Here is a 50,081-nt window from a genome sequence, read left to right as displayed (position 1 = left end):
TCGTAAAAGCGATAGCGGTCGCCTTGGTCTCCGAATTTCAACCGCTGAGCGGTTTTAATCCGGAAATTTGGAGACCACAGCGATTGGAGAAATGTTCCGTTCGCGTAAGCGTCCCTTCAGAACATCTAACTTTCTCCTACAAAAAATAAATGGGGTGCCCCTAGCCATTTTAATGACTTATGGGACAGCCCCGCTTCATTTATAATATATACGTCTGAATGTCTTGTGCACTACTAACTTACTGTAATTGAAATCTGATCTTTGGACTGCGGAACCAAGATAGCTATAATTCCACCATTTGAATTAGGATAAGGCCGAATAACCATTTGATAATCATCTGCCCCTGACACAACTACGTTTGCTTTAGATAACAATGCAGCACGAGGATGATAGATCCATGTCTCCGTACCAGAAGACACGTAGTCTAATTTAATGCTGTCTGTATCATAATTATAATGATATCCTCCAAGTACCCCCCCGGTTACCTGTGGGTAAGCACGATTCAAGACCTTCGCATATGGTGTTTCCTTAAACCCTTCAGTCCAGCACCAATAGGTATTGCTCCATAGATACTGTTCAAAGATAGCAACCAGCGATTTGGTTAGTTCAAAGGTCGCTTGATGATTCGTGAATGCCCCCCACTCTCCTATCAAGGTAGGAACGTTCAAGCGTCCCTGTACCTTGCGATGGGTAGCAAATATGAACTCAACTCGATCCTGATTATATATTTCGTAATGCTCGGTATCTACGACCAAATCGTAGCCATGAGGGGTATAGACCTGATGATGAAGCGTCTCTCCCTCTTCATTACGAACTAGCTCCAACCCAGACTCAACAGCCATATTAGCGAAATAACTTGTTTCTAACATCAAGAATCCATCGGGAACAACCGAGCGAATCGCGGCGGCCGTTTTGTTGAAGAAGGGCCCCATCACATCACGTTCGAATGCTTGCGAAGGTTGCTTCGCACTATCGACTAGGGCTTTATAGATATTCATATCCGCCATACCCACGAGTATCTCTTGCTTTTGTTCCTCATCGAACCAAAGCGAAGATAGTTGCTTCATATTAGGATCTACCAATCCCATCACAGTCTGTGCATAGGTGGCGATAAATGCACCAAACACTTCCTGCCCACTTGAGCCCGGATAAGGTTCATTCATCATGTCATATCCGATGATGTTGGTGCAATCAGAGAAGAACTCCGCTGCATGTTTCCACATCGCTGCATAATGATCTTGTAATCCTATGCCATCTACAGCAGGTGAGTTATCCCAGAAATGATCTAATGCACGGTTCAGAGCGGGACTTTCTAAATAGGCATCACTCCATATTTGGCCTACTACATGCGGGAGCCCATCCGATATGGTCGCCCACTCAGGTGCCCCATCACTATAAAGCGAACTATACAAATCCTGATGCATATCCAGAAATATGTAGATTCCGTTTGCATTTGCCCAAAGGATTTGCTGCTTAATTAATGCTAAATAATTATCGTCATAGACACCAGGATCGGGCTCAACCCCATCCCATATCAGACCCAAGCGGATAACGTTATAACCTTGTTCATGATACCAAGTGAAAAGACTCTCATCGCAGGGGTATACATAACCTTTCACTTTATCTTTGCATACCAAGTTAACACCATTTAGTATGATATGTGCACCGTCTTCATTGATTATTCGCTGTCCATCTGTACTTAGTTTTTTCATCATTATTTCACCCTTCCTCTTTGTCAGTTACAGGAATATAGATTTCAATATAGTGTTTGTTGTACTGATTATATAGATTTATTTCAAGTGAATTCCCCGCTATCTTTAAACCTCGCTTATGAATAAATATCTCCATCTGCTTGTAATGCTCATCTAAATCGTTATACTCTTCCTTCCGAATGATCACGCATTTTCGTACACTTAGACATGACTCTAACTTCTGGAAAACACCCATATCATCCTCAATGGGAAAGGTGGACAGAATACCATTATTCAAATAACTATGATAATTACCCTTCATTAGGTTTTCCATCGATACGATCGAGATGGCATGGCAAAATGCGAGCAACTCCTGATGGGCGCTAATTTTACTTATGTTGCGTTGCACTTTATTTCCGATTTTCTTATCTGGACTTTCCATAATAGAATCGGTCAGAAATACCCAGTACGGATTCCTTTTCACAAGTTCAATAACATCCGTATCTTCAAACCGTTGAAACTGATCCTTTAGAAAGTATAGTTTCTGAGATAAATGCTTCAAATAAGTCAACTGTTGATCCACTTCCTGTTGCTTCTTCGAGAGTAACTCACGCAGATCCTCCAGACTATCATCCGTGAGTAGTCTTTGAATGCGTTCGATAGGAACATCCATTGCTCTTAGCATTCGTATCGTGATCAAGGAATCGAACTGACCAAGAAAGTAATAGCGGTAGTTATTCGCGTCACGATCTTGTGATGAGAGTAATCCAATCTTGTCGTAGTATCGAAGTGTATCAATCGGAATATTCAGAATATTAGATACTTCACCAATCGTAAATTTGAGATTTAACATCGTCTGTTCACCTATGAAGAACCTCCCCTTCTTGCATGATCACTGAATGCGGATATTTCTTCCTCCCTCTTCTTATCAAATGGATAGAAAGCCATCGGAATAAGCCCTAGGAATACAGCTATAAGTGGAATCAATCCCGTAGCTAATCGAATACCGAATATGGCAGAATCAGATTGCGTTTCCGCAAGACCATCGTATCCATACGCTCCGATAACATTGATAAAGACTACAGTCTGTATGCTAGAAAAGGCGATTGTAAACAATGAGAATAGACCGTTAAATAGTCCTGTTTTCCTAACACCCGTAGTCCATTCATTCTCATCAATGATCAAAGCACCCATCGGTGACATCGCGGTTCTGATGTAATTCACTGTGATGACAATCATGATATAGGAAGCTACTACACTCCAAACACCGTTTGCTAAGAATATTCCCCCATAGCCGAGAACAGCAGGGATGGTTCCCCAGTAAATGCTAATTTTTGTTCCATATTTTTTAACGATATTTCCAATGATGGGCAAGAACATAAGAGCGATAATATGAGTGCTGGCATCTACAATGGTGGCTACCAACCCGCTCGATTGTAATACATGATCCATATAGTAAAGGTAAGGCGTGAAGTACAAACCTATGGGAGCCGCCGTGATGATGGAGTAGAGTACATACGTGAGGAACGGACGAGATTTAATAAGTTGCCAGGAGTCTTTCCAGACATCCGTTGATTCGAACAGTTCGTGGTTGAGCGTTTCATATAACTGTGCATCATCTTTGAGACCCCTCAAAGCTATCACGAAGAAAACGGTTTCAATTAGAATTACGCCAGTAAAGACTGGGATGATGACTTCACGATTTCCATTACCAACCAACAATAATGTTGGAATCATCGTAACAAAAAAGGACATCGCTTGTGAGACATAGTTTTGTATAATGTTGACGTCAACCCGCTCTTCTTTGGTTGGTGCAACCATTAATGTGTACGATTGATATGCAACACTATAGGCCGTTGCCGCGGTATCATATACAAATAACTCCACCGTATACAACATAAAAATCATCCATTGATCCCAAGAGGGGCTAGACAGCATCATCGCAAAAGAAGATATGATCATAAATGGTACAGTGACTCGCATGATGTAGACATATTTTCCACGTCTTGGGTTATGCCGCATTTTATCGATCCATACGCCTATCATCGGATCATTAATGGCATTCCATATATTGTAGATAATGTACACCCAACCTACATACGTCGGACTAAGACCAATAATATCTGTATAGTACTTGATAAACACATTATGGATTAGAACACTCCCTACGGAAAGAACAGGTCCCGGAAGAGCAAGTTGCCATTTCTGACCAAAGGACAGACCTTTACCGCTGAAACGAAAGGCACTGCGTATAGAGCCGACGAACTTTCTCAAGAATATCACTCCCTTCTTTTCAGCAGCTCCAAGATCCATATCACTTTTCAACCTATTTATTATCTATAGTGTCATTATAAACCATCGAGTAACTCTAGGTTCAAGAACTAATTTCATTATATTGTTACACCCTATAACACGATTTAAATGAAAAATGAGATTAACCAGACATAGCTGGCTAATCTCATTATAAATACGATCTGGAATACTAAAGTTCTACTGTGTAAGATATCATCAAAAATACCAATGGTCTCTCTTCAGAATTTAGACTCCGTATCTAGACATTATCTTTCACCATTCGCTCATATAGGAAGTCGACGATATGAACCGCGTTCATATTTCCGCCTTTGGCATGTCTAACGATTCCCATCTGCATCTGCATCAAGCAGCCTGGGTTACTCGTTACCATGTAGTGGGCTTGGGTCGCATTCGCATGCTCCATTTTGTGCTCCAAAATCTGATTAGCCATCTCCGGTTGGGTCAGATTATAAATACCTGCTGATCCACAGCAGGATCCCGCATCCTTCATTTCCACAAAATCGATATTGGAAATTTGATTAAGCAGCTTGCGGGGCGCGCTGCCCCCCTTCATGACATTCTTCAGATGGCAGGAATCCTGATAGGTTACGCGAGTGGGTTTGTCTGTGGCCACATCCATGAACGATAATGGACGCCCTTGATCAAGGAGAAGGCTGCTTATATCCTTTACTCGTGTGGCGAACCATTCAGCACTTTCCTTCCATTCAGGCTCCTCATGCAGCAGATGATCATACTCCACCAATATAGCACCGCAGCCTCCGGCATTCGAGACAATATAGTCAACGCCAGCTTCGCGAAAAGCTTTAATGTTCGATTTGGCCAGTTTCTTTGCTTGATCACTCTCCCCACTATGTGCATGCAGAGCACCGCAGCAATTTTGGGTTTCTGGGATCAGAACCTCGAACCCCGCATGTGCTAATAATTCAACTGTTTTACGATTCGTTTCCGTGAACAGAGAATCCATCAGACAACCCCGGAACATGCCAACCGTCGCTACTTTCTCACCTTTGGCGAGAATTCGCGTACCTAGATCATCGACAACACCTTTTCCTGTTACTTCAGGAAGAATCCGTTCCATATCCTCCAACTGCTTGGAGAATAGCCCTACCGTACCTGTATTCCTTACTAGCTTCTGAAGCCCGGACTGCCGATAGAGTTTAAGCCCTTTTCCCATCATCTTCATGCGTCCTTGGTGAGGGAACATTCGCTTAAGCAGAACATTGCGCGCTACTTTAACCCAGGGGCGATGCTCCTTTGTATGATCCTCAATTGCATCCCTCGCTTGCTCAATAAGCTGACCGTATTTCACATCAGCAGGGCAGGCAGGCTCACACGCCCGGCATCCGAGGCAATGATTCATCTGCTCCTCGAAGCGGACATTCGGCTCCATTATACCGTCTACCGCCGCCTTCATGAGTGCAATCCGTCCGCGTGGTGATTCCGCCTCCAAGCCCGTTTCCTTAAAGGTGGGACATGCAGGCAAGCAGAAGCCACAGCGCATGCAATTCGTTAACTGCTCATAGTCCAGCTTGAGCTTTAAGGTCTGCTGCAGAGCATTCGTTGTCAGCTGCTTAGCCATGCTGCAGCACCACCCTATGACGTGTTTCTTTGGCGAAAATTTTACCAGGATTGAGAATATTGTGAGGATCGAATGCCAACTTTATATTTTTCATAATCATAATCCCTGCACTACCTATCTTCCATTCCAAGAACGGTGCTTTAACCATACCTACACCATGCTCCCCTGTGATCGTGCCTCCAAGTGCAATCGCAGCTTCGAAAATTTCCTCGAAAGCCGCTTCCACGCGATACACCTCCTCAGTATCCCTCGCATCTGTTGTTGCAGTAGGATGTAGATTACCGTCTCCCGCATGTCCGAATGTACAAATTTGTACGTTATGCTTCTGGGCTATCCGATTAATCTCCAAGATCATCTCGGCAATCTTCGAACGAGGAACCGTTGCATCCTCCAAGATGGTTGTCGGACGTAATCTTGCTAGTGCTGTAAAAGCACTTCTCCGTGCGCTCAACAGCTTCAATGCTTCCTCTTCTGTATCGGCTACGCTAATCTGGGCAGCATTTTCCGCTTCGCATATCGCAGTAATGAGAGCAATATCTCGTTCAACCGTCTCCTCGTCTCCATCTTGCTCGATGAGAAGAATCGCATCCATATCTAGCGGGAGCCCTATCTTGGCAAAATCATCAACGACGCGGATCGTCGGATTATCCATGATTTCCAGTGTAGCAGGAATAATCTGGCTCTCAATAATCGATGACACCGTTCTTGCGGCCCCATAAATATCCTTAAACATGGCAAGCATCGTCTTCTTATACTTCGGTGGAGGAATGAGCTTCAAGGTAGCTTCTGTAATAACCGCAAGCGTTCCTTCTGAGCCAACGAGCAGCTTCGTTAAATCATACCCGGCAACATCCTTCATCAGCTTGCCACCTGTACGTAGAATTTCGCCTGATGCCAGCACACATTCAAGTCCCAGCACATAGTCCTTCGTTGTCCCGTATTTCAAGCCACGCAAACCGCCTGAGCATTCTGCGATATTGCCTCCAATTGTGGAAATCGCCATACTGCTTGGATCGGGAGGATAGAACAATCCTATCTCTTCTATATGCTCAATGAATTGTTTCGTAATGATGCCTGGCTGCACAATAGCTGTCAGATTCTGCTTATCAATCTCCAGAATGGCGTTCATCCGATGCATAACCATAACGATCCCGCCTTGGACAGGAACCGTTCCCCCACACAGATTCGTACCTGATCCTCTGCTCACAAGAGGAATTCGATGTTGACTAAGAACCTTCATAATTTGGGATACCTGATCAGTATTTGCCGGATAAATGACGCCATCCGGAAGCTCCTGCAGCATCGGCGTACCATCATAAGAATGCGTTACAACTGACTCCATGTCGTCTTTGAAATAGCTCTCACCAACAATTTCCCTTAACTCTCGCTTTATTTGATCGTTCACATTTGTTCCCCCCTGTAACTTTTATGGTAATCCATAATTCATCATGTCATCTGATGACTTTACCTATAGTTTAGCGTATGATTGAATAGATGTATATACTTTGATTCGGAGGTTTACTATGAATTATCAATCAGTGAAGCCACAAAAGGGTTCGGAAATCGTGATGCAGCATATTCGGGAACAGATACAATCGGGGGTGTTCGCTCCAGGAGCTAAGCTTCCGACTGTCGTGGAATTCGCGGAAAACTTTCAAGTCGGACGTTCGACCATCCGAGAAGCGTTGAGCGGTCTTAAAGCGATGGGATGGTTAACGATTCGCCATGGTGGTGGTTCGTTTGTGAGTGAAGAATTGCCAAGAGAGATGGATTCTGAGACTTCGCGGGGGTTATTCTATCAGACGGAGCTGCTTCAAGAGGTTCTTGAGGTTCGCAAATTTATAGAGGTTGGATGTGCAACGCTTGCGGCCGAGAGACGAACGGCAACTGATTTAGAACAAATGGAGCATGCCTTGCAGCAGATGGAAATTAGCTTAGGGGATGAGCAATCTAGTGACCAAGCAGATATCCACTTCCACCTCTGCATTGCAAGAGCTTCCCATAATACATTGTTCACCTCCATGATGGAGTCCTTGTCGGAACGACTGCAAGCAAGCATGAAGGAATCTCGCCGTCTCTGGTTTTTCGCTGACCGCGCAACGGCTGTAGCACTACTGCAGGAACACACTCTTATATACGAATCGATTAGAGATCAGAACAGTAAACTAGCCGCTGAGCGCATCATAAAGCACATTAGCAAAGTGGAGCAAGTCGTTCAGAAGCTTGGCGGAGGCCACTGATCAACATGTATTATATAATTTACTAAAATGAACCTTAATAGATAAAAACGAATACTCATTTAACTTTGAATGAGTATTCGCCTTTCTACCCTCGATCCTTCTTTATAATAACCCTCCAACTAAAATATTCGCGAAATCCTGTATATTTCTCGTCAGAAATTGAGTGTCCATATACAATCACTTCCAGAATGGCAGTCGTTGCAGAACCACAAGCATGATAGTGGTAATACCGAACAACCAATTCGAATCCTCACTTCCCGCCTCACACAACAAACAACCAAATTCCGACAAAAAGAAAAGAAGCCTTGCTCAGCAAGGCTTCTTGGGAGAGTAAGAATGGTGAGGCCAAGAGGACTCGAACATCCACTTTTGTTACATCACTAGAATCTGAATCTAGCACGTCTGTTAATTACGTGATTATCTATTGAATATGGGTAGTAACCCCCCTTCATTTATGCCAACGGATCAATACGCGGTTCGCTCGCTAAGTGGTAAATATAATTACGGTCTAGCTTGACCACATTACGATTAGGACGACGAATCATAACCTGTGTCGCATCCCAAGCCACCACAATACCCCTAATATCGTTCTCTTGCATGGAGTCACGCACCACTCGAACCTTCTCACCTTTCACACGAAAAGCATCCAATTCCTCATCACTAATCATTTCTTACAATCAACTCCCTATAGTTATAAAAACAGACCTAAATGATCACATTTAGGTCATATCATCCTATTCTAATTTATGAAATATCCATCCTAATTTAACGTTGCGCATGTTCTTTACTATCATTCTTCTCGAACCAGAAGTCTAGCACTGTCGCAGACATCACTCGGCTATTCAAGTACGCAACTTGCTGGGGTGTGAATATGCTCTGCCATTCGAAAGATAATTCATCACACATGCGCACAATCGTCAATAACTCTGACCAAGCAACATATCTTTTGTACCAAAAAAATTGAGGGTGTTCCAGCATATAGGGATATAAATCATCAAATTCTGTGTGTTTACAATCTACCGCTCTTTCGAAATGTGTCTTTGCAACGGCCAACTTATCGACAAAGAATTGTTCAGTTAGTGGTTCCTTCCCCATTGTGTTGCCTCCTCTCTCTTCCTTACTCATTATATTATAAGCTATTCATACACGACTTGAAAGGTACTGTGAATATTTGGGCTTTCCTGATCCTATTTATTCAAGAAAGGTAATCTTTCCATCACTCAATGATGCGATCTGCACTAAGGATTCAACCCGTATCCCTTGCTCTCGAATCGTCCGTGCTCCCGCTTGGAATGATTTCTCAATCACAATGCCTAATCCAATTAATTCTGCCCCCGAACGCTCGATGATCTTGATTAGGCCTTTGGCAGCATCACCATTGGCAATAATGTCATCAATAAAGAGAACGCGATCTTCCTGTTTCAGGAAACGTTTCGATAACATCATGTCTGTCACAATACCTTTTGTAAATGAAGGTACACGCTCGCAATAGGCATCTGGATCAGCGATCAGCGTCTTCTTACGACGTGCGAATACGAGAGGAACCCCTAGTTCATAAGCCGTTGCGAAACCTACAGCAATACCCGAAGACTCAACTGTGATTACTCGTGTTATACCTAAGTCTCTGAACCGTTCTGCAAATTCTCTACCCATTTGCATTGTCAATTCTGGATCCACTTGATGATTCAATAATCCGTCAAGATTTAAGACTTGATCAGACATGACCATACCTTCTTCTATAATTCGTTCTTTCAATAAATTCATAACATTCATCCTCTCCATGCCAAACCTTTGTCGTTAAAATACCATAGAAACAGCCTAAACTTCAAGTGTATTTGGACATGTTGTAGTCATGTCCTACTCCTTTAGTTCATATCTTGTACTAATATGAACTAAAACATTAGGGGGAAACTATGAAGAAAATAGTCCGTATCATGCAAATCGCATTTACTTATATAGGTACAATCGTAGGAGCAGGATTTGCTACAGGGCAAGAGATACTCCAATTTTTTACGCAACATGGCAAATGGGCCACCTTCACGGTCATTCTCTCAACAATCCTTTTTATATGGTTGGGTACTAAGATGATGATCATCTCAAGAAGAATACATGCTAAATCATATGAAGATTTGAACAAATATTTATTTGGTCCCAGAACCGGTAGTTATATCAGCATCATCATGCTCTTTGTTCTCATTGGCGTAAATAGTGTTATGTTAGCTGGCGCAGGTTCTGTTTTTGAACAGCATCTCAATCTGCATTATCAGACTGGTCTGATCATTACACTGATTGGAACCTATCTTTTGCTCAACCGTGGAATAAATTCCATTATGAATATGAATAGTATCGTTGTACCCATGATGCTAACCATCTCAGTACTCATTATTTCTAATACATTAGCCATGCCTAATTCCTTACGTTTTCTTGAATTAACGACAGATAGCAATATGTCTATGGCCTGGATATCTCCAATACTATATACAGCATTTAATCTTGTCATGGCGCAAGCCATACTTGTCCCGCTTGGTAGCCATACGGAAAGTATAGCTACCATTCGAATAGGGGGGATTATTGGTGGATTGGGCGTTGGATTTATGTTAATGGCAGCCCACTTCGCCATGTCCGCTCAAATGCCTGGTATTATGCAATTTGAAATTCCTATGGGTAGAATCGCTTTTCAATTAGGTGTCGTTGTACAGTTCATTTATATACTGCTCATATTCCTAGAAATATTCACAACATTTGTAGCAGATATCTATGGTGTGACGTTACAACTACAACAACGTTTTCAGATTTCTCCCAAAATCATTTCCATAGGCATCATGCTAGCTTGTTTCATGCTAAGTCAATTTGGATTTAGTAATTTATTATCTATCCTGTATCCTGTCTTTGGGTTCCTAAGTTTGTTCTGGGTATTTAAATTGATGGTTGCAAAGAAATAAATTGTGCATTTGGCATAATATCACGCATATGTTGTGCGACATATGGATGACAAGTCATCATAATGATCTGCCTTGTTGTTGATATTTCATTTAATAAAGACAGCGCCTTTATCATTCTTTGTTCATCGAAATTAACTAGAATATCGTCAAACAGTAATGGTATAGACACATCGGAATTCATCGTATTAGCAAGCGCAAGTCGCAAAGCTAAATACATTTGCTCTGCCGTCCCGCGACTTAGTTTGGCACTCTCCATCCAAGCTTGGTCGCGGTGCTCCGCTAATAGTTCTTTACCACCCATCTTCATGACGATACGGGAATATGCACCATTTGTCAGTTGCTCGAAATAAGTCGATGCTAACTTCAACACTTGTGGTTGTTTCTCTTCCTCATAGATCTGTCGGGTCTTTGAGATCATTTCTGAACATATCGACATCACAGCATAGTCCGTTATCATTTCTTTCAGTGTTGCCTTCTGTTCTTCGAGTTGTTGGATCGCCGTGTCTTGAAGACATTGTAATTCTAATTGATCCCGCTCCTGAAGCAGTCTTCCATGCGTTTGTTGCAAGTCATTCCATCGCCCCTCAATGACCTTACATTGCGCTTCAGATTGTTCACACGCCTGTTCTAACGCTGTCTCATCATGTGTGTCTAATATTCGGATAATCATTTCTCTTGTGTCTTCATGTATACCACTGAACATAGAGACTTCCAACTGAAGGATGTCCTTACTCAATTGCTCGATTTGCTTATGGACTGCACCACGTCTTAGGAAGTCCTCCCCATGATCAGCTTCACCTAGCATAATAAGCTCTTGCTCTAAAGAAGAAATACGATTGAGTTCATCTGATACAAGCTTCATTTCTTCTTCCAAAGTTTCAACTTTTGCAATGATTAATTTACGTTGACTGATGACTTCCTGATACTGATCCCATTCATTCTTCATCCACTCCATCCGCGTAATTAGAGATCGTTCATCTTCAACTGGACCCTCTGGAAGTATATTCTTACATTGTATTTCATAATCTTGACAATCTTTATCCAGTTGTTGAACTTTCCGATTGATCTTATTGAGTTGGTCCATATGATCTAAAGCTTGCTCAGCCAACCCATACATGTCGAGTACGGCTTCTGGGGAGAGATCGCAATGGAGATCACGTTGCTGTAACCACTGTTCCCATTCCTTCCCCAATTGAATGAATTTCCGCTCTTCCATAACCATTTTCTCTTCTATGATAGTTAGTTCTAGCGTTAATGTACGTATTCGATCTTCATGGGGCTTGCGTTCATTTCGTAGCTTATCTATGTTTTGTTGCCAAACAAACCATTCATCTATCAACTTCCGTAGTTCACGTATATTTGTCTCTAATTCAGTAGCAAGGATCGGCTCACCATTTGAAATTCCATTCCCTGTTTTATGGATGGGCTTGTTGATGAGTCGAGATATTAACTTTACAACATCCTCAATATCTTGTCTTTCCTCTTGTAGTACTAAGGATTCCGTTCGTCTGCCTCGTGGTGGTGCTGCTGTTGGTTTAAGAATACCATTCCATAATAGGACGGTAACCACAATCAGTAAGGCTATCATTGAAATAATAGCAGGTATAGCATATCCCATGTTCCATACGAATATTGGAATCACCAGTGTAACAATACAACTTCCCCATAGAAATCCACGAGTGATGGCTCTCCATCGTTGGTGTATTATTTTATCACTCTCAACCTGTCCCATAGATGATAACCTAACCATTCGATTCTCACGCCAACGATCCACAGCTTCTATAATAACATTCCATACCTCTGTCATCTCTTCAGGACGTTGAGGTATTAGCATCGTAAATCTACCACGTCCATGATCCAATTTTTCTTCGTACGCGAGTTCAACATTCCCGTACATCATCTCTGAAGAATTCAGTTGTTGCCTTAGTTGCTCTGTCTGTGAAGCTAAATTTTCTATTCTTCTATCGTAACTTGTAAACCCTTCTGAATAACGGCGGACAGCCTCACGCTCTCCCACTGAAGTCGAGAACTTCGCAAGATCACTGTTTGTCCAACTAGAATCAATCTGCCTAATGATACGTTGTAACCGTAAATCTAACATGGATGACTCCGCTTGTAACTCTAATAAATCCCGCGTTTTCGCTTCATAGGTTTCTCTACGAGCAATTAAACGATCAATAGCTACACCTTGTTCATCAAGGAATTGATCACAATGCAAGACATCAAGCTGCGCTTGCCATTCAGATTGATTGCGTAATAATTTCGCTTGGCGAAGATGGGCAATATTCGATTCACCTTGTAAAGAGTCCCATCTTGCTATACCTTCAGTAGGAAATGTCAGAATTTCTGGTAATGATAATCTCTGAAGTCTAGCTTCCGTCCACTTTAGCCAAGTGGGTCTGATCTCCTTAGCTCTATTTAGTAGTAGCAACCGTTGCGCAGCGATATGTCTTGTTTGCCCCTGTGTCTCTAATAACTCAACAGTTTCGATCCGTGTTGTAGCATTATCGTTATATCTTTTCAAAAAGGAACGACTGTTAGATATTTCTTTCTCCAATTGCTCGATGGATTGTAGTACTTTTGAAATCTCTTGTACTCTGCCTTTTGGCTTATATAACTTTTCCATTTGTTGCGTTAGCTTTCGTTCGGCTTGAACAATCTCGTTACCACCACCAATACCTGCATGAAACAAGTAACTACTCATTTCATCGGATTGAAGTGAACGCATCTCCTGTAATTCACTTAATGATATGGCGAATAACTGATTGAACATATTACGGGATAATCCACCAAGTAGCTCACGTTCCATTTCTTGCTGACTAACCTGTTGTACTTGACCGTTGTATTCACTCTTTACGATAGAGTTCTTCTCCATGCGGCTGTTAGAATGACTTGCACGCTCACTGGTTGAAGTGAATCTAGAAATGGTCCATCTTGTGTCCATATCGTCTATTAAGGTTAGGATGCCACCATGAACACCACCAGATAATGGTTCATATCTCTCCGTTGGATAGGTGCGACTAGGAATTCCGAAGAACATGGCACGAACGAATTGTTGAACTGTACTTTTACCCGCCTCATTAGGGCCCATAAATATCGTGATTCCTGGATCAATCGAAATATCTTGGTCCTTCAACCGTCCGAACCCATGAATTTGAAGCCTCTCAATTCTCATCCGTTTCTGCCTCCGTCACTTGTATGATCGATCAGTAACATGGCACCAAGCTCACGAGCACGTTCTATCCAATCCTGTCTTTCCTCATCAGTAGCTTCTTGTACCATCTCTCTAATGATGCGATTACTCTTAAGTGGAGCCAATGCTTTATCCAATAGTTCCTCATGTTGAACTATCTGATTTGATAACCGAAGCATCTCACCTAGAAAGTGATCTTCAAGCATTAGTTCAGATTGATTAATTTCTATTCCCGATTGAAGTGAAATACGTTCACACCATACCAATCCGGCGAATTGTCCTCTTTGGGCTCTTTCTATTTCTCGACGTCTTAGCTCCTCTTCCATTTCATGAGCAACATATCCACTCTCTAGCTCTCGATGGATCGGGCTTCGTCCCGTCATTACCCAACGAACGATACTCATTCGATCGGGATGTAGAAGTCGAAGGCTGTCCACTTTCTCCTCCACCCGCATCCGCCAATCATCGATATCGTTAATATCTTGTATCGAAATTTCTTCTACAACATAGCGCACTTGATCCAATATATGAAAAGATAAATCCACCAATCCTTCTTCCGATACTTCCACAACATAGCAGCCTTTGGGTCCAGTCTCCTTTACACTTCTGCCTTGAATATTACCTGCATAGACGATATGTGGATATTCCTGTATCACTTGCCGCTGATGAATATGACCCAGTGCCCAATAGTCATAACCAGAAGATGATAATTGTTGCCTAGTACAAGGGGAGTATGTTTCGTGTAGCGGATCTCCATCAACATTGGCATGAAGTACAGCAATATGGAATAATGTTGAACCATCTATTCTATGAAATTTCAGTGCGGTGTTCTCCGTTACTTTGGAAGTTGGATACGAGATCCCACTAACGATCGCAACCTCACGTTGATCCTTGCGTCTTCTCGCTGTGTAACTAGCGACCTCTGAACCAAACACATGAATATAGTCAGATTCTTTGATATGTAGTCTCGGAGCATCTAGCGGATCATGATTACCATGAATCACATACGTATGTATGCCATGATTAGCAAGCTCCTCAAATGCGGTATGCAGAGCTAGATGAGCTCTCAAGGAGCTATCCGCTGCATCGTACACGTCGCCACTAATGACAATGAAATCTACTTGTTCAGCAATGGCAACGTCGATTAAATGCCGAAAAGCAGTGAATGTAGACTCCCTTACATGCTGGCGTATATGATCTGATAAACCTTTAATGCCCGCGAACTTACTATCCAAATGTAAATCAGCTGCATGAATGAATCGAAATGGGGTCATTCATCCTCACTCTTTTCTATGATCATATTGTAAATAAATTTTCTTAAGGATATTCACTACGTGAGAAAGAGCATAATCAGTTTTTGCTTTCTCCCATGCTGAACGAGCCAATTCATTTCGATAATTCGGTTGACTTATGACTAGCTCCAATGCGTCCGTGAGCGCAATATAATCTTCCACCGGTACTAGCAACCCATTCACACCATCCACAATTTGTTCAGAAATACCACCCACGTTAGTTCCAATAAGTGCTAGGCCACTCAGCGCTGCCTCAGCAAAAACAGAACCGAATGACTCTGCTCTAGATGGCAATACGAATATATCAAAGAAAGGAATAAACACCTCAGGATGAAGTGTATAACCATAGAAAATTGTTTCATTATAAACATTAAGTTCACGTGCCAATTCCTCTAATTCTTTACGGTAAGGTCCATCCCCAATAATATGAAGAACATAATCGTAACCTCTAATTTTAAGTTCAGCACACGACCTTATTAGAATATCTAATCCTTTTGCTGGCACTAACCGGCATACCGTTACAAGTTGAATAATCTCGTTGTTATGAGGTACTGGAGCGAAACGTCTCTCATCGAATCCGTTTGGAATAACTTGAATAACTTCTGGATGATTAACATAGGACGATAGATAGGTTGCAAAAGATTGTGATACCGTCATCATTCGATCACTTTTAGACTCTAACTCACGATATAACGATGTCAGAAATTGATGTTCGGGTCCATCCTCTTGAATGGTACCGTTTAGAATTAACTCTCTTTCATAACTAGAATGTATCGTTTGAATTAATGGAATTTCAGGAAATAGCTTTTTCATAGCTAGACCCGAAATTGGATGATGTGCATGTATAAGTTCATAGGGTGTTCGAATCCGCATTTGGGCCCACCACAGATAGTCCCTATAGGTCTGAATATATTTAGAAACGATGATATTATCTTTGTAAATCGTCCAGTCGAATGTGTCGAACACAACCTCTTCTCGACCTTTGTCACGTAACCTTTTCGGTAACCAGAACATATCCATATCCCACTCGGAGCTAGTGAAGCGTTCCTGCATATAAGGAATCATAGAGGAGACACCACCAGGTTGTTCTGGTGGAAAGAATAAAGCTTGTAACAATTTCATGAAGCATATCCTCTTTTCATTATGTCATTACTGAACTATTTATCTAAGGGTTTATCCTATGTATTCACATTGTATTCATCATGATGACCTTATGTTTCATTATCGCATACGTAGGGATCAACTTCCATTTCAACCTGATACAAAATGGCTGTGTATACCCTTGTTAGGTATACACAGCCATTTATGATTTATAAGCCAAAGATCAACGTCTGCTTCCTTTGACTAAGAGAGACAGTATTTCAACAAGGCTGAATGTACACCATCTTCATTATTGGATAACGTTATTTCATCTGCCGCTGCTTTCACGTCCAATGGCGAATTATCCATTGCGATACCTTTACCTGCAAAGGTCAGCATAGAAATGTCATTATAATAGTTACCTATCGCCAATATTTCTTCTTGTGCAATACCACGATTCTTTGCAAGATGCTTCAGAGCATTTCCTTTAGATGCTTCCTTACTCATCACATCAATGAAGAAATCTCCACTACGTAACATCGTAAGATCGAATGTCCAACGACTTAATTCTTTATATATTTCATCCATAGCATCCATCTCATCGAACATGGTGAATTTGACAAGCGGTTGCTTAATTTCGTTCCAAGTTGGTAATTTCGTTGGTAAAGTCAAATAATTCTCATACATTCCTCGTATGATTTCATCTAGACCATCCACATTATCTACAAACATTTCAAATGGTGTACTCACATCAAAATGAATACCTTTGTCACGACAAAATTCTATGAACGGCATTAAGGCTATGTAATCCATAGATGATTGATGCACAACTTCTTTCGTATCCACTTTCACTGTTGCCGCTCCGTTATGACTTATGACATAACCTGTTAATCCCATCTGTTCCATAAAGGGAATCGTGTTCTGTGGTCCTCGACCTGTGCAGAGAATAATCTCTGCGCCTGTCTGTGCTACAGCTTGTACAGTCTCCATCGTTTGTTTCGTAATTTCATGATCATCATTCAAAAGCGTTCCGTCTACATCTAATGCAATCCATTTGTATTTCATAACTGCCATCCATCCTTTTGTATTCTCTATTTCTATTTATCTATCATTGTTCTTTCCTAACAGAATCAATTCATCTAACGTCAATTCACGATATTGTCCGATGTCAAGGGTTGGATCGAGCGGCAACTGCCCCATTTGAACACGCTTTAGGTATACAACTTTTTTACCAACGGCTTCAAACATTCGCTTCACCTGATGAAATTTCCCTTCATGGATCGTAAGTGAGATGCTAGAGATCGTAGTATCTTGAACTTGTTCCTGACTTAATACGACTAACTCCCCTGGTAAAGTGGTGTACCCATCGTCTAAAGTCACGCCACGTGCAAATTGAGCGATGTCTTGCTCCCCAACATCGCCATCAACACTAGCTTCATATGTCTTTGGGACATGCTTCCGTGGAGATAATAAATCATGTGCAAACTTCCCATCGTTTGTTAATAGCAGAAGTCCTTCCGTATCTTTATCAAGTCTTCCAACAGGGAAAGGCTCGAATAAGGCATGTTCATGATCTAATAGGTCTATCACTGTTTCATCATACTTATCTTCAGTCGCAGATATGACCCCTGGAGGCTTATGTAACATGAGATAAATAAATTCTTTATAGACTATTCTTCTACCATCCACTTCAACCGTATCATTGAAAGGATCGACATGCAAGCCACTGTCCTTCACTGTAGTCCCATTCATCGTAACCATACCTTGCTTCACGATTTTCTTGATTTCGCTTCGAGAACCAAAACCAAGATGAACGAGAATCTTATCGATTCTTTGTGTTTTACGCATACTACGATTCATGACTAATACACCCTCAATCTTTGACCTTTGATATACAACCCCAAATTATTCCAACATATTACTTGTCTGAAACAACCCGCTATAATCTCACATAGCGGGTTGTTCATGGGTAGTTCACACACGCCTTCTATTGAATCATTATATACAGCAATACTTATTATTCTATATTGAGCGACAATTTAGATGGTCGCTTCGGTCCTCTACGCTGCGGGATAATAGGTTGAATATGTAGATGAGCCATATCAACGTTCTGTTGCAGTTGTGGATCTAAGATGAGAATGGTCAGATCATAATATGGGAAGGGAATTGTCTCGAACTGATCCAATTGAGATGCGTATTGACGCACTTGAGTCACTAACACACCCAAATCTATGCCCAGTGATACGCATGGATATTGTTCTAACTGACTTAGGGCTCGATACATCATTTTCCTTGCACCCGTAATATTATGATTCCGGAAATGATATAAACCTACCGCTACCTGGAGTAGACCTTTGTATAAAGGATCTTTATCTTTACGAAGCCATAATTCTTCTAGCACCTCATGGCATTCGAAGTAATCTTGGTCACGATTGAAATACACAAGATAGGATACATATAACTCCTCATACTTCATCTGTATTCGCACCTTTTTTAGTCACGGCTATAAGCTGTTTAACCTCATCTAAAAGGGACTTCATATCATCCATATCTTGAGTTCGCCAAATATCGTTAAACCGATCTTGAAACGCAATAGCCTCATTTACTAAATGATAGAAATACAACTGGTGAATCAATGACAATACCTGTGTTGTTACATTAGATTCATCTTCAAATTGTTTCTGTGCTTCCAATATATCTTCCCGTATACTCGACATTTCATTATCTAGTGTAGATGCGGCTTCTCCTGCCTTTTTCAACCTTTTACGAATATTATCTGGAAGATCTTCAGGATATTTATAACTAAGAGAATGCTCAATCGTAGCCCAGAAATTCATTGCTAACGTTCTAATTTGTATCTCAGCCAGTACAATCACTTGGCCAAGCGCAGTTTGTACAGGATACTCTACAATCATATGGAAGCTGCGATAACCACTTTCTTTGTAGTTCGTAATGTAATCCTTCTCGTATACTACAGTTAGGTCTTTGCGTTTCCTAATATATTCTGCAACACGTCTGATATCCACAACGAATTGGCACATGATTCGAATACCCGCGATATCCTCAATACCTGTCTCCAACTTATCCATCGATACATCTAACCGTTTAGCCTTGTTAAGAATGCTAGATATCTTCTTAACGCGACCTGTTACAAATTCTATAGGTGCATATTCTTCACGTTTCTTTAGTTCAGAACGCATCGTTTTGAATTTAACCTTTAATTCCTCTACGGCCTGCTCATATGGAAGCAAGAACATGCCCCAATCTCTATTGTCCATTTTCATAAACGAATGAACCTCCTGTCTTTCACCTTCAGTTATGGTCCGCGCCTACTGCTTCTGATATATGGCGATATCCATCCTGAAGAAGGTGTTTTCTCAACTCTGCATGAATTCTTCGATTCACATCTGGTCCTTCATAGATAAGAGCTGTATAGATTTCTACAAGACTCGCACCAGCTCGGATCTTCTCATAAGCATCCTGACCCGTAAAGACTCCTCCTGACCCGATGATGGGTAGTGTTCCGTGTGTTTGTCTATAAATACGAGAGATAATTTCCGTAGAACGTTTACGAAGAGGTTTACCACTTAATCCACCGGTTTCCTTCGCATGAATATGGTTAAGACCTTCTCTAGATAATGTTGTGTTTGTAGCAATAACGCCTGACACACCACTAGATTGAAGCACTTCTACCATAGATTCAAGTTCAGCATCACTTACATCTGGTGCTATCTTGACTAAGATGTGTTTACTATTATTATACTTGCGTCTTTGTTCATTCATCTCATCCATAATATAGGCAAGTAACTTCGATAATTCACTACCATATTGCAGATTACGCAAGTCAGGTGTATTCGGTGAACTAATATTTACGACGAAAAAGTCGCCATATGGATATAATTTGCGTATACATTCCTGATAATCCATATACGCTTTATCGTTGGGAGTTTCTTTATTCTTTCCTATATTGATAGCAACGGGAATACGTCGCTTCTGATTCGATGATAATCTTCTTGACATCGCTTCTACGCCTTCATTATTGAATCCCATACGGTTAACAAGTGCCTCGTCTGGAGGTAATCTGAATAATCGCGGTTGATCATTTCCTGATTGTCCCTTGGGTGTCACGGTACCTACTTCCATAAATCCAAATCCAATCGATGAGAATCCTTCAACAGCTGCCGCATTCTTATCTAAACCCGCAGCAAGACCAATAGGTGACGGGAAATGAAGTCCAAATAGATCTACAGCAAGTTCAGGTGTCTCTTTTACGCCCCATAGCGTGCGTAGCATATGGGTTGCGAGTGGAATATTACTAGCCGTATGTAGTCCCCCAACGACGAGATGATGTGCCTTTTCAGCATCTAGGTTGAACAATATTGGTTTTGCCACTTTTTTATATAACATAGGTAACATTCATCTCCATCCACTGTTTTTCTCTATCTATTAGTTTATCCTTTTACAGATCAAAAAGAAAGTAATCTACCACTTACTCCCTTTTTTAATATAATTCATGTTATAGCTATTTATTTAGAAACCCTTTACAATCAAATGAATGAGTATAATTCATAGAAAGAAGGTTATTGTTATGGCAATCAAACGCAAACCACCAACGATACATCATACACAAGAAGAAGGAAATAAGAAAGCGCTTCTTTGGGTTGGGCTAAGCATCATTATCGTTACTATTGCATTAATCGTTCTACTCATTCTAAACATCTAATTCAACCATCGATATATTTTGTGGGGGTTACTCTGATTCTGTCTATGCTGCGATCGATATCGTTGCTCAGGAATGAGTTCAGCATCAGGGAGTACCCCTTTTCCTATACTTACTTTCGTACCCATCGGAATCAGGTCAAATAACTCCTCGACATCTTCCTTCTTCATTCGAATGCAACCTTTTGATTCGTCACGACCAATACTGGCTGGTTCATCCGTTCCATGAATAGCATAATTACTTGTTGATAATTGCATACCACGACTTCCGAACTCCCCATTTGAACGTCCATTTGGATTTACCACTTTATCACTGATAACAAAGCTACTTTCTGGTGTCTTATCGCCGCCTAATCCCACTTCATAATTACGCAGTATCATATTACCACTTACGACAGCAAGCCTATAATTTTGCTTATCCACAACGATTTCTAATGGATGTTCGAAAAAAATATCATCTCCGAATACCGACTTATTCTCCTTACTTACCTTACTATCCAAGGTCTCTTTATCTTGTGATCCTATATTAGCGCTATCCTCAGAATGGGTTGAACTTGCTCCCATGGCCATATTTATCTGATTAAAGTTCTCCTTCAAGCCTTGTGTTGAACCTGATATTCTATTGTTTGGAAAAGGTTGCACCAGTTCATTGAAGCTTGTAGGATGTCTTCCCTTTTCTTTTGTGAAGAACCCAATGGCATTCGATAATATAGCTAATTCTTCTTGCTTCTTCGTCCACAATTGTGCGGACTGCTCGATCTTCACTGCATCTGGTACGGTGCAATCACATTCTTTAGAATCATAAGATTGATAGACAATCTGTGTATCATTGGTCTTCATCATCGTAAACGATAAGGGCATATTGCGTTTCCATATTAGCCATTTATCCTGCTGTTGCATCCCAAGTACTGCAACCTTTGTAGGTAATGATCCTGAATAAGACATGATCTTCGCAAATAAGTCCGCTTTAGCATTGTTAGAACCAGCAAGATGTGCTGTGAATTGATATTCCACATTTGGCTCAGGTTTGTTTACAGATACGTTATCCAATACTTTTTCTGGTTCTTCCACTAGATCATTCCAATCTACCCCAACCTCATTTTGACCCGGCGCATGGATAGATGGTGTGAAGATTAAGAGTAACATCACCAGACTCAGTAGAAAAACCTTGAATTTATACGTGCGTCTCTCTTTATGACGTTGTGTTTGAACAATTCTATCTTCATATTCTTTCCATACATCGTCAGGAACCTTACTTTTCTCAAAAGCCTCGTATACCTCACTGGATTGATTGAAGCAATAATTAGCTTTACCTTCTTCGCCATTCTTTTCATATTCCTTGCCTAACAAATACCAACCCATCTTATTCTCAGGGTGTAATTGAACATATTCTTTGAGATAAATAGAATCTTTCATCTTATCTGATCCCCCGAAATACCTTTTTATTATTATATCGGCATAAATGCATAAAAAAATAGACATCCTCACCTAAAACACCATTGTGAGAAATGTCTATTTCATTCTAAATCTTACTTGCATTAGCCTTCTTTATTAAAAGGTTCATCCGCGATCTTGATAGAATCTGTAGGACAACCATCACAAGCATCATCTAAATCATCATACATATCTTCCGGAATAACAGTCACACCACGGTTAGCATCGTCTTCATAGATCACTTCTGCAATGCCTTCATCATCATAATCATAAATATCTGGTGCTGTTGCACCACATGCACCACATGCAATGCATGTATCTTTTTCAACCCATGTATATTTAGCCATAATTTCTCTTTTCCTCCTGTATATCCATTCATAACAGTATTGTCGTCCAAAGACTTCTAACATAATATTAAACCATTAAAAATGAATTTTCAATTGAATTCATACAATATTACCATTTGATTTATGTTTTATCATGACTGATCGTCTTTTTTATCTCTGAAATCCATTTGTAATGACGTACCTCTTACTTTGTGGTTCCTAATTAATGCTGATGGATCATCACCAAGCATGCCTGCAGTAAGTACTGCGTTCTCTCCATACTTATTCCTTAACTGATCCATTGCTTTGGTCAGGGATTCTTTCTTAGGTTGTTGTTCATAATTAAATAAATCTAACTGAATTGCAGATTCTTCTTTGGATACCAACTGTTGTAACGTAACACCTAATAATCTAACTTTCTTATCCCAATTCCAGTGTCTACGATACAATTGACAAGCCTGATTATAGATCTCATCTGTAAGGTCTGTGGGCGTATTCAAAGTATGCGTTCGAGTGATTGTCTTCATATCAGGTGTACGTATCGTAAGCTGAACGCCACCCGCCATTAATTGCTGTCGTCTCAATCTACGCGCCACTTGATCACTTAAATTAAGGAGTACCCGATGAACATCTTCCTTCACACAGATATCTGCAGGAAGTGTAGTGGTATGTCCAATCGATTTACTCTGTTCCCGAACTTCTATTACAGGCGAATGATCTATCCCATTCGAAGCTTGTTTCATCCATAACCCTAGAACACCAAAGTTGTGAGTTAATACGATTTCGTCCGTTTGTGCTAACTGACCAATCGTGTGTATATTCAATTTGCGTAATTTATCTGCTGTCTTCTCTCCAATACCAAACAGTTCAACACAAGACTTATTCCAAAGGACTTGTGCCACATCCCGAATACGTAGAATCGTTATTCCGTTAGGCTTTTTCATATCGGAAGCCATTTTGGCTAATAATTTATTAGGTGCGATACCAATAGAACATGGTAGTGAGAGTTCTTTATATACTCTTGTCTGGATTTGTGTGGCAATCTCCAATGGCGTACCGAATTGCTTGGAGCCTGTAATATCCAGATAACATTCATCGATCGATGTTGCCTCCATAATAGGTGTATAATCATAAGCAATCTTCATGAAAGCGTTGGAATATTTGCGATAAGCATGAAAATTCGGAGCAATCACAATCAGACTGGGACACTTCTTCAACGCTTGATATACTTGCATCCCTGTTGATATCCCTAATCGCCTTGCAGCATATGAACAAGTAACAATAATACCTTTACGAAGTTCGACACTTCCAGCAACAGCGGTCGGCTTATCCCGATATTGATCTGGATCTTCCGCTTCATGTACAGAGCAATAAAATGCATTCATATCGACATGAAGGATAACTCTGCCATGAATCGGATAATATTCATCGATGGATCTCATGACAATACCCCTTCTTCATTTATATTAGTGGCTGTAGTGTCAGCATACCCCCCTCTTTCTTATAGGTCAAGATATCTGTCTAATAAAGAAAATTCGATTCTTTGTTACATTCACGCGTAGAAGTGTTATAATTATGAACTATAAAAACCTTAATACAGACTTCCAAAGGAGGGCTACCATGTCTGCATCTATTTCTATATTTGATACAACGTTAAGAGACGGTACACAAGGTGAAGGAGTCAGTTTGTCGGCCGATGACAAATTAAAAATTGCCAAAAAGCTAGATGAGCTTGGTGTTCATTATATTGAAGGTGGCATTCCGGGAAGCAATAATAAGGACATTGAATTCTTCAAAAGAGTACAGCAACTCGGACTTCGCGCAAAAATCACTGCATTCGGAAGTACAAGACGTAAGAATACCGAAGCATCCCAAGATCGTAATCTTCAATTGATTATCGAGTCTGGTGCACAAGCGGCAACCTTGGTTGGTAAGTCATGGGATTTCCACGTTAGTACTGCGCTTCAAACAACATTGGAAGAGAATTTAGCTATGATTTACGATTCTATCTTATTGTTGAAGACTAATGGACTCGAAGTCATCTTTGATGCCGAACATTTCTTCGATGGATATAAGAACAACCCAGAGTATGCTATATCTGTCCTTCAAAAAGCACTGGAAGCCGGAGCAGACTGGTTAACCATGTGTGATACAAATGGTGGAACTTTACCACACGAAATCTACAGTATTGTTACCGCCGTTGCTACATATTTACCACAAGCCAACTTAGGAATTCATACGCATAACGACTGTGAATTGGCTGTCGCTAATACATTAAGCGCAATCCAAGCTGGAGCAAGACAAGTCCAAGGCACTATAAATGGATATGGAGAACGATGCGGTAATGCTAACTTATGTTCAATCATCCCTACGCTTCAACTCAAGATGGGATATACATGTATCGAAGCAGAATCTTTGAAACAACTATCGAATACAGCTCGCTATGTTAGTGAGATTGCTAACGTCCATTTACCTACGAATCAACCTTATGTAGGTAATGCTTCTTTTGCTCATAAAGGTGGAATTCATGTCTCTGCCATATTAAGAGATTCACGTACATACGAGCATATCTCACCAGAACTTGTTGGTAATAAGCAACGAATTCTTGTCTCTGAACTAGCAGGTCAAAGCAATATTCTGTCCAAAGCACAGGAAATGGGCATTGAATTCGACCCTACGCATACACAATCTCGTAAAGTGATCGATAAAATCAAGGACCTAGAGCACCAAGGTTATCAATTCGAAGCAGCGGATGCTTCGTTGGAGCTCTTGTTGCGTGAAGCGAACGGACAAATATCTGAATTATTCACTTTTGAATCTTTCAAAATGCTTGTGGAGAAGATTGCTGGGAAACCAGTTGTTTCTGAAGCGTTTGTAAAATTAAAGATTAATGGTCAAAGTCTGTATACGGCTGCCGAAGGAAATGGCCCCGTAAATGCACTTGATAATGCCTTACGAAAAGCACTGGTACAATTCTTTCCAGAACTACAAGAAATGCATCTATCAGACTACAAAGTTCGTGTACTAGACGAGAAGGATGCTACTGCCGCTAGGGTTCGGGTTCTTATTGAGTCGAAGAATATGGATAGCACATGGAATACGGTCGGTGTATCTGGTAATGTCATTGAAGCGAGTTGGGAAGCTTTAGTCGATAGTATTCGTTATGCACTCCTAGGACAGTCAGAACAGGGTGATACCATCCCACATCATCCAGAACAACAAGGTCTAATCAATCATTAGTGAGTAGCTTAATCATCATATAAAAGTCCAACAACGCAAAAGAGTGATTCTCCATTATTGGGAGCATCACTCTTTTGCTATAAATTATTACTGTTATGAGAAGATCTAATTAATCGTTTAACTTTGTCTTCCAATTCTTTCGCTGAGACGGTTCCCAGAATAATCTCCTGTATCACACCGTGCCTATCAATTAACACATTCGTTGGAAAGGCCATTCCTTCGTACTGATCAAATATCGTTGCCTCAGGATCTAATAATACTGGGAATTGCAGATGATAATCCAGAACGAATTTCTTAGCATTCTTCATGTTATCGAAGCTTGTTACGTTCACACCATAGATAATAAGATCTTCTGCATATTGGTCAGCTATTCTCACTAAATCAGGTGCCTCCAGTTTACATGGATCACACCAAGAAGCCCAGAAATTCACAATAATGGCTTTGTCTTGCTTGCCACCCACATGGTATTCCTTGCCATCTAATCCAGTAGCTGTGAAGGAAGGTGCTAAAAGACCTGCCTTAGGACCAGACTTTGTAGGTAGTGATTCATCCATTTGAAAAACAGTCTCAACCCTCGGACCTGTATTCTGTTGTATAACGATTGCGACCAGAATTAATGCGACAATCCCGACCATGATGTTACGTCTCATGAATGTTGACTTCCTTTTCTAAAAAGTGATTACTTCTTATTCTACCCTCTTTCTGCAATAACTTACAGCATGAATCCTCAATCTATGAACGACTTAGATAGGCATAAAGATCACTTAATGTATCTACCCGACGTTTGGATATAATAGAAAGATAAGATGCCCACAACTCGGCTGTCATGTAAGCATCTTCTAATGCATGGTGTCTCCCCTTAATAGGAATGTGTTGATCTATTAATAATTCATCAAGACCGTAGCTTGATCGATTTGGTTCAAGCCATCTGGCTATCATCATTGTGTCAACGACACGATGACCCAATTGAGTCTTTGATGTTCTCCATAAAGCGGCATTCAAAAAGGATTTATCATGTCCGCTACCGTGGGCTACTAAGACCCTTCCCCCTACAAAAGACATGAATTCATGCAATACCGTCATCAGTGGCGGTGCTGTCTCCATCATTTCCTGGGTAATCCCCGTCAATTCAGTAATACGACTTGAGAGTTGTTTACCACAATCAACCAATGAATAGAACATTTCTTCTTTTCTCATTTCAAGCCCTGTCATTCTCACAGCACCAAAAGATAGAATTTCATCTCCATGTTGATGGCTAAATCCTGTAGTCTCCAGATCGAATACTACCGTCTCAAGCTTAGATAAAGGAATGTTTAGTATCCCGGGTTGTCGCTGCTCCTTCATTAACGAGCGAATAAAGGCCATTTTATGAGCCGTAGGGTCTCCCATGACAGAAGCTATAGCAGAGGTCAATCCACCTTGCCGTAGTATACTCCAGAAGCCATCGCTATCTTTTACAACATCTTTCATATCCTTCGCCACCCAGCGTACCTTAATAAGCGTTGTAAATCCCTATGAGTCTTTCTAACAACACCTAATGCGGCACGAAGTTCTTCTGAAACCATCTTTCTTTTTAACGCTTCCTGTGAAATATAATGGCTACCTGAGAATAATCCTTCTGTTTGTGTGCAGGAAGTTGACACCCTCAATTGGACTGCAGTCTCAAAAGCGTGTTGACAATTCACAAGCGAATGATTATTCGGGTTTAACCTAATTAATTGTTCTAACCTTCTTTGTGTCATCGTCTCTTTCACACCGGAGCGTATGGCCATACATCTTATAAAGTTAACCAACGGAATATAAACACCATATTTAACATCGAATTCACCTGTATGCTCTCCAAATCGTTCCGTAACAACTTGACCTAGTATATTTAGGGTTGCCTTGTGTCTAACGGTATTACGTAATACTGCATATTGAAGTGCTGCATTGTTGTCAAAAGAGCTATAGAAAGCATCGTTAAGTTCATCCGTTAAATCTTCATCTCCTGAAATATGACGCATATCCATGGCTGTGATTAAATAACGAATCGGCTCCCAACTCAACTCATTTCTCCACTCAGATAAAGTTGATTTCCAACTAGCTAGTGTTTGACGCCACCTGGGCTCTTCGCACATCACTTTACCCAGACATTTCTCATAACCTAAATAGGCTAGTCTATTACACAATATTATTGAAAATTGTTCAAAATAAAGCTCCTTACCTTCATTTAACTCATCACTAATGATAAGTCCATTATCTTGATCACTCCACATGGTAGACTCCAATCGTCCAGCGCTTCCAAACACAACAAATGAATATCGAACAGGAGGAAGGCCGCGACCCTCCTCCACCATCTCTTGTTCACAAAGTTCAACTGCTCTTCTGAATATCAAATCATGCATATGATTGACAAGTGATATCCATTCAAAAATAGGAATCATACGTTTTAATTGTAATAACTCTTGCTGCGTAGCAATCCTGTTCTCTCTTAGTTCTGCCCATGTACTCGTATTTATAATATCATCTAATTCCATCGATATCCGCCAACAGCTTCATTTGTTCAGGATAGCCGTACGTACCATGCTCACTAATGTCTAATCCCATCATCTCTTCTTCTTCCGTAACCCGAAGTCCCATAACTACCTTCATAGTACCCAGAATAATGAGTGAGATAACCAATACAAATCCAAATGTACCAACAACACCTAGAATCTGTACCCCTAATTGATAGAATCCACCACCATAGAACAACCCGGCTTGACCTATACCGATCAAATTCACAAGTTCTGGTGTAGCGAATAACCCTGTAGATATCGCTCCCCAGACACCTGCTATACCATGAACAGATACGGCGTAGATGGGATCATCTAATCCTGCACGCTCTAACCATTGTCCAGCTATGAATGCTATTACACCTGCAATTGCACCTATCACAATGGCAGCCCATGGTTCAACAAAAGCACATGAGCCAGTGATTGCTACTAACGCAGCGAGCACACCATTCAACATACTTGGAATATCCCCTTTACCTAACTTTATCCAAGTAATAGCTAATGCAGCTAATCCACCACCCGCTGCTGCAATATTCGTAGTTAATGATACATATCCGAAGAATCCACCCAGACCTGTTAAAGTACTTCCTGGATTAAATCCAAACCAACCTATTAACAAGATAATGACACCGAGCACGGTATAGACTTGATTGTGTCCTGGAATCACATTGGGTTTGCCATCCTTATTATATTTACCTAAACGTGGTTTTAATAGATATGTTGCTACAAAGGCTGCTGTAGCCCCAGTTAAGTGAACAACCGTTGATCCTGCATAATCTTGCATACCTAACTTTGCCAACCAACCACCTCCCCAGACCCAATGAGCAACAATCGGATAGATGATGATCATGAACAACGTCCCAAATATAATGTATACACTTAATTTCGCACGTTCAGCCATTCCTCCAGAAGCAATAGCCAATGCAATTGCGGCAAATGACATTTGGAATAAGAACTTAATCGTTAAGGGAATATCCGAACTGGCTAAGGAATCAAATGATCCAGCCATACGATCACCGCTCAAGAAAAATCCTGTGAGACCTATCATGCCATTCCCATTACCAAATCCTATACCAAAACCAACTGCCCAAAAGACGATCACTGAAATTCCCAAAGTAAGTACAGTCTTTCCTGCAACATGACCCGCATTTTTCATACGAACAGATCCTGCTTCGAGTAGCACAAAACCTGCTTGCATGAAGAATACGAGCATAATCGCTAAGTAGACGAACACCGAGTTAATTCCAGATTGTAACTCTGCATTGGTTGCCACGCCATCTGCCAATACACTTATCGGAAAAATCAACAATAAGATTATACCAATGCCAATACTAAGCCACTTCTTCTTCATTCTCTCCATCCCCTTTGCGTCATATATAATGACATTCTTTATTGTATCTAGTGCCATTATAAGCAAATCCAGTGAAATGGGATAATTCAAATTACATAAGCTTTCGATAAAAAAATGTTATGAGCCACCATTTACCTGCTTGAAAGTGAAACGTTTGACTGTATGGTTGTTCTTCAAGTATCATATTTTAAATAAGCATATGATTGAGGTGATTGAACATCGGAGATATTATATTGTACCGTATTGGAGAATTAGCTAAATTGGCAGGGATCAGCGAAAGAACAATCGATTACTATACCAAATTAGGTTTGATTACACCCGAAAGACGAACACAGAAGAACTATCGTCTTTACAGTAATGAAACCTCTGATCGGTTGGTACGTATTATTGATTTAAAGAAAGAGAAATATACTTTAGAGGAAATCAAAGAAAAGTTAGATAAATGGCATATGATTAGCGAGGAAACACAAGTATCAGAGAAGCTAACTTACCTAGAGCTACATTTGCTACAATTAGAGAAAGAAGTCAGAGAACTTAGCCCTCTCATTGAACAAATGAAACCCGTGCAAGTTAAACGCGTGCTAACACAATTGCTACCGCAGGGAGCGGCATGTATGGAAGCTCTGAAGATATTACTCGATCATGGACCATTGATGTAACTTCATCTAGTCCCCTCATAAAGTAACACCATCATTCAGGAGGTTAATCAATGAATTCTAATTCCATGTTCATTCTAATTATTGTCGCATTCTTATTCTCATTGTGGGCACAATCGCGTGTTAAAGGAACTTTCAATAAATGGGCTAAGGTACCCATTCATAACGGTTTAACAGGCTATGAAGCCGCTAGACGTATGCTGGATGCTAATGATCTACAACATATCCCCATCGAACCTGTGAAAGGCACATTAACAGATCATTATGATCCTATCCACAAGGTCGTGCGTTTGTCAGAACCCGTATATTACGAGAATTCCATCTCTGCTGTGTCTGTTGCCTGCCATGAGATTGGTCATGCCATACAACACAAAGAGCACTATCCTATGCTTGTTCTGCGCCATCGGATGTTCCCAGTTGTTAATTTCGCTTCGCGGATAGCACCTTTCTTATTAATTGCGGGATTCTTGTTCGCAGCAACTAATCTGATCGGACTAGGAATTATCTTCTTCTCTGCGGCTGTAGCATTTCAACTCGTTACATTACCTGTTGAATTCAATGCTAGTAGTCGTGCTCGTACTGTGATGATTGAACAAGGTTTTATTTCGAACGATGAAGAACGAGGTGTAGCCAAAGTTCTTAACGCTGCCGCACTCACTTACGTAGCTGCTGCATTAATATCTATTCTTGAGCTAATTCGTTATGTTATGATCTTCAATAGTAATCGCGACTAGACCAGAAGAGAACAAGAACCCTCCAATTAACTAATTGGGGGGTTCTTGTTCTCTTCTGGGATGCAGTTAAAATATTCAAGCAAGAAGTTCCGGAATGCTTGTGCAACTAACGGCAACTTCTCATCTGATCTATGGATGAGTCCAATCGTACGTGTTATTGTCGGTTCAGTTACTCTAACTCGTGCCGGTTGAAGTGGATTACTATTGAAGAAGGCCATTTCAGGTAAAAGACTCACGCCCATACCCGCACCAACTAATCCACGAATGGTGTCCGTCTCTTCTCCCTCAAAAGCAATCTCAGGCGAGAATCCAGCTTTATGACAGGCTTCAATGACAATAGGACGAAGTGAATATCCTTTACTAAATAAGATAAATTTATCTTCTTTTAATTGATTTAATGTAATTGATTCTTGATCAGCCAACGCATGATTAGATGGTAGGATGGCAAATAATTCTTCCGTTAAAAGAACATCCCCCTTCACAAAATCGTGCTCCTCTGGGAATGGTGAAATAAATGCTAGATCGACTTCTGCTGAGATTACATCCTTAATCAGGGAAGGATACATCCCTTGCTTAAAGCGAAATCTCACATTGGGATATCTCTTTCTGAATTCAGCCACAACGCTTGGAATCAGATTAATACCTAGACTATGCGGAAATCCAAGACGTATTTCACCACGTTCAGGATCTAGAAACTCATGCACTTCTGCAACTGCCTTTTCGAGATCCTTCATTAGAACTTCCACTCTTTTACAGAACAAGTGACCGACAGGAGTTAATTGAAGATTCCTCCCCTTTTGCATGAATAAATCTACACCTAATTCTTGTTCCAGTTGATGAATCTGCCTACTCACCGCAGACTGTGCTACATGAAGTTCTTCAGCCGCTTGCGTTACATGCTCTTTCTGTGCAACTTTCATGAAATAGTGCAACTGCCTCAGTTCCACGTAAGTGATCGCTCCAATCTAAAGTATATAATTTTGTTGTCTTATCGTCTTTTTATAAGTCTAATGATCAGTCCATATACAAAGAATCCGCCTAGAACGCCACCAACGTGAGCTATCAGGTTTACATTCGGAATAACAAATGAGTAAATCATACCAATCCCTAGCATAGCATACAAAGTCTTACGAGAAGCTTCATCAATTATTTTACGTTGAAGTAACGCGATATAGAGGAAAGCTCCATATACCCCGTAAATGGCACCAGAAGCCCCAACTGAGATAATATTCTCACCAATCTGGGTATTGTATGCTGTGGAAAGAATATTAGCCAACACACCACTTAATAGATACAACATTGAATATCTCCACCAACCCATAAGACGTTCAAGTGGTGGCGCAAAGACCAATAGTGCGAAGCAATTAAACAATAAATGATCAAATCCATAATGAAGAAACATGGCTGCGACATATCTCCAGCTTTCTCCACCATTGACTAGTCCACCAAATCGATACAATGTTTCGATATTCGTTGATCCACCATTTAATGATAATACTAAGAACATAATAATATTAGCTAATAATAAAAGAGTTGTCACAGGGTAGAATTTAATATAACTCTTCCAATTCTCATATCGTATGAATATCATCTTAGCCATCCTTTCGTTATACTCATTTATACTTCACAATTGGAAATAAACGTTCAACTGCATTATACTTAGACTTGAAGTTCGTACTTAAACCAATTATTCAAGGAGGAATGTCATAATGCCACAAGATCGTACAGGTATAGCTACTCTTAAAGGTAACCCCATTACATTGGTAGGTCCAGAATTAAAAGCAGGTGACCAAGCCCCTGACTTCACGGTAAGTAAGAACTTACTAGAAAATGTATCATTAAAGGATTACGCAGGTAAAATCAAGTTAATCAGTGTCGTGCCATCTCTTGATACAGGAGTATGTGACGCACAGACTCGACGTTTCAATGTAGAGGCAGATCAACTCGGACAAGACGTTGTTATATTAACCATCAGTATGGATCTACCCTTCGCCCAAGAACGTTGGTGTGGTGCAGCAGGTGTCGACAGTGTCGTGACACTTTCAGACTACAAAACAGCATCATTCGGTGAAGCTTACGGTGTATTGATCAAGGAATTAAGATTAGATATGCGCTCCATCTTTGTTATTGACAAGAATGACACCATCGCATACGTGGAATACTTGAAAGAAATGACCGAACATCCTAATTATGAAAATGCTATAGCTGCAGTTAAAAACTTAATATAAGTCAAACTAAAAAAAGCGAGAGAAAGAGATTATCTTTCTCTCGCTTTTTGAATACAGCCTTGTCCGTAATGAATGGAAATATAAATGATTCATTTTTTAAGACGTTACTTTATATTTAGCTAATTTCTTATCAATAATTGATAATAAATGAATAATATAACGATAATTAGCTCCTAAATCTCCGAATGAACCTCTTGAAGCCGAATATATGTCTACTGCACTACGGACTGGGCTGATAGATAAAACAGATACGGTAATATCCACTGTGCGCCCCATAGCACTTCTCTTTTCTAGAATAATCTCCCCAACAGTGGGTACTTCATGTAAAACTTTATATCCTGGAATTTTCTTTAGCGTGGAAGTGACTTCCTCCCAAGTTTTATCTTTCGATAGATTATAATAACGCGTTTTCATTTTCGGATCTTTGACTCGATCGCCCGTTCCTTCTTGACTCCGTACGATCCCCGTTAAAACTCTCTTTAAGGACAAGATCGTTCCCCCTTTATATTATCCATCAACACATACCTATTAGTGTAACATTGAACTGTTCAGAACAAAAGAGGTACGAGCCTAATTTATCATATTAGTGAACAAAAAAAAGCATTCCCATATCGTTATAATAACGATATGGGAATACAGATATTGATAAATTACATTCATTATAAAAAGAGAATCCCGCTTATGCCGTCCGACCAAATAGTCTTCTGAACCTGCAGTAGCAGGTGGGTGATTTCAGAAATGCTTTTGAAGTCCCCATGTCATATAGACAGGGCGTTTCAGCTACGTTCCTTATTAATCTCCCTAGACATCATCATTGGTTCAAAATAACGATCAGCCGTGGCGTACATCGCAGGATGTGTTTTTATTATAAGCTTAAACACTTTAAAAGTAAACTGAAATAAAGAGACTATTTAACGGTATTTTCTTCCTGTTTCTCTTCTTCAAGAAGCCTCAACCGCTCTGCCTGTTCCTGCATTTTAAGATAAGAACTATAGAAGTTAAAGAATGACCAAAATGCAATTAATGTAACAACAAAGAAGAAAATAATCACCGGATATAGCGAGGCAGCATACAACAACACTCCGCAACCTAACACCGTTGATATCATTCGAAATGGTCGAATTACAGTTAGAAGGATAGCATTCTTAATAATCTTAAAGATACCTAAATGATAATGTACCACCATCGAGAAGAAGTTAAACATGGATACGAATAAAATAAGGAGTAATAAAAGCATAACACCACCTACTAGTTGTAGGTTACTCATGGTCATATATACTTTAAAATCAACCCACATAATAACAAATAATAATGTGTAGAATATTCCACCAATCATACTTTGTTTGTAATTTTCCTTATATCCCGTGAAAAAGGTTCGAAATACTGGAACATCTACATCACCCATAACCCATTTACGAACGACTGTAAATAATGCCGAGATAGCTGGGAATAATAAGAATGGTGCCAAAATACCCAAAACCCAATTCAATAACAATTGTTCGTCTACTGCATCTGGTGTTTGTAACAGTAAATACTTAAGCATCAATACAAATACAAATGGTAATGAACAGATTAGCCATAATACGTTACTGTAAGCTATCCGTGTAATCCATTCTGTTAATCTGTAGAGCCCCCCCATTGCACCTTTGAATTCCAATAGTACTCCTCCTCTGTCATTAAGCCTGTACATAATAATATAACGCATTTCACACTGACAAAGCCAGTGCCTATTTTCAAGCTTCTAGGTAGGTGTCTAAACACGCTTTAAGATATAGCATAGTGTATAAGGTAATCTAAGTAATTCACAAATTAAAGGAGGTCTTTTACAATGTCAATGCCTGTAGGAATGGGAGGATTTACTTCAACTAGTGCAATCCTTGTATTGTTCATATTATTAGTTATTATCACACGTGCCTTCATTATTTAATTATTCATTATAACGAAATTAACATGAGTAAAGGCGGAGTGTAATTACACTCCGCCTTTGGTAACTCATGAGATGAGCTGATATTTCTTATTCGAATGAACTGTCAGGACGCTTAGCTGGGCGACTGCTACTTGTGCTACTACTGCTAGGACGAGGTCTACTCGTACGTGTTGCAGAATCACGAGAAGCTCCACCGTCTTTATTGTAGCTACTCTTACCAGCGTAACCACCACGACTACCTCCACCATTGCTATCACGACGATTATTGCTGCTACCAGCGCTTGAACCGCCACTACGAGATCCATAACTACCTGTTGATGGCTTGCGGCCATTACGAATATCTGGCTTACGACGTTTCGCACGCATTGGATCTTCTGGAGTCAAGTGAATGTCTGAATCCTTCTTCTCACCAGTAAGCAACTTCATAGCTGCTGTAAGCAATTGAACGGAATCATATTGCTCCAACAATTGAATAGCCATACCTTTATATTCGTTCAAATCGCCATTCTCTAACGTCTCAAGCAATCTTTCTGCTGTAACACGTTGTTTACCTTCAACAGCCTCAGCCATTGTAGGAAGCGGTTTACGAGCAATACGGTGACGTGTCACACGCTCTATAAAGTGGAAATGATCCATTTCACGTGGCGTAACGAAAGACAATGCACTTCCTTCTTTACCCGCACGACCTGTACGACCAATACGGTGTACATAGCTCTCAGGATCTTGAGGAAGATCGAAGTTAATAACATGTGTAACACCTGACACATCTAATCCGCGGGCTGCAACGTCTGTTGCAACAAGTACATCTATACTTCCGTCACGGAATTTACGCATAACTGCATCACGTTGATTCTGAGACAAATCACCATGCAATCCGTCAGCTGAATAGCCACGTTTTTGCAACGCTTCAGACAATTCATCAACACGACGCTTGGTACGACCAAATACAATCGCAAGTTCAGGAGAATCCATGTCAATAATACGACTAAGTGCTTCGAATTTCTGACGTTCTGGAAGTTCAATGTAAGACTGAGCGATTAGAGGTCCACTATCCATTTGCTTAGGAATAACAGAGATGTGCTCCGGGTTGTTTAAGAACTGTTGAGCAAGCTTCTGAATGTTCGCAGGCATAGTAGCAGAGAACAAAAGCGTTTGGCGTTCTGCTGGAACTAGCTTTAGAATAGATTGAATATCGTCCATGAAACCCATATCCAACATTTCATCTGCTTCATCAAGTACTACAGTCTGAACATCATTCAAGCGAATTGTTTTACGATTGATATGATCCAATAGACGTCCAGGTGTACCAATAATAATCTGTGGCTTATTCTTAAGAGAACGAATCTGACGGCTTATATCTTGACCACCGTAAATAGCTAATGAACGAATACCTTTGAAGCGAGCAAGTTTACCAATTTCTTCTGATACTTGAATCGCTAACTCCCGTGTAGGCGCCATGATTAGAGCCATAATTCTCTCTTCGGATTTACTGATCTTAGCAATCAATGGAATACCGAAAGCTGCTGTTTTACCCGTACCTGTTTGTGCTTGACCAATTAAATCTCTACCTGCCATAGCGAGTGGAATAGCTTGGTCTTGAATGGGTGTAGATTCTTCAAATCCAAGGTCCGTGATTGCTTGGAGGATTTGGGGCTCCAAGTTAAATTCTGCAAATGTTTTCAAATAATTTCATACTCCTTCTATAGAGTGGACATTCCACATCTTCTAAAGTGGACATTCCACATTCTTGTCTGTATTCTTAAGTAGCGGCATACAGTTATAGGATAGCCATACATGCCACAAAATATTGCTTCAACATAAGGTTCATTCACTAGTCGTGATATTTGTAATTCTATATGACTAATGGGTTATTATTTTGCCGAAAAACCGAAAATAACACTATTGTACAACCCTACTCAAGAACATCCAATACATTATATCACAAACAGAGTGGCTATTACTACTAAAGTGGTAAGTTTATATTTTTTTGTGATTAGAACAACGTTAAAGGTGGTTTTATTTCGTGTTAAATAAATGTTGGTCGTCATTTGTAGTTATTCTGGGTGCAGCTATTATTGCATGCGGATTCAACCTATTTCTGGTTCCACATCAACTACTCAGTGGAGGTGTTTCTGGCGTATCATTGCTCATCAGTTATTTCAGTGATTTCGGCGTCAGTACCATGTATCTCCTCATTAATATTCCATTATTGATTATCGGTTGGTTTAAGCTTGGCAAAAAGTTCATTAGCTACAGTATCCTTTCCGTTGTTGCCACAACATGGTTCATTGCGGTTATCCCCGTCAATCAGGTTGCCACGGATATATTGATTGCTAGTGTGTTCGGAGGCGTATTGGTAGGAATAGGTGCCGGTATATCGTTTCGTGTTGGCGGTTCATCCGGAGGATTTGATATTATTGGATCCATCATTACACGCTATCACGATTTTCCTGTCGGCACTATCCTAGTAGGTATGAATGCCGTGGTTATTCTGCTTGCAGGGTACTTTAATGAGAATTGGAATATTGCTCTGGCTTCTATGGCATCTATTTATATAACGGGGAAAGTATTGGATGTTATTCATATCAGTCATATCAAAGTAACCGTATATATTATTACGAACCAAACGGAAGAGTTACTCTCTAAATTACTCGTCATTCAACGGGGGGTTACCAAGATCAAGACAGAAGGCGCTTATTCACACGTACCAAAGGATATGCTCATGACAGTCACAACACGCTATGAACTAGCTGAACTAAAAAGTATTATTAAACAAACGGACCCACTTGCATTTGTAAATATTGTTGAGACGGTTGGTGTCATGGGTTCATTTCGTAGAAGATAATTCCACATTTGAATCCGTGTCTTCTCCTTCATTATATGATATAGTTAATCATAAGCAGTTCATCATTGATTCACCATAATATAGACTATCTTCCTGAATGCTAAGGCACTGAAGACTTTTCTAATTCGCTACTGTAGTCATTGTACGGGTGAAGAATTCGAAAGAGGAAGGGTGATATTTATGGATATGGAATCCGTTAAACTGTCCCACATCGTTATGCGTTGGTATCCTAATATGATGCCATTCCTTAAACAAGATGAACTCGATCTACTGATCATGCTTAGAGATGGCTTTAACATTCTTGAACCACTTGATGCGATGGAGATTATCCAAGTCAGTATTTGTGAACATCAGAATTCAGCACGTATTCATTAATAATAAGCAACTATGATTATCATGCCGTCGTCTCCTCCTTATGGGCGGAGATGACGGTATTTTTATGTGTAGACACATAAAAATAATCTGGATTGATCGAACTCAAAATACGTCAATATGTTACAAAGCTGTTATATCAACTTAATATTGTTTATATATAATAAATACACATTGTACCTCAAGGGAGAGAAAAACATGAATATCATCTGGGCATTATTACTAATCGCTTTAGGAAGTAGTACGGGAGGTCAGGTTGACGACAACAGCACATTAAGCATTTTGAATACAGCTATTCATTCATCTATTAACGCATTACAGCAAGATAGCGAAACAGCTACTGGCAATCAACCTAATGATCCATCTATAAAAGTTGATCCACAGCCAGATGCCCCTATTGTTAAAGGCATATATGTGACAGCACATAGTGCAGGCGGCTCTCGAATGACAGAACTTCTTGATCTTACGGACTCATCAGAACTGAATGGTATGGTTATTGATATTAAGGACGACGCTGGCTACATCACATACAAAACAGAAAATCCAGCTCTTCAAAAAGATGGAAACCTCAAGCCATACATTAAAGATATTCATTTACTTATGGAAAGGTTAGAAAAACATAAGGTGTACCCTATTGCACGTATCGTTGTCTTCAAAGATACATTCCTTGCTATGAAGCAACCCGAACTATCTTTTGTTAACAAGGATGGAACGCTCTGGAAAAATGGGAATGGGGATGGCTTCGTCAATCCATACAGCAAGGAAGTCTGGGATTACAATATTGAAATTGCCAAAGAAGCCGCTAAGCTTGGCTTCAAAGAAATCCAATTTGATTATGTTCGTTTCCCAGAAGGTTTTGATAAGCGAGCTGACATCTTGAAATATATCAAGAGCGACTCCTCAAGAGTAGATGTTGTATCTGACTTTGTACAATATGCACGCAAGGAACTAGCTCCACTTGGAATACGTATATCTGTCGATATCTTTGGATATGCCGCATCTGTTCCAGCAGCTGAAGGCATTGGACAAGATATGGTCAAAATTTCTGACAATGTAGATGTTATAGCACCTATGGTATACCCAAGTCATTACTCCACTGGATGGTATGGAGCGACCAATCCCGACAAAGAGCCGTATAACGTCATCAAAGGTTCTATGGTAGATACGCATAAGAAATTAGAATCACTAGTCGATCGCAAACCGATTATACGTCCTTGGATTCAAGATTTCACTGCAAGTTGGCTTGGTAGTGGACACTATACAAAGTACGGCAAGAAAGAGGTAGAAGAACAGATACGGGCCCTGAAAGATATGGGTGTGGATGAGTATCTTCTATGGAATGCTAATAATCGTTATAGTAAAGGTGTCGTTTATAAATAACTTTTACTATAGGTTGAAAAGAAGGTAAACATGAAACAATCCACCACCTTACGAGGTAAGTTCAAACAGTTTATAGCGATATTACTTCCTATTCTTATTACTCAAATATCATTATCGGCTATTACTTTTTTTGATACGAATATGTCAGGCAAATCAAGTTCTATCGATCTAGCTGGTGTTGCTGTTGGTTCAAGTCTCTGGGTCCCTATTCAAGTGGGGATCACAGGGATTCTAATCGGACTTACCCCTATTGTATCCCAGTTGATAGGAAATAATCATAAACATACAATTTCATATCATGTTGTGCAAGCACTTTGGCTCTCCATCATTCTCGCACTACTAGTCATCCTAATAGGAGCCTTTACCATCACTCCTATATTGGATCTTATGAGCTTGGAGAACAGTGTACAGCAAATAGCTCATCAATTCTTACTCGGAATATCCATAGGGATACTCCCTTTATTCGGCTACACCGTTCTACGTAGTCTTATTGATGCGCTTGGTGAAACACGTATCTCGATGATCATCACGCTTATTGCACTACCTATCAATATTAGCCTTAATTATTTATTAATATTCGGTAAATGGGGTTTCCCACGCTTAGGTGGTGCTGGAGCAGGGATCGCTTCCGGAATAACCTACTGGTGCATTTTCTTCATCGCGGTTTATTTCATTCAACATAAGCCATCATTGGCCGTTCTAGGGATATTCCGTAAATATCACAAGATCTCTTTATCGAGCTTTAAGTCCATACTAACCATAGGTATTCCAATTGGGTTCTCTATCTTCTTAGAAACGGCTGTATTCGCCGCCGTGACATTGTTAATGACACCATTCAGTACAGCCACAATTGCCGCACATCAGGCTGCTCTTAATTTTGCTACAACGTTATATATGATCCCATTAAGTATTTGTATGAGTCTAACAATACTAGTCGGATTTGAAAGAGGTGCTGGTCGAAATAAAGATGCGAAGCAATACGCTGGTCTTGGGATCAGCTTTGCCGTTGCCTTGTCTCTACTTACCGCTATTTTTCTTATATTTGCAAGCAGACAAATAGCACTGCTCTATTCAAATGAAATCGCAATTATTGAACTTATTCAACATTTCCTTATGTATGCTATTTTCTTTCAGATATCGGATGCCATTGCTACACCAACTCAAGGCGTACTTCGAGGATACAAAGATGTGAATGCTTCATTTGTTATTGTATTTATTTCCTTTTGGGTGATTGGACTTCCTGGTGGATATGCTCTTGCCCACTTTACTTCATTGGGAGCAGATGGGTATTGGATTGGATTAATAGCTGGATTAGCCATTGGAGCCTTGTTATTACTTATCCGTCTACTGCGTATCCAGCGGATGATAGAAGCTAAATAAATATATGAACAAAAGGGGTTGTCTCATCAGCTATTCTACAATAGCCGTTAAGACAACCCCTATTTTCGTGTACCATTATTATTGTGATAGACGCGCTGCTAATTCATACAATTCCATATTGAATTCTTTTTTACTATTCACAACTGTATCAATATCCGTTAGAACCAACTCATTCTTAATGATACCGCAGGCTTTATCTGATTCACCCTTAATTAGCATTCTTACAGCGAAATCACCAAGTCGACTCGCAAGATTTCGGTCTGCTGGTGTCGGTGTACCACCACGCTGAATGTGTCCTAATACAGTTACGCGCGGCTCTAGTGTTGGACAACGATTCGTTAATTGCTTCGCTACATCTTCTCCAGTGCCTGCGCCTTCAGCAACAACTACGATACTATGACGTTTGCCATGCACGAAGTTCTGCTCCATGCGATCAGCTATTTCATTCATATCAAAATTCACCTCGGGGACAATAATAGTCTCTGCACCTGATGCTAGTCCTGCATGTAATGCAATATCTCCACAGTGTCTACCCATTACTTCTACAATGGATGAACGCTCGTGTGATGACATCGTATCTCTAAGCTTGTTAATCGCATCCACCACAATACTTACAGCGGTATCAAACCCGATGGTGAAATCTGTATAGGAAATGTCATTATCAATCGTACCTGGTAATGCCATTGTATTAATACCTAACTTACTTAGTTTATTAGCACCATGATATGATCCGTCACCACCAATAACGACTAGACTATCAATGCCGTGCTTTCTTAATATTTCTGCACCTTTTTGTTGACCTTCTAACGTTTTGAACTCTATACAACGAGCAGATTGAAGCACGGTTCCACCACGTTGAATGATATCTCCAACACTTCGTAAATCCATTGAGAATATATCATCATTTAGAAGTCCTTGGTACCCTCTTTGAATACCGTACACTTCCAATCCATAATACAAACCACTGCGCACTACTGCTCGAACTGCTGCATTCATACCTTGAGAATCTCCACCACTTGTTAGTATTGCTATTTTTTTGACTGACATGATATCTCTCCTCCTATTTTTCACTTATACAGGTACTTACGAATCCAACGACTATTTATGAAAAAGAAGATCCGTGTTAGTGGACTTCCTCTCATTAATTGCTTCGAAGCCTTAACGACTTCTTGTTGCTCACTAACTTTGGGATCGGATAAATATATAGCCAATAGTCCCTCAATGATCATTCTATGAAAGCTTGGTGATGGTATCCTCATTGTATCTTTTCTAGCAGCATCAACAAACATTGTGATTCGTTGCAACATATCTTTAGAATCGGTGTAATAATTGCAAAAGTTAAGATCTCCACCAATACGATCTTCTTCCTGATCAATCAAATAGTCCAACAAAATGTGCAAACAGCATATATGCGGAAAGTACGAGTTATGAATAGATACAGCTTCTTCTTCAGACATTTCATCACTAGATGCCGCAAGAAACAACATAAATACACCTAACGTCGAACCCGTTGCTGCAGCAAATTCTTGCCATTCTAATTGTGGGGCTTTGTGTTTATGCAATGACCACCAGTTCAGAAGAGCTTCTTCTCTGCGATCTGGAGCAATATGCTTGTATACCTGCAAATCAATATACAGACTTACCAGATCTCTTATGTATGGCTGTGCTACATCATAACTAGGAAGCATTACAATACAACTCTGACAACTTTTCACTAATTCTAAAAGATAACCACCATCATCAACCTCTTGGTGCATAGCATAATAATCACATAATTGTGCAGTAGGATCAACGGCATCTAGCATAGACTGATGAAGTAATCTGAAATCCTCTGGATCCATAGACGTACTTCGGTCACATAAATTATCTAGATAGTCACTAATCGTCTGATAAGAAACAATTAAACGTATTAATATATTTCTATAAGGCGAATCAATGGCTGCATATACAGCACCACCTTGACAATGGAATTGTTTCGTATCCATACTGTCAAGTGCCTGATTCCGTAATTCTTGATCTGGTATTGCAAGTGCACGTTGACGCCAACTTGCTAGTTCTGTACGAACCGCTGGAAGAATATGCTTATATACCATGGACATCAGACGAACGGGGTGACCTGGAACTTGAGAAAGGTTTTGCTTAAGTTTGCTCAATGACGGTGCCTCCACAATGCTCTCTTCTTATCATCCTAACCAAATTACTGTTATTATAATATGTACCCCCATATAGTACAAATAAATGATGTCACATTCTTTCGGATTTTCTAAAAATAAAACGAATGTTGTCTAATTTAATCTACGGTTGAATACATTCGTTATCACAAATATCCTTATGTTAGTATAACATCAAAATGCACTGGCTCATGATTGAATCAAGAGCCAGTGCATTGAGCATTGTCATCAACCTATTAGTGACCCATCCGTTCCATTTCATCATCACTAATCTCAAAATTAGTATAAACATCTTGAACATCATCATTATCTTCAAAGGAATCCATCATACGCAACAGTTTCTCAGCATTCTCACCCTCAACATCTACCGTGTTCTGAGGAATCCATCTGACTTCAGAGCTACTAAAATCAAGTTTTTCTTCCAGTTGCTTTTTGATCGCTTCGAATTCATGTGGATGAGTGATCACCTCGTAACTATCATCGTTCGTAATAACATCCTCTGCGCCAGCCTCGATCGCTTGAAGCATCAATGTATCTTCATCTAAATCTTCATATTTCTCACGATCTATGACCAGCAATCCCTTTTGATCAAACATATAGGCAACACATCCAGACTCGCCCATGTTCCCACCTAGCTTATTAAATATAGATCTTACATCCGCAGCTGTGCGATTACGGTTATCTGTTAGACATTTCACCATAATAGCCACACCACCAGGACCATAACCCTCATAATATATTTCATCATAATCTACATTGTCATTATTACCGGATGCCTTCTTAATCGCACGTTCAATGTTATCTACAGGCATACTAATCTGCCTTGCATTGGCGATTGCCGTCTTTAGACCGAAATTAGCATCCGGATTAGACCCACCTTTGCGAGCTTGTACATAGATTTCACGGGCAAGCTTTACGAATTTATTGTTTTTAGCCTGATCTGCTTTCCCTTTACGATCTTTAAATAACTTAAACTTCATAACGAGCGCTCCCTATAAAATTGATTATTTCATAGCTACTATTGTAGCATTCTATCGTTGATTCGGTCAAAGGAATGTCAGCCCCATTTTTAGACTACATGAACTTTATTCTACGTTTTTATTTGCTTTTATAAGCGTGTGTGCGTTATCATTTTATCAAAAGAGCAAACGGAGAAATGTGACTATGATAAAAAAACATGAAATATACAAAAAAGACAACTTTAATATGATGACCATAGAGGTTCAAGGTAAATATCTTGTACTTCGTGAAATTTCAGACCAATGGGGTGAAGAAACTCAGACCTTTCTTAGTCGACCTGCATTAATGCACTGGGCTAATAATCGTTTCCCCAAAGAAGAGTACCTTGATAATGAAGATGAATGGCGCGCTATCATAGCTGCCTTTAAAGGAGTTTAATTTCCAATGGATTCAAACAGTACACTAATCTTTATCATTTGTGCTTTTGCTCTAGGTGTCGCCCTAATCATGGGTAAAAATTCAGTTCCACCTTCATTTAGGCGCTGGATGGCACTTACTGCTATTATCATGATTCTTACTTCCTTTGTATTAATCTTATTTAGCTTTATAACGATGGGTTTTTAAACAGATCTTGATGTCGTGTTAATATGTTGTCCTCCTGGATATACTATGGGCTGATTGTATATTCAGAAGGAGGCATATCGCTTATCATATCAACTAGAACTGTATCGCTCATTCTTGGCATAAGTATATTATGTACTCCCTCAATTTCAGAAGCTTCATCACTTCAACAACCCCAGCCTTTAATCTCAAATCACGTAAGGAGGATTCCCATGGAACAACTAATGAAACGCTCGGAAGTATCTAGTGATCATCAATGGAACCTACAAGATTTGTTTGCAGATCAATCCAGTTGGGATAAGACATATGCTGAAGTTCAGAAGGAACTCAGCACAGTTAGCAAGTTAGAAGGCAAACTTAATTCTGCTCAATCCGTGAAACAATGCTTCACATTGGAAGACGACATCTCTAATCAGGTTGAACGTCTATTCGTATATGCTCACATGCACCATGATGAAGATACCACTAATCCTACATATCAAGCACTGACTCAAAAGGCCAAGAAATTAAGTGTAGATGCTAATGAGGCCCTCTCATTTGTAACACCGGAGATCTTATCTCTACCGGATGCTACATTAGATCAATTTATCGCAGATTCAGAGTTATCAGACTTCAAGTTCACGTTACAAGAAATGAAGCGCGAGAAGGCGCATGTTCTGACGAAGGCAGAAGAAGCCCTTTTAGCTCAAGTAGGCAACTTGTCCCAAGCACCTCAAACGATCTTTGGTATGATTAACAATGCCGACATGAAATTCCCAAAAGTGAAAGACGAGCACGGTAAGGAAGTTGAACTAACTCACGGCAGTTATATTCAGTTTCTTGAGAGTCCTGACCGCGAAGTCCGCAGTCGAGCTTTCAAAGCGATATACGAAACATATGGTAAACAGAAGAATACGATTGCCGCAACGTTAAGTGCAAATGTTAACAAGAATGTATTTTATTCACGCGTTCGCAAATACCCTTCTGTCCTTGAGATGTCCCTGTATGGTGACAATATTTCGAAAGAAGTCTATACCAATCTAATCGATACCATTCATGAGAGCCTACCTCTGCTTCACCGCTACATGAAACTTCGCAAGAAGCTACTTGGCGTTGATGAATTGCACATGTATGATCTCTTTGCACCCCTTGTAGATGAATATAAAATGGATATCACATATGAGGAAGCAAAGAAAACGATTAAAGAAGGTTTAAAACCTCTAGGCGATGATTATTTAAATGCATTGCAGACTGGTTATGACCAAGGTTGGATTGATATTTACGAGAATGAAAGTAAAAGAACTGGCGCATACAGCTGGGGAGCTTATGGTACACACCCTTATGTCCTCTTAAATCATAAGGATAATCTAAATAGTATGTTTACATTAGCCCATGAAATGGGTCACGCATTACATTCACACTATTCTGATCAAGCATTGAAATATCGTGATGCACAATACACCATTTTCCTTGCCGAAGTTGCTTCCACGACGAATGAAGCTTTGTTAATGGATTACTTATTGAATAAATCAACGGACCCCAAAGAGAAAATGTATTTACTTACTTATTATGCGGACCAATTCCGAACAACGGTGTTCAGACAGACTATGTTTGCAGAATTTGAGAAAATCATTCATGAGTATGCTGAACAAGGTGAATCGCTTACTCCTCAAGCACTATCGGATATCTATTATGAATTAAATCTCAAGTACCATGGTCCTGATATGGCTGTTGACAAAGAGATTGAGATGGAATGGGCACGCATTCCACACTTCTATAACAGTTTCTACGTTTATAAATATGCAACAGGCTTCTCGGCTGCAACAAGCTTCTCCAAGCAAATCTTAGATGAAGGTAAACCCGCTGTTGATCGTTATCTTGGGTTCCTTAAGAGCGGTGGAAGTGACTATTCCATTAATATTCTAAGTAAAGCTGGCGTAGATATGTCTTCCCCACAGCCAATTCGTGATGCGATGAGCGTATTCGAAGAATTAATTACACAAATGGAGCAATTAACGAAGTAAATTGCGTGTTTTATAAGAATCCCTTGTCCATTTGGTCAAGGGATTTTATAATGTGATTAAAGAACCGCTTCCAAAGGTGACTTTATATTATAACCCATCCCTTGAAAGGAGTTGTCGATATGAAAATGCAATGGTCTTTGATCGCTGGGCTTGTATTCGCCCTACTTACCGCTTTCTTTGCTGTCATTAATGTGAATCCAGTTCGTGTAAACTTCTTTTTTAATGAGGTCAACATCCCTCTTATTCTGTTGATATTAGGATGTACATTGATTGGAGGAATCATCGTTGGTTCCTATGGCATTTATAGACAATATAAACTACAAAGAGAAATAAAACGCCTATCTAATCAACTGGATATCGTCATGAAAGAGACTGGTTATGTCATCCCAATCGAGACGATTCCAACACACACCACAGAGAATAACAAGGAGGAAGACTCGATTGTCCATTCAACCCAATGAGACTTATATTCTAAGTTTTCTACACACACTATTACAAATACCCAGCCCTAGTGGATTTACGACAGATATCATGAAATGGATCGAGGAGGAAGCTAGCGCGCTTGACGTTCCTCTAACACGCAATCATAAGGGCGGTGCCATCCTGACTATACAAGGTCATGATAATAGCCGTACAGTGGGGCTGAGTGCTCATGTGGACACGTTAGGTGCAATGGTGCGTGCGATAAGACCCGACGGCACAATTCGAATGACGTTAGTTGGTGGTTTTATGATGCAGGCTATTGAGAACGAATATTGCACCATTCATACACGAAATGGTAAGAAGTACACAGGAACCATTCTAAGTACACATCCATCTGTTCATGTCTACAACGATGCACGTGATTTCAAACGTCTTGAAGAACATATGGAAGTACGCATTGATGAGCTTGTTCAGTCCAAAGAAGACGTCCTGAAATTAGGAATTTCGGTTGGGGATTTCATTTCTTTTGACCCCAGAGTTGTTCTGACAGATAGTGGATATATAAAATCTCGTCATCTGGATGATAAAGCCAGTGTTGCTGCATTATTCGGACTACTTGAATCTATGAAGCGCGAGAGTTGGAAGCCACGAAATACGCTTAAGATTCTGATCTCTAATTATGAAGAGGTAGGCCATGGTGCATCCTCCATCCCTGAAGATATCGAGGAATTAATTGCCGTAGATATGGGTTGTATTGGTGATGACCTTAGTTGCACGGAAATGGACGTATCTATTTGTGCGAAGGACTCATCTGGTCCATACGATTATGATATGACCAATCTTCTTATTTCTTTGGCAGAATCAGAGAATATTCCTTATGCCATCGATATCTATCCTTTTTATGGGTCAGATGCGTCTGCGGCTCTAAGAGGTGGAAACAATATTCGTGCGGCACTGATTGGTCCGGGTGTCCATGCTTCTCATGCTATGGAACGCACGCATAAGCAGGCTATTCTTAACACAACGAAGTTGCTTGGCGCATACTTACAGCAATAACGTAATTCATGAACATACAATAATGGGGCTGATCCATAAGTCATGAAAATGGCTAGGAGCACCCCATTTGTTTTTTGTGAGAGAATAGTTAGTTATCTGAGAGGACGCTCCGCGAACGGATCGTTTCTCCAGTCGCTGTGGTCTCCAAATTTCTAAATTGAAACCGCTAGGGGGTGAAATTCGGAGACCAAGGCGACCGCTAGCGCTTTTACGAAATCGTTCCGTCCTCTGCACTACTTTAAGCATATTTTTGCAACTTTTCAACCGAAAACAACACAAAAAAATCGCTCTTTTTGGCAAAATGAATGTCACTTTAGGAGTTGATTTGCACCTATTTTAAATGTTATTTTGCACAGACCCAAATAAGAAAGAGATGGCAATCGCACCCGTTTGTGAAAAGTTTCATTTCAATTTTTTTTTCAAATATAGCCTAGTTTCATCTTGACCTACTAGAACCCAACCTTGTTTGTTGTAAAATAATACATTTTCAGTGAATAGAACATGAGTGGCCAATTTTATCTCTGAATATCCTTTATTTATAGTCTCTTGTTCTGCGAAGTTTAGCAAAAACTTCCCTAACCCTTTAGCTTGAAATTCAGGATCTATAGCAATATTAGCAAGTGATGCATAATCCTCTTTAAACATCAATACTAATCCAGCGATTATTTGATTATTAAACTCCACAACCCAAACCGGAAAAGAAGAAATTTCATCTTTATAATTTACTTTCATTGGAGGTAGATCTTTAATATTTATCCTATCCGAATACTTTGAATAGGCTGAGTGCATGCATTTTTGAAGCTCAGCAGCATCTTTTAAATCTGCTTTTCTTACATTCCAACTAATCATTCTTAAAACTCTCCTTCGAAGTACTCAATTTATAAAATAGCTAAATTTTTACTATTCAACACATACATTCAATAAACCTGGGTCCGTTTAAGGCACAATCCTTCTTCAGCAACTGACCCCTGATTGTGAAAGTTCTCATTTCAAATACATATTCATATATACCTTAGTTTCATCTTGACCTACGAGAACCTATTCCAATTTATTGTGAAATGATATATTAATCATAATTTTAGTTTTCTCGACATGTTCAATTATGTTGGCTTATTTGGACACTTTTATATTTCTTCATAATTTAGTATAAAAGATCTTCTACATTATTTATCGTTAAAACTTCGGGGTATAATAGGCATATGACATATTAATTCGGAAAATATTAATTCTTTCTTAGGCTAGTATTTTGTAGCATAAAGTAATCAGAGATTGAGTTTTATAAAGCTATACCAATACTCAGCTCAATACTATTTGGTATGTTCCCAGTCTACAACTAGAGTGTGTAAAATAGATTGTGTAAACTCCCAAATCTATTAAAATAGATATATAGG

General features: G+C 40.0%; 49 protein-coding genes and 1 other RNA gene. 17 read left to right on the top strand and 33 right to left on the bottom strand.

Annotated features, from left to right (window positions below; translation table 11 throughout):
- Positions 1 to 233: 233 nt before the first annotated feature.
- The 5 genes from ACH8E3_RS13845 to ACH8E3_RS13825 form a co-directional block, all read right to left on the bottom strand.
- Positions 234 to 1,715 (bottom strand): cellulase family glycosylhydrolase, encoded by a 1,482-nt coding sequence (locus ACH8E3_RS13845; RefSeq protein WP_458633227.1) that lies wholly within the window; start codon positions 1,713 to 1,715, stop codon positions 234 to 236.
- A 4-nt stretch (positions 1,716 to 1,719) separates the two neighbouring features.
- A complete protein-coding gene (locus ACH8E3_RS13840; protein WP_458633226.1) occupies positions 1,720 to 2,544 on the bottom strand; it encodes a MerR family DNA-binding transcriptional regulator in 825 nt (274 codons plus the stop codon).
- A gap of 11 nt (positions 2,545 to 2,555) precedes the next feature.
- Positions 2,556 to 3,974 carry an MFS transporter gene (locus tag ACH8E3_RS13835; RefSeq protein WP_458633231.1) on the bottom strand — a complete coding sequence of 473 codons (1,419 nt, stop codon included), beginning with the start codon at positions 3,972 to 3,974 and terminating at the stop codon, positions 2,556 to 2,558.
- Between the two features lie 268 nt (positions 3,975 to 4,242).
- Positions 4,243 to 5,583 carry a (Fe-S)-binding protein gene (locus ACH8E3_RS13830; RefSeq protein ID WP_458633225.1) on the bottom strand — a complete coding sequence of 447 codons (1,341 nt, stop codon included), beginning with the start codon at positions 5,581 to 5,583 and terminating at the stop codon, positions 4,243 to 4,245.
- Complete coding sequence (locus ACH8E3_RS13825) at positions 5,576 to 6,988, bottom strand: FAD-linked oxidase C-terminal domain-containing protein (RefSeq protein ID WP_458633224.1); 1,413 nt, start codon at positions 6,986 to 6,988, stop codon at positions 5,576 to 5,578. Before ACH8E3_RS13825 ends, ACH8E3_RS13830 begins: the two co-directional genes overlap by 8 nt.
- Positions 6,989 to 7,106: 118 nt before the next feature.
- Between ACH8E3_RS13825 and ACH8E3_RS13820 the strand changes: the two genes are divergently transcribed.
- A complete protein-coding gene (locus tag ACH8E3_RS13820) occupies positions 7,107 to 7,823 on the top strand; it encodes a FadR/GntR family transcriptional regulator (protein WP_458633223.1) in 717 nt (238 codons plus the stop codon).
- Between the two features lie 452 nt (positions 7,824 to 8,275).
- On the opposite strand, the gene ACH8E3_RS13815 is transcribed toward ACH8E3_RS13820, so the two are convergent.
- From ACH8E3_RS13815 to ACH8E3_RS13805, 3 genes are all read right to left on the bottom strand, one after another.
- The gene (locus tag ACH8E3_RS13815; RefSeq protein WP_458633222.1) at positions 8,276 to 8,491 is read right to left on the bottom strand and encodes a hypothetical protein; all 216 of its coding nucleotides are present in this window, start codon (positions 8,489 to 8,491) and stop codon (positions 8,276 to 8,278) included.
- Between the two features lie 97 nt (positions 8,492 to 8,588).
- Positions 8,589 to 8,918 carry a hypothetical protein gene (locus ACH8E3_RS13810; RefSeq protein WP_458633221.1) on the bottom strand — a complete coding sequence of 110 codons (330 nt, stop codon included), beginning with the start codon at positions 8,916 to 8,918 and terminating at the stop codon, positions 8,589 to 8,591.
- A 96-nt stretch (positions 8,919 to 9,014) separates the two neighbouring features.
- A complete protein-coding gene (locus tag ACH8E3_RS13805; protein ID WP_458633220.1) occupies positions 9,015 to 9,587 on the bottom strand; it encodes a xanthine phosphoribosyltransferase in 573 nt (190 codons plus the stop codon).
- Between the two features lie 149 nt (positions 9,588 to 9,736).
- Between ACH8E3_RS13805 and ACH8E3_RS13800 the strand changes: the two genes are divergently transcribed.
- Entirely contained in the window at positions 9,737 to 10,765 is a 1,029-nt protein-coding gene (locus tag ACH8E3_RS13800; RefSeq protein ID WP_458633219.1) for a YkvI family membrane protein, read from the top strand.
- On the opposite strand, the gene ACH8E3_RS13795 is transcribed toward ACH8E3_RS13800, so the two are convergent.
- From ACH8E3_RS13795 to ACH8E3_RS13760, 8 genes are all read right to left on the bottom strand, one after another.
- Positions 10,740 to 13,940 carry an AAA family ATPase gene (locus ACH8E3_RS13795; protein ID WP_458633218.1) on the bottom strand — a complete coding sequence of 1,067 codons (3,201 nt, stop codon included), beginning with the start codon at positions 13,938 to 13,940 and terminating at the stop codon, positions 10,740 to 10,742. The genes ACH8E3_RS13800 and ACH8E3_RS13795 overlap by 26 nt on opposite strands.
- Entirely contained in the window at positions 13,937 to 15,232 is a 1,296-nt protein-coding gene (locus tag ACH8E3_RS13790; RefSeq protein ID WP_458633217.1) for a metallophosphoesterase family protein, read from the bottom strand. Before ACH8E3_RS13790 ends, ACH8E3_RS13795 begins: the two co-directional genes overlap by 4 nt.
- A 6-nt stretch (positions 15,233 to 15,238) precedes the next feature.
- The gene (locus ACH8E3_RS13785; protein WP_458633216.1) at positions 15,239 to 16,372 is read right to left on the bottom strand and encodes a glycosyltransferase family 4 protein; all 1,134 of its coding nucleotides are present in this window, start codon (positions 16,370 to 16,372) and stop codon (positions 15,239 to 15,241) included.
- 222 nt (positions 16,373 to 16,594) lie between these two features.
- Positions 16,595 to 17,395 (bottom strand): Cof-type HAD-IIB family hydrolase, encoded by an 801-nt coding sequence (locus tag ACH8E3_RS13780; RefSeq protein WP_458633215.1) that lies wholly within the window; start codon positions 17,393 to 17,395, stop codon positions 16,595 to 16,597.
- Positions 17,396 to 17,431: 36 nt separating this feature from the next.
- A complete protein-coding gene (locus tag ACH8E3_RS13775) occupies positions 17,432 to 18,190 on the bottom strand; it encodes a pseudouridine synthase (protein ID WP_458633214.1) in 759 nt (252 codons plus the stop codon).
- Positions 18,191 to 18,347: 157 nt separating this feature from the next.
- The gene (locus ACH8E3_RS13770; RefSeq protein ID WP_458633213.1) at positions 18,348 to 18,806 is read right to left on the bottom strand and encodes a DUF309 domain-containing protein; all 459 of its coding nucleotides are present in this window, start codon (positions 18,804 to 18,806) and stop codon (positions 18,348 to 18,350) included.
- Entirely contained in the window at positions 18,796 to 19,608 is an 813-nt protein-coding gene (locus tag ACH8E3_RS13765) for a GTP pyrophosphokinase (RefSeq protein ID WP_458633230.1), read from the bottom strand. Before ACH8E3_RS13765 ends, ACH8E3_RS13770 begins: the two co-directional genes overlap by 11 nt.
- A gap of 34 nt (positions 19,609 to 19,642) precedes the next feature.
- A complete protein-coding gene (locus tag ACH8E3_RS13760; RefSeq protein ID WP_458633212.1) occupies positions 19,643 to 20,737 on the bottom strand; it encodes a quinone-dependent dihydroorotate dehydrogenase in 1,095 nt (364 codons plus the stop codon).
- A gap of 181 nt (positions 20,738 to 20,918) precedes the next feature.
- Between ACH8E3_RS13760 and ACH8E3_RS13755 the strand changes: the two genes are divergently transcribed.
- Positions 20,919 to 21,053, top strand: coding sequence for a hypothetical protein (locus ACH8E3_RS13755; RefSeq protein ID WP_458633211.1), 135 nt, complete (start codon positions 20,919 to 20,921; stop codon positions 21,051 to 21,053).
- Here the strand turns inward: ACH8E3_RS13755 and ACH8E3_RS13750 are convergent.
- The 3 genes from ACH8E3_RS13750 to ACH8E3_RS13740 all read right to left on the bottom strand — a co-directional run bounded on the left by ACH8E3_RS13750 (position 21,050) and on the right by ACH8E3_RS13740 (position 24,251).
- Positions 21,050 to 22,465, bottom strand: coding sequence for a L,D-transpeptidase (locus ACH8E3_RS13750; RefSeq protein WP_458633210.1), 1,416 nt, complete (start codon positions 22,463 to 22,465; stop codon positions 21,050 to 21,052). The two genes, ACH8E3_RS13755 and ACH8E3_RS13750, sit on opposite strands and share 4 nt — an antisense overlap.
- 122 nt (positions 22,466 to 22,587) lie before the next feature.
- Positions 22,588 to 22,830 carry a ferredoxin gene (locus ACH8E3_RS13745; protein WP_458633209.1) on the bottom strand — a complete coding sequence of 81 codons (243 nt, stop codon included), beginning with the start codon at positions 22,828 to 22,830 and terminating at the stop codon, positions 22,588 to 22,590.
- Positions 22,831 to 22,961: 131 nt separating this feature from the next.
- On the bottom strand, positions 22,962 to 24,251 hold the full coding sequence (locus tag ACH8E3_RS13740) for a DNA polymerase IV (RefSeq protein WP_458633208.1): 1,290 nt from the start codon (positions 24,249 to 24,251) through the stop codon (positions 22,962 to 22,964).
- A gap of 178 nt (positions 24,252 to 24,429) precedes the next feature.
- Here ACH8E3_RS13740 and cimA point away from each other — a divergent pair, with 178 nt between their 5' ends.
- A complete protein-coding gene (gene cimA / locus ACH8E3_RS13735; protein WP_458633207.1) occupies positions 24,430 to 26,049 on the top strand; it encodes a citramalate synthase in 1,620 nt (539 codons plus the stop codon).
- 77 nt (positions 26,050 to 26,126) lie between these two features.
- Here the strand turns inward: cimA and ACH8E3_RS13730 are convergent, their stop codons facing one another.
- From ACH8E3_RS13730 to ACH8E3_RS13715, 4 genes are all read right to left on the bottom strand, one after another.
- Positions 26,127 to 26,699, bottom strand: coding sequence for a TlpA family protein disulfide reductase (locus ACH8E3_RS13730; RefSeq protein WP_458633206.1), 573 nt, complete (start codon positions 26,697 to 26,699; stop codon positions 26,127 to 26,129).
- Positions 26,700 to 26,781: 82 nt separating this feature from the next.
- Positions 26,782 to 27,519, bottom strand: a complete 738-nt coding sequence (locus ACH8E3_RS13725; RefSeq protein ID WP_458633205.1) for an exonuclease domain-containing protein — start codon at positions 27,517 to 27,519, stop codon at positions 26,782 to 26,784.
- Positions 27,516 to 28,565 carry a DUF294 nucleotidyltransferase-like domain-containing protein gene (locus ACH8E3_RS13720; RefSeq protein ID WP_458633204.1) on the bottom strand — a complete coding sequence of 350 codons (1,050 nt, stop codon included), beginning with the start codon at positions 28,563 to 28,565 and terminating at the stop codon, positions 27,516 to 27,518. Before ACH8E3_RS13720 ends, ACH8E3_RS13725 begins: the two co-directional genes overlap by 4 nt.
- A complete protein-coding gene (locus ACH8E3_RS13715; protein WP_458633203.1) occupies positions 28,552 to 29,934 on the bottom strand; it encodes an ammonium transporter in 1,383 nt (460 codons plus the stop codon). The genes ACH8E3_RS13720 and ACH8E3_RS13715 overlap by 14 nt, the downstream gene beginning before the upstream one ends.
- Before the next feature lie 227 nt (positions 29,935 to 30,161).
- Here ACH8E3_RS13715 and ACH8E3_RS13710 point away from each other — a divergent pair, with 227 nt between their 5' ends.
- Together ACH8E3_RS13710 and ACH8E3_RS13705 are read left to right on the top strand one after the other, a co-directional pair.
- Entirely contained in the window at positions 30,162 to 30,593 is a 432-nt protein-coding gene (locus tag ACH8E3_RS13710; protein WP_458633229.1) for a MerR family transcriptional regulator, read from the top strand.
- Positions 30,594 to 30,643: 50 nt separating this feature from the next.
- Positions 30,644 to 31,324, top strand: coding sequence for a zinc metallopeptidase (locus ACH8E3_RS13705; protein WP_458633202.1), 681 nt, complete (start codon positions 30,644 to 30,646; stop codon positions 31,322 to 31,324).
- A 26-nt stretch (positions 31,325 to 31,350) separates the two neighbouring features.
- Here the strand turns inward: ACH8E3_RS13705 and ACH8E3_RS13700 are convergent, their stop codons facing one another.
- Both ACH8E3_RS13700 and ACH8E3_RS13695 read right to left on the bottom strand, forming a co-directional pair.
- Positions 31,351 to 32,271: a LysR family transcriptional regulator gene (locus tag ACH8E3_RS13700; protein ID WP_458633201.1), complete on the bottom strand. Its 921-nt coding sequence runs from the start codon at positions 32,269 to 32,271 to the stop codon at positions 31,351 to 31,353.
- A 41-nt stretch (positions 32,272 to 32,312) separates the two neighbouring features.
- Positions 32,313 to 32,915, bottom strand: coding sequence for a rhomboid family intramembrane serine protease (locus ACH8E3_RS13695; RefSeq protein WP_458633200.1), 603 nt, complete (start codon positions 32,913 to 32,915; stop codon positions 32,313 to 32,315).
- A gap of 118 nt (positions 32,916 to 33,033) precedes the next feature.
- On the opposite strand from ACH8E3_RS13695, the gene tpx reads away from it, so the two are divergent.
- Positions 33,034 to 33,552: a thiol peroxidase gene (gene tpx / locus ACH8E3_RS13690; RefSeq protein ID WP_458633199.1), complete on the top strand. Its 519-nt coding sequence runs from the start codon at positions 33,034 to 33,036 to the stop codon at positions 33,550 to 33,552.
- A gap of 96 nt (positions 33,553 to 33,648) precedes the next feature.
- Here tpx and ACH8E3_RS13685 read toward each other — a convergent pair whose 3' ends face one another.
- The 3 genes from ACH8E3_RS13685 to ACH8E3_RS13675 form a co-directional block, all read right to left on the bottom strand.
- Positions 33,649 to 34,041 carry a DUF1499 domain-containing protein gene (locus tag ACH8E3_RS13685; RefSeq protein WP_458633198.1) on the bottom strand — a complete coding sequence of 131 codons (393 nt, stop codon included), beginning with the start codon at positions 34,039 to 34,041 and terminating at the stop codon, positions 33,649 to 33,651.
- Between the two features lie 179 nt (positions 34,042 to 34,220).
- Positions 34,221 to 34,411, bottom strand: a non-coding RNA gene (ssrS, locus tag ACH8E3_RS13680) — 6S RNA.
- Between the two features lie 48 nt (positions 34,412 to 34,459).
- A complete protein-coding gene (locus ACH8E3_RS13675; RefSeq protein ID WP_458633197.1) occupies positions 34,460 to 35,209 on the bottom strand; it encodes a YesL family protein in 750 nt (249 codons plus the stop codon).
- A 171-nt stretch (positions 35,210 to 35,380) separates the two neighbouring features.
- Here ACH8E3_RS13675 and ACH8E3_RS13670 point away from each other — a divergent pair, with 171 nt between their 5' ends.
- Positions 35,381 to 35,479: a YjcZ family sporulation protein gene (locus ACH8E3_RS13670; RefSeq protein ID WP_458633196.1), complete on the top strand. Its 99-nt coding sequence runs from the start codon at positions 35,381 to 35,383 to the stop codon at positions 35,477 to 35,479.
- A gap of 87 nt (positions 35,480 to 35,566) precedes the next feature.
- Here ACH8E3_RS13670 and ACH8E3_RS13665 read toward each other — a convergent pair whose 3' ends face one another.
- Positions 35,567 to 37,162, bottom strand: a complete 1,596-nt coding sequence (locus tag ACH8E3_RS13665; RefSeq protein WP_458633195.1) for a DEAD/DEAH box helicase — start codon at positions 37,160 to 37,162, stop codon at positions 35,567 to 35,569.
- Between the two features lie 340 nt (positions 37,163 to 37,502).
- Here ACH8E3_RS13665 and ACH8E3_RS13660 point away from each other — a divergent pair, with 340 nt between their 5' ends.
- From ACH8E3_RS13660 to ACH8E3_RS13645, 4 genes are all read left to right on the top strand, one after another.
- Positions 37,503 to 38,324 carry a YitT family protein gene (locus ACH8E3_RS13660; protein ID WP_458633194.1) on the top strand — a complete coding sequence of 274 codons (822 nt, stop codon included), beginning with the start codon at positions 37,503 to 37,505 and terminating at the stop codon, positions 38,322 to 38,324.
- 180 nt (positions 38,325 to 38,504) lie between these two features.
- Positions 38,505 to 38,699, top strand: a complete 195-nt coding sequence (locus tag ACH8E3_RS13655; RefSeq protein ID WP_458633193.1) for a hypothetical protein — start codon at positions 38,505 to 38,507, stop codon at positions 38,697 to 38,699.
- Between the two features lie 195 nt (positions 38,700 to 38,894).
- Positions 38,895 to 40,076: a putative glycoside hydrolase gene (locus ACH8E3_RS13650; RefSeq protein ID WP_458633192.1), complete on the top strand. Its 1,182-nt coding sequence runs from the start codon at positions 38,895 to 38,897 to the stop codon at positions 40,074 to 40,076.
- 30 nt (positions 40,077 to 40,106) lie between these two features.
- On the top strand, positions 40,107 to 41,456 hold the full coding sequence (locus ACH8E3_RS13645; RefSeq protein WP_458633191.1) for an MATE family efflux transporter: 1,350 nt from the start codon (positions 40,107 to 40,109) through the stop codon (positions 41,454 to 41,456).
- Positions 41,457 to 41,534: 78 nt separating this feature from the next.
- Here the strand turns inward: ACH8E3_RS13645 and pfkA are convergent, their stop codons facing one another.
- From pfkA to ACH8E3_RS13630, 3 genes are all read right to left on the bottom strand, one after another.
- The gene (pfkA, locus tag ACH8E3_RS13640; RefSeq protein WP_458633228.1) at positions 41,535 to 42,506 is read right to left on the bottom strand and encodes a 6-phosphofructokinase; all 972 of its coding nucleotides are present in this window, start codon (positions 42,504 to 42,506) and stop codon (positions 41,535 to 41,537) included.
- A gap of 17 nt (positions 42,507 to 42,523) precedes the next feature.
- Positions 42,524 to 43,609 (bottom strand): tetraprenyl-beta-curcumene synthase family protein, encoded by a 1,086-nt coding sequence (locus tag ACH8E3_RS13635; RefSeq protein ID WP_458633190.1) that lies wholly within the window; start codon positions 43,607 to 43,609, stop codon positions 42,524 to 42,526.
- Between the two features lie 254 nt (positions 43,610 to 43,863).
- Positions 43,864 to 44,607 carry a YebC/PmpR family DNA-binding transcriptional regulator gene (locus ACH8E3_RS13630; protein ID WP_458633189.1) on the bottom strand — a complete coding sequence of 248 codons (744 nt, stop codon included), beginning with the start codon at positions 44,605 to 44,607 and terminating at the stop codon, positions 43,864 to 43,866.
- Positions 44,608 to 44,791: 184 nt separating this feature from the next.
- On the opposite strand from ACH8E3_RS13630, the gene ACH8E3_RS13625 reads away from it, so the two are divergent.
- The 5 genes from ACH8E3_RS13625 to ACH8E3_RS13605 all read left to right on the top strand — a co-directional run bounded on the left by ACH8E3_RS13625 (position 44,792) and on the right by ACH8E3_RS13605 (position 48,690).
- Positions 44,792 to 45,025, top strand: a complete 234-nt coding sequence (locus ACH8E3_RS13625) for a hypothetical protein (RefSeq protein ID WP_458633188.1) — start codon at positions 44,792 to 44,794, stop codon at positions 45,023 to 45,025.
- Between the two features lie 6 nt (positions 45,026 to 45,031).
- Positions 45,032 to 45,211 carry a hypothetical protein gene (locus ACH8E3_RS13620; protein WP_458633187.1) on the top strand — a complete coding sequence of 60 codons (180 nt, stop codon included), beginning with the start codon at positions 45,032 to 45,034 and terminating at the stop codon, positions 45,209 to 45,211.
- Positions 45,212 to 45,420: 209 nt separating this feature from the next.
- Positions 45,421 to 47,211 carry an oligoendopeptidase F gene (gene pepF, locus ACH8E3_RS13615; RefSeq protein ID WP_458633186.1) on the top strand — a complete coding sequence of 597 codons (1,791 nt, stop codon included), beginning with the start codon at positions 45,421 to 45,423 and terminating at the stop codon, positions 47,209 to 47,211.
- Between the two features lie 119 nt (positions 47,212 to 47,330).
- Entirely contained in the window at positions 47,331 to 47,672 is a 342-nt protein-coding gene (locus ACH8E3_RS13610; protein ID WP_458633185.1) for a LapA family protein, read from the top strand.
- A complete protein-coding gene (locus ACH8E3_RS13605; protein ID WP_458633184.1) occupies positions 47,653 to 48,690 on the top strand; it encodes a M42 family metallopeptidase in 1,038 nt (345 codons plus the stop codon). The genes ACH8E3_RS13610 and ACH8E3_RS13605 overlap by 20 nt, the downstream gene beginning before the upstream one ends.
- A 402-nt stretch (positions 48,691 to 49,092) precedes the next feature.
- On the opposite strand, the gene ACH8E3_RS13600 is transcribed toward ACH8E3_RS13605, so the two are convergent.
- A complete protein-coding gene (locus tag ACH8E3_RS13600; RefSeq protein ID WP_458633183.1) occupies positions 49,093 to 49,539 on the bottom strand; it encodes a GNAT family N-acetyltransferase in 447 nt (148 codons plus the stop codon).
- Between the last annotated feature and the right edge of the window lie 542 nt (positions 49,540 to 50,081).

Source organism: Paenibacillus sp. CMAA1364 (genome assembly GCF_054373195.1).
Note: the sequence above shows the minus strand (reverse complement) of the source record. Positions and strands in the feature narration are given on the sequence as shown.

Bases quoted from the DNA above. Each gene is read 5' to 3' on its own strand.
- ACH8E3_RS13630 (WP_458633189.1), bottom strand. From the start codon at position 44,607: ATGAAGTTTAAGTTATTTAAAGATCGTAAAGGGAAAGCAGATCAGGCT.
- ACH8E3_RS13670 (WP_458633196.1), top strand. From the start codon at position 35,381: ATGTCAATGCCTGTAGGAATGGGAGGATTTACTTCAACTAGTGCAATC.
- ACH8E3_RS13830 (WP_458633225.1), bottom strand. From the start codon at position 5,583: ATGGCTAAGCAGCTGACAACGAATGCTCTGCAGCAGACCTTAAAGCTC.
- ACH8E3_RS13775 (WP_458633214.1), bottom strand. From the start codon at position 18,190: ATGAATCGTAGTATGCGTAAAACACAAAGAATCGATAAGATTCTCGTT.
- pepF (WP_458633186.1), top strand. From the start codon at position 45,421: ATGGAACAACTAATGAAACGCTCGGAAGTATCTAGTGATCATCAATGG.
- ACH8E3_RS13820 (WP_458633223.1), top strand. From the start codon at position 7,107: ATGAATTATCAATCAGTGAAGCCACAAAAGGGTTCGGAAATCGTGATG.
- ACH8E3_RS13645 (WP_458633191.1), top strand. From the start codon at position 40,107: ATGAAACAATCCACCACCTTACGAGGTAAGTTCAAACAGTTTATAGCG.
- ACH8E3_RS13620 (WP_458633187.1), top strand. From the start codon at position 45,032: ATGGATTCAAACAGTACACTAATCTTTATCATTTGTGCTTTTGCTCTA.
- ACH8E3_RS13715 (WP_458633203.1), bottom strand. From the start codon at position 29,934: ATGAAGAAGAAGTGGCTTAGTATTGGCATTGGTATAATCTTATTGTTG.
- ACH8E3_RS13755 (WP_458633211.1), top strand. From the start codon at position 20,919: ATGGCAATCAAACGCAAACCACCAACGATACATCATACACAAGAAGAA.
- ACH8E3_RS13600 (WP_458633183.1), bottom strand. From the start codon at position 49,539: ATGATTAGTTGGAATGTAAGAAAAGCAGATTTAAAAGATGCTGCTGAG.
- ACH8E3_RS13655 (WP_458633193.1), top strand. From the start codon at position 38,505: ATGGATATGGAATCCGTTAAACTGTCCCACATCGTTATGCGTTGGTAT.
- ACH8E3_RS13745 (WP_458633209.1), bottom strand. From the start codon at position 22,830: ATGGCTAAATATACATGGGTTGAAAAAGATACATGCATTGCATGTGGT.
- ACH8E3_RS13800 (WP_458633219.1), top strand. From the start codon at position 9,737: ATGAAGAAAATAGTCCGTATCATGCAAATCGCATTTACTTATATAGGT.
- ACH8E3_RS13720 (WP_458633204.1), bottom strand. From the start codon at position 28,565: ATGGAATTAGATGATATTATAAATACGAGTACATGGGCAGAACTAAGA.
- ACH8E3_RS13795 (WP_458633218.1), bottom strand. From the start codon at position 13,940: ATGAGAATTGAGAGGCTTCAAATTCATGGGTTCGGACGGTTGAAGGAC.
- ACH8E3_RS13740 (WP_458633208.1), bottom strand. From the start codon at position 24,251: ATGAGATCCATCGATGAATATTATCCGATTCATGGCAGAGTTATCCTT.
- ACH8E3_RS13730 (WP_458633206.1), bottom strand. From the start codon at position 26,699: ATGAGACGTAACATCATGGTCGGGATTGTCGCATTAATTCTGGTCGCA.
- ACH8E3_RS13845 (WP_458633227.1), bottom strand. From the start codon at position 1,715: ATGATGAAAAAACTAAGTACAGATGGACAGCGAATAATCAATGAAGAC.
- ACH8E3_RS13785 (WP_458633216.1), bottom strand. From the start codon at position 16,372: ATGAAATTGTTACAAGCTTTATTCTTTCCACCAGAACAACCTGGTGGT.
- ACH8E3_RS13695 (WP_458633200.1), bottom strand. From the start codon at position 32,915: ATGATATTCATACGATATGAGAATTGGAAGAGTTATATTAAATTCTAC.
- ACH8E3_RS13750 (WP_458633210.1), bottom strand. From the start codon at position 22,465: ATGAAAGATTCTATTTATCTCAAAGAATATGTTCAATTACACCCTGAG.
- ACH8E3_RS13760 (WP_458633212.1), bottom strand. From the start codon at position 20,737: ATGTTATATAAAAAAGTGGCAAAACCAATATTGTTCAACCTAGATGCT.
- ACH8E3_RS13610 (WP_458633185.1), top strand. From the start codon at position 47,331: ATGAAAATGCAATGGTCTTTGATCGCTGGGCTTGTATTCGCCCTACTT.
- ACH8E3_RS13705 (WP_458633202.1), top strand. From the start codon at position 30,644: ATGAATTCTAATTCCATGTTCATTCTAATTATTGTCGCATTCTTATTC.
- cimA (WP_458633207.1), top strand. From the start codon at position 24,430: ATGTCTGCATCTATTTCTATATTTGATACAACGTTAAGAGACGGTACA.
- ACH8E3_RS13790 (WP_458633217.1), bottom strand. From the start codon at position 15,232: ATGACCCCATTTCGATTCATTCATGCAGCTGATTTACATTTGGATAGT.
- ACH8E3_RS13780 (WP_458633215.1), bottom strand. From the start codon at position 17,395: ATGAAATACAAATGGATTGCATTAGATGTAGACGGAACGCTTTTGAAT.
- tpx (WP_458633199.1), top strand. From the start codon at position 33,034: ATGCCACAAGATCGTACAGGTATAGCTACTCTTAAAGGTAACCCCATT.
- ACH8E3_RS13805 (WP_458633220.1), bottom strand. From the start codon at position 9,587: ATGAATTTATTGAAAGAACGAATTATAGAAGAAGGTATGGTCATGTCT.
- ACH8E3_RS13765 (WP_458633230.1), bottom strand. From the start codon at position 19,608: ATGGACAATAGAGATTGGGGCATGTTCTTGCTTCCATATGAGCAGGCC.
- ACH8E3_RS13725 (WP_458633205.1), bottom strand. From the start codon at position 27,519: ATGAAAGATGTTGTAAAAGATAGCGATGGCTTCTGGAGTATACTACGG.
- ACH8E3_RS13810 (WP_458633221.1), bottom strand. From the start codon at position 8,918: ATGGGGAAGGAACCACTAACTGAACAATTCTTTGTCGATAAGTTGGCC.
- ACH8E3_RS13770 (WP_458633213.1), bottom strand. From the start codon at position 18,806: ATGAAGTATGAGGAGTTATATGTATCCTATCTTGTGTATTTCAATCGT.
- ACH8E3_RS13840 (WP_458633226.1), bottom strand. From the start codon at position 2,544: ATGTTAAATCTCAAATTTACGATTGGTGAAGTATCTAATATTCTGAAT.
- ACH8E3_RS13815 (WP_458633222.1), bottom strand. From the start codon at position 8,491: ATGATTAGTGATGAGGAATTGGATGCTTTTCGTGTGAAAGGTGAGAAG.
- ACH8E3_RS13650 (WP_458633192.1), top strand. From the start codon at position 38,895: ATGAATATCATCTGGGCATTATTACTAATCGCTTTAGGAAGTAGTACG.
- ACH8E3_RS13625 (WP_458633188.1), top strand. From the start codon at position 44,792: ATGATAAAAAAACATGAAATATACAAAAAAGACAACTTTAATATGATG.